This window comes from Archaeoglobaceae archaeon (genome assembly GCA_038734275.1).
Classification (GTDB): Archaea; Halobacteriota; Archaeoglobi; order Archaeoglobales; family Archaeoglobaceae; genus WYZ-LMO2.
Genome location: JAVYOO010000002.1, coordinates 34,911 through 91,084, shown reverse-complemented (window position 1 = coordinate 91,084; position 56,174 = coordinate 34,911). Strand labels below are relative to the sequence as shown.

Sequence of the window (56,174 nt, the reverse complement as noted above, 5' to 3'; positions counted from 1 at the left end):
TCAAAGGATCCCAATGTTGTGCAAGTTTTAAAAAAGGTTTTTGAAGAACCTGAAAAGGCTGAGAAATATCTTGTTCTAATTAAAGATAACTATTTTGCACTTTTGTTCACGACAAAGCTTGCAGAAAAAATTTCGAGATATCTTGAAAAAGAAGACGAAGAAAAAGGTTTAAACATTTTTCTTACAGGAATTGACTATCTCGCCAAAATGAAGGAAAGACGGGCTATTCAGAGTGTTTTTTCGCTTTTGAAAGAAGCGATTGAAAGTAGGCTCTCTCTTGGTAAATTCGAGACGGCTGCAAAGCTTGTAACATCTTTTAAGGAGTTTGGATTTAACAACTATATCAAAAAGCTTCTTTTTCACGCACTAGAAGTCTCGGAGTCAAAGGATTTTGCAAGAGCCATCAGAATAGTGAATATACTCCCAGCTTCCGAAGAAGTGCTTACAGTAAAGGCATACATTTTACTTGATTGGGGAAAATCGATCTCTGCAAGCGATCCGGAAACAGGTTTGAAAAAGATAGAAGAGGCTTTGAAAATCAAGGATATCCCGTCTGCAAGGATAGCAATGGCAGAAATATACGAAAGTATAGGAAACTACTCAAAAGCTTATGAGATCTATTCGGCACTCAAAGGGCAGCCAGAAATAGAAAGGAGACTTGTAAGGCTTTTAATGGAATGGGGAGAGGAAGCAAAAGATATTAATAAGCTTGAAGAAGCTAAAACGCTTGCTTCCGGTGACATTGTACTTCTTGAAGAAATCGAGCGAAGAATAAAGAAAATGAAAGAACAAAACCAAGGCTAAAGACTTTCAGGATCATAGCCTAGCACAGCAACCCACCACCACCTTGCCATATCCACGAGATCCTTACTGAAAGCCCCAGAAAGAGAATATTCTCCATCTCGGATTGAAAGCATACCTGCTCCGAGAAGCTTGTTTCTCATAGAATAAAATGATGAGCGAGCCATTTTGAGTTCTTCAAGAATTTTATCCCATTCTTCAACTCTCAAAGGTTTTCCAGCTTTCTGCCGTTCTTCTACAAGGTTCAAAAATTTAATGGCTTTCATTGCAACTTCTTCCTTTCTGAAAATCCTACGCATGAGCTCAAGCATGGGGTTCTTAGATTGCGACACTCTTGCGGTTGCAGTCGATCTAACGATAACCGAAGTAGCTGTTTTTGGCGCATCCTTGACTTTCACAGAAATATTTTTCCATAAGGGATTATATTTTTATCGATGAGGGAGGCAAGGTTATTTAGAGCTTGCAAGGATTTTGTGATTTGTCAGCTCTGCCATAGATTTTGCAAGATCAAAGAGGGTGAATCAGGTTTTTGCAAAGTAAGGATAAACACTAAAGGGAGACTATTTACTCTAACTTATGGCAAATTGAGTGCCCTCGAAAGCAGACCGATTGAGATAAAGCCATTTTTCCACTTCAAGCCTGGAAGCACGAGCATGACCTTTTCAACTTTTTCCTGCAACCTCGACTGCCCCTGGTGCCAGAACTGGAGGATTTCTAGAACACTACCTTCTGGTTTCGAACTCACTGCAGAATATGTCGTAAAAAAAGCCTTGGAGAGTGGAGACTTGAGCGTCTGCGGGAGCTTAAACGAGCCGACTTTACTTTTCGAATTTCTACTCGATGTTTTCAGATTGTCCAAAGAAAACGGTTTACTCACATCACTTGTCTCAAATGGCTACATGAGCACTCTGGCTTTGAGAGAGTTGAAAAAAGCAGGATTGGATGCTATTAAAGTTGACGTTAAGGGCAATGAAGGTGTTTACAAAAAGTTTCTTTCTGTAAGCGTTAAAAACGTCTGGCGAATCGTTAGAGAGGCCTTGAAGCTCGGAATTCATGTTGAGATTGTCAATTTGCTTGTTACAAATGTTAGCGATTCAGAAGAGAGCATTAGGGAAGTTGTTGGAAACCATTTAAAATTTGCGAACAGCGAAGTCCCGATACACTTCACGAGGTATTTTCCGGCTTATCTCTTTAGGGAAAAGCCAACAGAGTTAGAGAAACTGGAGATGGCTGTAAATATAGCTAGAAAAGAAGGATTAAGCTTTGTTTATATTGGAAACGTCCCCGGACACAGATACGAGAATACTTTTTGCCCGAATTGCGGAAAGATTCTCATAAGGAGGTTTTCTTATAAGGTTTTGGAGAAGAGGATTAGGCAGGGAAAGTGCCCTGATTGTGGTAGAGAAATTTATGGAATATGGTAAATTTTCAAGAGATCATTTTGACTTTATAAATTCTCTTAGCAACACCGTCCCGTAGCAACCTGCTGGAAGGTAAAATTCAAAGACGTCGCCGCTGAATTTTAGCTCCGTAATAGATAAGGGCAAGCCCGCGCTTCTGTAAGAACCGCTCGAAGAGAATTCCTTATGATCTGTCTTAAAGCTAGAGATATCAAGATTGTCCTCAGCAAGAAACTCGAGAGCAATTCTACTCCAGCCCCCAAGTTCAGTATCATAACCCACGAGGGGCAAAGCGAGAGTAGCAAATCCCTCTCTGATTAAAAACTCAACCCTGCTCTTATTTGCTCCAATCTTCGTATAGTCCACAAATGAAGGTTTTTTTGTCTTATAAGTTATATAGCAGGCCCAATCATTTTCCATTACGGTTTTAAGTTCTCCAAAATCTTCGATTCTCTGTGAAAGCAGTCTGTTAAAGATATAAGACTGGTAAGCATGAACAAACATCATTTTAAGTGTTTTTGGAAGCGAAAGCAAGGCCTTCTCTTCGGTTTTACCCTCTCTTAGCTTTTGAAGCAAAGTTCGCTCATAAATTAAATGTCTCGGAAGTTCTTTCAGTCCATAGAGTGGATCCCTGCTAACCCAGAGTTCTGATCTAATTTTTCTAAGCTCTTCTCCTTCTCTCTCCGAGGGTTTTCCCACAAAAGTCCAGAAAGCTTCGGAGTAATTTTTCTGAAGGATTAGCTTTCCAACCTCATGCGTTATTCCACGCGTCCCGAATCTTTGCTCTCCAAAGAAATTCGGAATACCTTTTTCAGCCAGTTCATTTTTTGTTTCTTCAAAAATTTCACCATTTTTGGTCCCAACCACTCTTATTTTAAAAAGATTACCAAGAAGGTCTCCAAGCTTTATTTCTCTTCTCGAATATCCCAAAAACTCGATTTTTGTATCTTTTATGGTAATTTTGGCAATTTCTTCTTTTTTTAAACCACTAATGGAGAAAAATTGCACAGTTAAAGCTCTTTTGTCCTTTGTGCCGGCAAAAGATATCCTTTTCTGGCTAATTCCAAGGCTCTTTGAAAGCGATCTAACAAACTTCAAGGTTTCCCAGTTTCTCTTTTCAACCTTTATGATTGCAAAATTCCCATCTTCAGCGAAATCCAATTCGAGAATCTCCTCTACGTAAAAGTCTTCTGCCTCTTTTTTTATTTCTCCACCCATAGGGGGAGTTTTTGTTATGTAGCCTTTAATCCCGATATCCACAGCCTAATTTTCGGAAGCTTTTTTTAAACCTTTGTCCAATTTTCAGCGTGGAAAAATATATTCAAGATCCCGTGCACGGATTGATAAAACTTGAAAAATGGCAGGTTTCCATCATCGACACGCCTCAGTTTCAAAGACTAAGGCGAATAAAACAGCTCGGATTTGCAAATCTTGTTTATCCTGGGGCAAATCATACCAGATTCGAACACTGCCTTGGGGCAATGCATTTGGCACGTATTTTGGCAAAAAAACTTGAAATGAGTGATGAAATTGTAGTTTCTGCCCTGTTGCACGATATTTCTCACCCACCATTTTCACACAGCTGCGAGGGGATTTTAAAGGCCTACGGCTGTGGACATGAAGCCATAGAATTTTCGATAAGGGGTGAGCTTCGAGATCTCATAAAAGAGCTTGGTTTTAACATAAAAAGAATTGCCGATATTGTAAGCGGTAAAACTGACTCAATCGTCAGCGGAGATATCGATGTGGATCGAATGGACTATCTTGTGAGAGACTCGCACTATACTGGCGTCGCATACGGAATTTTTGACATTTCGAGGCTAATAGAGAAGATTAAGTTTCAAAATGGGATTATCGTTGAGGAGGGAGGAATAAAGGCTGCTGAATCTTTGCTGATTTCACGCTTCATGATGTATCCTGCAGTTTATTACCACCACGTCTGTAGAATTGCAACCAAGATGTTTGAAAGAGCTATGGAAAGAGTAATAGAAGCGGGACTCGATCCAAAAAGACTATTTGAGATTGATGACTGTGAAGCAATGGAGTTGATAAGACTCCATGATCCAGAATTTTACGAGTTTCTTCGTAACAGAAAACTATTCAAAAGGGCTGTATATGTCGGAAGAGATAGCGTCGATCTGAAGGAGATCTTAAAGTTAAAGGAAAAAAGAATTGAAGAAAGAATAGCAGAAAATGCTGGAGTTGATAGAAAATACGTCATTGTGGACATTCCGCCTATCGAGGATGTAAGAGAGTTCCGCGTGAGAGTAGAAATAGATGGAAAAATCGAAAAACTTGAAGACGTTTCAAAAGTTGTAAAAGCTTTGAAAGATTCGTGGATTGATAACTGGCGATTTGGAGTGTATACCAAAAAAGAATACGTTGAAAGGGTTAGAAAGTCTGCAGTAGAGATATTGGGAATTGATGCGACTGTTCAGTCTTCTCTTTTTTAATCCTCCATCCTTTTCCTAATTGCAGGATTTTTTGATATTATATCTCGCAGTGCAGACTCAAAACTTTCATTAAGCGGAATTTTCTCACAAAGATAAATTCCCGTTCTTCCGATTTCCCTTCTTCTACTCAAAACCCTAATTCTCTCAAGAACTATGTCGATGGAAACCCCGAGAGTCTTGGCCACGATACTCGGATGAAGTTCGCTTATATGAATTTCTCTATGGCCATTTTCATTAGGGATTATTAAAAAAAGCCTTTTATCCACTCCTGGAACTCTAATTCCTCTTACTAGTTCTTCGTAATTTATACAACCACCAAATCTGTAAAAATCGAGCTCTCTCTCCCTCATCTTTACAAGTGGAAAACTTACAGTGGTCTGCTCATCGATAACAAACTCACCCTTTATAGCGTAGTTTGGAGTGGCCTGAACTATCCTTTTTTCAACAAAATCAATTCCTTGCAAAGCCAACTCGAGTTTAAAAGATGGGATCCTCTCTGGTATGAAGATATCGATGTCGCTTTTCGAGTTCACGTCACCCCTTGCTATGCTTCCGTAAACTATTCCATGAAGATTAAACCCCTCCAGAATTTCCAACAACTCTTTTGCCTTTTTTCTTTTCTCTTTTAATATCTGAAAGTTCTCTTCACTGTAAATTACTTCTTTTCCAATCATTCGACCGTTTTGTCGATCCAATCAAGAAACTCTCTCAGTCCCTTATCGACAGGGAAAGAGCAAATACATGGCGTTGTGTAGCTATGTAGTTTCTTTATCTCTTCTCTTATCTCAGAGAACTTCTCATTTTTTGTCTTTAAAATCATTCCATATTCCTCAGCGGTCTCAATTTTCCCTTCCCACCAGAAGTAAGACTTCACGGGGAAAATGTTAACACACGCAACTAGCTTCTTTTCTAGCAAGTGCTTCGCGATTCTCTCAGCCTCTTCTTTTGAGCTTGCGGTTACATAAATAAAACTGAACATCGCCATCATTTCACCTCTCTTTTTTCTTCAAGACCACTATGTCCCCAAGAGTCGGAGTTGTCATGTATTTCTTTTCCAACTTCACCACAGGAATACTCTCCCTCAATTTTATCCCAAATAACTTTTCCAGCTTTGCAATTACTTCTGGGTCTGGTGTGATTTCGGCGTTCTCGATTTTCTTTATCAAAGATTCTTTTTCTTGGATCTTCTTTGCAAGTTGCTCTTGGCTCCAGCCTCTTTTCTCTCTTTCCTGTCTTATAATCTGGCTGTAGTTATCGACAAGTTCATCCTTAAATTCGATATCTGTGCTAACTTTCTTTTTCTTTATAATAACCCTTTTGGCTCCAGCTTGCGTAGCGGTTGAGACTTTCTCACTACCATACTTTTTGCAGGATGCACAAACAGTCAATTCTGTTCCTTCAACAATTATTTTGAACCCGGACCCTTTTAAATCCCTTCCACAAATCTCACAATTCATACGATCACCGATCAATAAGTTCATATAGTTGAAGAGATATATATTTATTTGGAGGCTTCCGGTAAGAGGTTGGTAGAATGTCAGAAGATCTGAACTATCTGATAGATAAGCTCAAGAAACTTGAAGAGGAATACTACAAGCTTAGAGAATTATGTCGAAGGCTCGAAGATGAAAAAAGATTTATTGAAAGCGAAAGATTAAGATATGAAAGAGAAGTTAGAAGACTCAGAAGCGAGTTGGAACGCTTAAGATCACCTCCTTTACTTGTTGGAGTGGTCTCAGACGTTCTTGAAGACGGAAGAGTTGTTGTTAGAAGTTCAACCGGGCCAAAATTCGTCGTTTATGCTTCACAATACATCTCTCCTGATGAGCTTAAGCCCGGGACGAGGGTTGCACTAAACCAACAAACCCTCGCGGTTGTGAATATTCTTCCTTCCTCAAAGGATCCCATGGTTTATGGATTTGAAGTTGAAGAGAGGCCAGAAGTAACGTATTCAGATATCGGGGGGCTGAATCAGCAAATTGAGGAGATCAGAGAAGCAGTTGAACTGCCGATGCTAAAGCCCGAGCTCTTCAAAGAAGTTGGAATCGAACCACCTAAAGGTGTTCTACTTTATGGCCCTCCAGGAACTGGAAAGACTTTGCTTGCTAAGGCGGTAGCGAATCAAACAAAAGCTACTTTCATAAGAGTCGTGGGTAGCGAATTCGTGCAGAAGTTCATCGGCGAAGGGGCAAGGCTTGTGAGAGAAGTATTCCAGCTGGCAAAAGAAAAAGCACCTTCGATAATCTTCATAGATGAGCTTGATGCAATCGCAGCGAAGAGAACAAGCAGTGACACAAGTGGTGACAGAGAAGTTCAAAGAACTATGATGCAATTGCTCGCTGAGCTTGATGGTTTTGATCCAAGGGGGGACGTTAAGGTAATTGGGGCAACGAATCGAATTGATATTCTTGATCCCGCAATACTCCGTCCGGGCAGATTTGACAGGATAATAGAAGTCCCATTGCCAAATTTTGAGGGCAGAATTCAGATTTTCAAGATACACTCGAAAAACATGAAACTTGCAGAAGACGTAGACTTTAAGGAGTTGTCAAGAATAACTGAGGGGGCAAGCGGAGCGGACATAAAAGCAATTTGCACAGAAGCAGGAATGTTTGCAATACGAGAAGAGAGGATACGAGTGACAATGCTTGACTTTACGAGAGCGATAGAGAAAGTCCTGAGAAAAACAGCGCCAATACCGGATCTCAAGGGGGTCATGTTCGTTTAGCCGGAAGCCTCCACCAATTTCAAAAAGTTCAAAAGTCTGAAGGGGGTAATGTCGCCGTGGAACTCGGATGTTTGTCAGTGTCGCACAAACGTGCAAGAGTTGAGGACATCGAAAAAGTCTCTAAGGAAGATTATTTTCTGCCAATTCTTTCATCCTATCCTTTTCATGAATTTGCATACATTTTGACCTGTAACAGGTTTGAGGTCTACGCTGTCGGCTTCGCAATTTATGAAAACCTTTCAAAGCTATCTAAGGAGCTTGGAGTGGACAAAATATCCGAGATATACGTTGGGGAAGATTGTATTCGCCACCTGATGCGTGTGTGCGCTGGCGTGGAGTCGATGATCGTTGGCGAGAACGAGATTCTTGGGCAGGTTAAGAATTCTTTCCTGAAATGTGCAAAAAAGAATTTTGTTGGCGAGAACCTTGAAAGAGTTTTTACTAAGGCTACACAAGTAGGAAGCAAGATCAGAAGAGAGACCGCAATCTCGAAAGGTGCTCTTTCAATCGGTTCCGCAGCGGTTGTGCTTGCTGAAAGGGTTCTTGGTTCTCTAAGCGGTAAAAAGGTTTTAATTGTAGGCGCAGGAGAGATGGGACAGCTGGTTGCAAAGGCTATTCATAAAGATGTTGAAAAAATTCTAATTGCAAATAGGACTTTTTCAAAAGCTGAAGCTCTTGCAAAAAAAATTGGAGGGATTGCGGTTAGATTTGACAAACTGGAGGAGTGCCTAAAATTATGCGATGTTGTTATTTCAGCAACTTCCGCACCGCACATCGTGATCTCGAGGCAGGCAGTTGAAAATGCGATTCGTGATAGAGAAAAGAAACTCGTAATAATAGACATAGCCCTGCCGAGAGATGTTGATGAATCCGTTAGAGAATTAAAAAATGTTGAGCTTTTTACAATTGACGATCTAAGAGCTATAAGTGAGGAGAATATGAAGAAGAGAGAATTGGAAGTTAAAAGAGCTGAAGAGATAATAGAAGAGGAGATCGAGCAGTTCAGGGTTTACCTCAAAGACCTTGAAGCCAAGAAGGCGATTGATGCGATGTATAGCCTTGCAGGGAAGTTCGTTGACGAGGAAGTTGAGGAGCTATACCAAAAACTTTCGAAGCTCGGGCTAAATGAAGATGTTAAGCCAATGCTTAGAGCATTTGCAATTTCACTCATCAAAAAGTTTTTGAGCGAGCCGACGCTTAAGTTAAAGCTCGCAGCAAGGAATGGAGATCTTGAGCTTATAAATGCGATTCTCAAGGTTTTTGGTGATGGTAATGTTTCCGAATGTTCGGATGAGAAGACTGCGGAAGGAAAATCTAAGGGAATTGTTCTGGGAAGCAAGGCTGAGAGTTGAAAATCTCATAGTTCCGATTTTTGTAGACGAGACTGCAAAAGAGAAGAAGGAAATCAGCTCGATGCCCGACTACTATCGCCTTCCTTTGGAGCTTGTTGCTAAAGAAGTTGAAGAGTGCATGGATCTTGGGCTCAGAGCTTTTATTCTTTTCGGAATTCCGAAAAAAAAGGACGAAATCGGAAGCGAAGCCTATAATGAAAATGGTATTGTTCAGAGAGCGGTTAGGCTCATAAAGGAGAGTTTTCCAAAGGCTGTAGTGATCACCGACGTCTGTCTTTGCGAATACACCGCCCATGGGCATTGCGGATTGGTCAGGAATGGGGAAATTTTGAACGATGAAACTCTCGAAATCCTTGGAAAAGTAGCTGTGAGCCACGCAAAAGCGGGAGCGGATATTGTAGCACCTTCGGGAATGATGGATGGGATGGTAAGTGCAATTCGATCTGCTTTAGACAGCGAGGGATTTAGCAATACTCTGATTATGAGCTACTCCGCAAAATTTGCCTCGAATTTTTACTCGCCCTTCAGAGAAGCTGCAGAGAGTGGATACAAGTTTGGGGACAGAAAAAGCTATCAGATGGATTTTCACAATAGCGATGAAGCCATGCGTGAAATCGAGCTCGACATTCTCGAGGGGGCGGACATCGTAATGGTTAAACCCGCCTTAGCTTATTTAGACATAATTCGAAGAGCAAAGGAGACTTTTAACGTCCCGCTTGCTGCATACAACGTCAGCGGAGAGTATTCTATGGTTAAGGCGGGAATAAAAATGGGATGGCTAAGCAAGGACATTATCCATGAGATATTGACTGCCATAAAAAGGGCGGGAGCAGATCTAATAATAACCTATCATGCAAAGGAGATCGCAAAAGAGATTATTTAAAAATTTTAGAATAGCTTATATTTTTCTCCTGCATCAACTTCTCCGTTGAATGCTACTTTTGGCATTATCGCTTTTCCTATCGCCGAGACAAGCAGAATCTTGGTTAAATCTCCCGGGATGAAGGGTATGGCTCCCATCATGAGCAATTCGAAAAGTCCTGCGTTCGGAAAGATCAGACTTAGCCACAATAGTCCGAAGCCATATATGATCACAAAGTTTGCAAATAGAAGGATCGGAAGTAGTGTGAAGAAGAATCTTGCCATGATATATCTGTCCACAAAGTAGCCAATGAAGAACGCAGAAATGATGAAGCCAAATAAATAGCCAGCTGTTGCTCCAGAAAGCACCACAAGCCCGCCTTTAAATCCTGCAAACCAAGGAATTCCTGCGAAGCCCAGAGAAACGTATAAAGTCTGACTGATTCCGCCCCAGTGCTTTCCAAGCATTATTGCACTTAAAAAGACTGCAAAGGTTTGCATTGTTATCGGAACTGGAGTCCACGGCAAGTAAAGGCGAATTTGAGCACATAAGCCTGTGAGCACTGCGAAAGCTAAAGCTAAAAGCAACTTATGCTCGAATTCTGCCTCATATCTCCATCTGAAGAATCTATACCTTACAAACTCCATGCAAAAAATTGGTGGATTGAAAATAAATATTACCCTCAGGTAAACTCCTGACCCTCGATGCTCGGCTCATGCCCCGGCAGAATTCTGCTCCGTCTTACAAGGCTGAGTGCTTTAAAACAGCTTTCAAACCACTCGCTAAGATCCACATGAAGCCCTGGCGGATGAAACGGGAGATTGGAGCCAACAGAGACTTTTTGCCCAGTCTCATCTTCGAACTCAATCGGCGTTTTTGGTGGATGGACGTTTAGATATGAGTAGAAGTGATCACCCGAGATCAGATATCTGCCACTCTGGGCTTCAACAAGAACTCCCTGCAATCCCTTTGTGTGCCCTGGCAGTAAAACAAGTCTGATGCCCTCCATGAGCTCAAAATCACCATTCACGAGACAGAGATCCATTTCTTCAAGTGGAGAGAACAGCTCCTTTTCGTATATCTCCCGATAGTGCATTGGCGGGTTCATTGCAGACTCCCATTCTCTTTTCTGGACAAATATCCTTGCATTTTGGAAAAGCTTTGCATTTGCAACGTGATCAAAATGCAAATGGGTGATTATCAGAGTTTCGACATCTTCAGGGCTGAGTCCCACAGTTGAAAGAGCGTTTCGTAATCCCTTTTCACCACCGTCTTTGCAAGGGAATCCGTGCACCAAGCCGTTCTTAGGTTCAGAAACTCCAGCGTCGACAACAATCTTTTGGTCTTCACTCTCTATCAGCCAAACGTAAACTGGTCCAGAAGCGAGCAGACGCATATCGCCGAGCATTGCAACCGCGCCAAGAGGGACACTAATTTCCGCCTGTTTCAAAGGCTTTATGCGAAACATATTTTGTGTAAATGATGATCAATATAAATTTTCTCAGACTAAAATTGCAGATGTTCGCAAAGATTATATAATAATCAAACCTCAATTTATTCGGTGATGGGTATGGTTGGAACGCTACTCCAGATGCTGAAGGTTGGAGCTGAAACTGTTCTAAAGGAATACGAAGAACCAGTCAAGCATCTGATGAAAGCAAACATAGAAGTCCTGAAAGCTATACACTCTTTCACAGGCATTCTGGTAAATAACTTGGAAAAAATGGTCGAAGAAGAAAAGGAGCCAAAGAGAGAGAAACTAAAGGTTGAATAAAATTATTTTTTATTTTATAAAATTTTAGGAAATAACAAGATATATATTATTGAGGGACACATTCAAATTAATAAAAATAGCAAAAACTCGTGGGAGGTGTAGAAATGGGTTTAAGATTTGGAATCGCTGTCGGATCTCTGTTGATGGTTGTAGTGGGTTGGATACCGATTATAGGTCCAGTTCTTGCTGGTATAACTGCTGGAATTGTTACAAGAAGTGGAATGAGAAAGGGAGTTGTGGCTGGTTTTCTGAGCGGACTGATTGGAATTTTAATACTTATCGGTATGGCTTTCTGGCTTAAATCCTTTATTAGCTCATTTATAGAAATTACACCCTTGGAGTCCATAAGTAAATTCCCACAAAGCTTGATATGTATAACTATTTTTGTAATACTACTCGAAACGCCTATATTTGGGTTAACTGGCGGATTGATAGGAGGCACTCTGAGTAACATTGATTCATCTATCCAAAAACCCTCCAAAGAGTTATCAGAAAAAGATTCCGCAATCATACAAAAACTTTTAGCAGAAAAAGATGAAATTTCAAAACTCCTAAATAATTTGAAAGAGAGCCTAGAAGCCGGTAAAATTAGCCAAAAAACATATGAAGAACTTAAGCGAAATTTTGAGAAGAAATTAAATATAATAGATAAAAAATTGGAAAAAGTTAAGAAAGAGTAATTTGAAAGAGAAAAGTAATAAATTTCTTTTTTGGAAATCTAAAATTGGGAGGTAATACTTGTCAGAAATAAACCATTTGGAATGGCAGAGAAAAGTCATTAAGAACTTAAGATTGAGCAAAGAATTTAATTGCTTTAGATTGCGGATATCAAGCATAGCTGTAAAGTCTAATAGCATTTTAAACACCATGCAGTTTCCAAAATCTGGAAATGCATTTTTTAATGACACTAAGTGTTTTTAAAGACGCGCCAATTCAGGTATGATCACTAAGATACCCATTTTCTAAATTAGCAAATGGGGCAAAAAAGCTTATAACTTCAAAAAGCTTTTGTGAGATGAAATGAAAATAAAAGCAGTGATCTTCGATCTCGATGACACGCTTGTGGATTTTATTCCTGCAAAGCTTAAGGCATGCGAGGAAGTGGTCAAATTAGCTCAGCGAGGTTCTGCAGAAGAACTTTTGAACTACTTTCTTAGAGGAAAACATGGCTTCGAACACTACGAAAACATTGCAGACTTTCTTCGAGATCATGGTGTCTTTAGCCAGGAGCTATTCTTGCAATGCTGTGAAGTTTACGAGAAGACCAAGCTTGAAAGAATTCGAGTTTACCCGGGAATTGAGGAAGTTCTAAAAAGACTTAAAGAGCTCGGTTTTAAGCTTGCTGTTGTTACCGATGCAGAGAACGGCAAGGCAATTTCAAGGCTGAAAAAGTTCAATCTGGAAAATTATTTCGATGCCATTGTTTCTGCGGACATGAGCGGAAAGCGGAAGCCTGAGCCAGATTCAATTCTCTTAGCCCTTGAAAAACTTGGCGTCAAAGTTGAAGAAGCTGTTCTCGTTGGCGATAGCATTCGGAGAGATATTACTGCTGGTAAAAGAATCGGAATGATCACAATTTTCGCTTCTTATGGTGCAACTTTTATCTCCTATGCTGGTGATGCGGATTTTGTAGCTGATAAGCCAGAAGATATCTTAAAAATTCTTCAAATTCTACAAGAAAGTCAGCACGGAGAACGCAGTACTCGATACCCTTGAGTCTGTTGTTTAGAGCTCAGCCAAACTGAATATTTATATATACTAAATGCTAAATACACAGGTAAAAACATGGTGTTAGATGATAGACCTATTTTGAAATGCTAAGCGAGAAATGGGCTAATTGTTGGTCACATCCAAGTCTACCAAGGGAACCGATTTATCCCTTTGGTAAAAGACCCCTTTTTGAATATCTGCGCATTTATGCTGAAAGAAATCCACAGAAGGATTACATAATTTATTACGGACGCAGGATAAGCTATAGAGAAATGGAAGAACTTACAAACAAATTTGCGAACTTCTTGATTTCGCATGGTTTTAGAAAAGGCGATAATTTAGCGATGCTATTGCCTAATTGCCCACAATACCACATAGCGTTTTTTGGAACCCATAAAGCAGGTGGGTGTGCTGTATCATTGAGTCCGATACTCAAAGAAGCGGAAATGGAATTCTTCTTCAGGGAGGTGAAACCGAAGGTTATAGTTACGCTGGATTTATTGGCTCCGACTGTTGAAGAAGTTGTAAGCCATCTGTCGATTGATAGCGTTATCGTTCCTGCAAGTTTTCGAGAGTTTTTGCCAGAAAAACCAGAAATTGACGTCCATCCTTTAATGCAAACTCCAACTGGAATCGAGAATACGATGACAGAACTAATAAGAGATCAGCCAAAAGACAAACCAAACGTAAATGTAAGCCTTGAAGACCACGCAGTAATTTTCTTCACAAGTGGCACTACTGGGCTTCCAAAGCCTGCGGTGCATAAGCATAAAAATGCACTCTACAAGGCGGCATGCCTATACACATACAGCTCAGCTCACCTTCTTGTTGAAAACTATGCGGAAAAGACTGTGAATTTCGAAGAACTGGCGAGAAGGATTGCGGAAGATGAGGTATCTCTTGCGGTAATGCCAATATTCTGGGTAGCGGGTCATGATATGGGGGTTTTAGCTCCAACAATTTCAGGCTCAACGGTCGTATTGCTTTCGAGATGGGATCCAGTTGCGGTTCTTCAGGCAATAGATCGCTACAGAGTTACTTCCACTTACATGGTTTTTGATATGTATTGGAGCATTCTAAACTATCCAGAAGTGACTAAATATCGCCTGAGATCATTGAGAACATGCACAGGCTCGAGTTTCATCAAAGGACTTACGAAAGAACTCAGAGACAAATGGAAAGAATTGACTGGAACTACCCTGCGTGAAGCTTCCTACGGCTTAACTGAGTCGCATACATTCGACACAATAACCGCTGGATTTCAAACAGATGATCTGGATATAAAAAGAATGGAAAAATACGGCGGTATTTTCTGTGGAATTCCTTTGCCTCAAACGTTTATCAAGATAATCGACGAAGATGGCAAAATTATGCCTCTTGGTCAGCCCGGAGAGATTGCGATAAAATCTCCTTCTGTGATTGAAGGTTACTTGGGGAATCCTGAGGCAAATGCAAAGTCCTTCAGAGATGGGTGGTTACTGACTGGCGACATAGGAATGTTCGATGAAGACGGTTTTCTATACTTTATTACAAGAAAAAAATACATGCTTAAGGTCTCTGGTGTGCTTGTTTCGCCTTCATTCGTTGAATATCTGATCCTAAAGCATCCCGCTGTTGAATCCGTAGGCGTTATCGGAGCAAAGGATCCACAAAAGGGAGAAGTCCCAATAGCCTTTGTTAAGCTGAAAGAAGAATTCAAAGGAAAAATCACCGAAAAAGAGCTTTTAGATTGGTGCAAGAATAACATGTCCCCCCATAGCGTTCCAAGAGAGATAATAATAAAAGAGAGTCTACCGCTAACGCCTACGGGAAAAGTTGTGAAAGAAGAGTTGATAAAGGAATACGAGATCAAAATTAGAAGTTAGATAACACTTTATTTCAATTGATAGAAAAATTTAAGTATTAGCTTGCGATCTGGTATTATGAAAACCCAACTTGTCTTCGTCGGACACCACAAAGAAAGACTTCTGGAATCAATAAACGCATTGAATTTAACAGTAAACAAGATCATCCTTTTTGTCGGCGAAGAGGACATTTCTGGCGAGGAGAGAGTAAGGAGAGTTGCAGAAGAGCTGAGAAATGAACTTAAAATAAATTTTGAAGTTGAAATACAAGAGATAAACAAGAGAGACGTTATAAGGGCGGTGATGCAACTTCTCAGGATCATAAGGGCTGAAAAGGCTTCGGGAAGAGAAGTAGTTATTAACGCCTCGGGCTCGCTTCGCACCCTTGCCATAGCGGGCTACATAGCTGGTTGTGTTGCAAATTGCAAAATATTTACTTCAATTCCAAAATACGATGAGAACTTCGAGGAGATAGGAGTTGAGCAGATCATCGAGATTCCAACACTTCCGATCGATTTTCCCAGCGAAGAGCAATTCAGAGTTTTATCAACGATTGAGAGTGGCGTCAATTCACTCGATGAGCTGATCCTGAAGCTAAATCCGAGCATAGACAGGAATTCAAGGATTTTCTTCAGCGAAAGATCGAGGCTAAGCCATTTGATTTCAAAACTCGAAACTCAAGGATTACTCAAAAGAGAGAAAGTCGGGAGAAATGTTAGAATCGTCCTAACAGATCTTGGAAAAATTCTCGTTGAGGTGAGATCGTGATAGAATATCTGATCTTTGCATTCACACTTCTACTGCTTTTTCTGCTTTACAGCTACAAGGACAAAACGGAAGAGCTGAATAAAAGGCTGACAAATCTCGAAAAAAGCGTGCAACAGATGGTTGAAAACTCAGTAGTAAGAACGATACAGAATTCAGCGAGCATTTTCGAGAGTCTTTTTGCTTCAGCCCTTGCAAAGAACACCGAAGCAATCAAAGGAGCCTTTGCGACTTCACTTAAAGAGCTTGGAATTCAAGAAGATATGGGAAAGCTGAGAGAAGCTTCAAACGACCTGAAAAACATAACATCCGATTTGAAGTCGATGTTCGAGATCAAAAGCTCGAGAGCGAAGTTTGGTGAGCTACAGCTTGAAAATCTGCTCAGAGATCTGTTTCCAGTGCAAAGACTAAAGTTTCAGGAGAATATAGGCCCCGGCATTCCGGATGCGTGCGTTCTTGTCGAAGAAAACAGATTTCTCTGCATCGACTCAAAGTTTCCGCTTGAGAACTTCAGGAAATTTTGCGAAGCTGAAAAGGCTGAAGATAAGGATAAGCTTTGGAAGATGTTTCTTAATGATTTGGAAAGACACGTGGAGAGCATAAGATCGAAATACGTCGGAAAGGAAAATACGATGGACTTTGCATTCATGTTCATTCCGTCAAATGCGATTTATTACAGAATAATCTCGGAATCTCCCGAAATTGCAGTTGAAGCTTCAAAAGCGGGAGTTATTCTCACGTCTCCTTCCATTCTGCCCGCTTATCTGAATTTAATTTCTGCTAAAATAAGGGCTGAGGATATCTCGAAAAGTGCGGAGAGAATTCAGCGGAGCATAGATGAACTCGGAAGGCACTTAGAAGACTTCGAAGGAAATCTAGAAACTCTGCTCAGGCACGTGACCAACGCAAGCAACAATGTTCCAAAGGTTCAGAAATCATTTAACAATTTAAGAGCCTTTTACTCTAATTTGAGCAGTCTACGGGACTTGGAGGAGAGAAAATGAAAATAACGATCTTCGACGGTGCTGACACGATTGGAGGAAACAAGATCTACGTTGAAGAAAATGGCAGAGGTGTTTTTCTCGACTTTGGAATGAACTTTGCAAGGCACAGCAAATACTTTGAGGAGTTTCTAAGGGAAAGAAACGTGAGGGGGATCCATGATCCCCTTCATTTAGGGCTGATTCCAAGGCTTAACGTTTATAGGAGCGATCTGATCCCTTCAGACGTCGATCTTTCATCCTATCCGAAGTTAAATGTTGAAGCAGTGCTTATAAGCCATGCACATCTTGATCACTTTGGCAACGTCGCTTATCTTCAAGAAAGCATTCCAATCGTTGCTTCTCCAGCATCACTTGCAGTTCTAAAAGCTATGAGAGATTCTGGAAAGCAAACAGGGGGTAGCGAAATCCCTTACTACTCACTTAGAGAGCGTTGCGAAGACAAAAGGGTTCTAATGGCTATCCAGAGCAAAAAACAGCCTTACTTGGGCAGAAACCTTGTTTGCACAGGAGAAATAAATAAAGACCTCGAAGAATTTCTATGCTACCGCCCAGGTCAGGAATCTGGGAAAGGAATTGAAGCGGGAAATATTTGCTGTCTTGAAGAAAAAGATCTCTCCTTCGAGATCAAAGCTTTCGAGGTCGATCATTCTGTCTACGGTTCTCTGGGCTACATTCTCTATGGCAACATTGCGATCGCATACACAGGCGACATAAGGCTCCATGGTAGAAAAGAGAGTGAAACAAAGAGGTTTGTGAGCGAGGCGAAGAATGCAAGTGTTCTCATCGTAGAGGGCACGAGAGCGGGAAGGGGAGATTACAACGTTACGGAAAAGGAGGTTTTCGAGAACTGTCTTAAAGCGGTTGAGCATGCTAAGGGTTTGGTTATAGCCGACTTCTCCCCGAGGAACATCGAAAGACTTGAGATGTTCAAAGAAATAGCGGATAAAACAGGAAGACAACTCGTGGTCACAGCCAAAGACGCTTACATGCTGCAAGCCCTGGAATTAACGGATCGCATTTGCAGAATGGAAGGAGTTGGGATCTATAAAGAGCTAAAAGAAAAGAGAGACAAATGGGAAACTGAAGTTGTGATGAAGAGTTGGGAGAACGCTTATGTCGATCCTGTGGAGATAAACAGAGATCCCGAAAGCTACATTCTCTGCTTCTCCTTCTACGATATGAAGCATCTCCTCGACATAAAGCCCAGTGGGGGCATTTACATTTACTCTTCCAGCGAAGCCCACAGTGAAGAACAAGAATTTGATTTTCTAAGGCTTCAAAACTGGCTCAAAACCTTCAATTTCGAGATTTTTGGCTTTGAAATCATCAACGAGGGTGGTAAACTGAAGCCAGAGTTCGTTAAGGGCTATCACGCTTCTGGACATGCGTCGAAAGAGGATCTGAGATGGATCATTGAGAGGATCGATCCTGAAGTGCTGATTCCTGTGCACACTGAGAATGCAGAATGGTTTGTTGAGAATTTTGAAAACGTGAAGGTTATGGGTAATGGAGAAAGCTTCAAATGTGGATGAGCTAATTTTTGTTGTCTGGGGGTTTAGGTTATGTGTGAGCTTTTCGCTTTAAGCTGTAACAGTAAAGATAGGGGGACTTTTAGCCTTCCGTTGTTTGCAAGGTATCATACCCGTTACTGGCATGGATGGGGAATCGGATACTACGAAGATGGCAAAGCGGTGGTCAAAAAATCTACAAAAGATCCGAACTCAAGCGAGATTTTCAGAAAAGCAGTAGAAAATGCGAGAAGCAATGTGATATTGGCGCACTTGAGACTTGCAACAAGAGGTGAAGTCTGTGAGAAAAACTGCCACCCGTTTCGTTTTGGATTTCTCAACAGAGACTGGCTATTCGCCCACAACGGCGATCTACCGATAAACTACCCGAGCAAAGTTGAAAGTAATACTGACTCCGCTATGGCTTTCTCTTTCATGATCGACAAAATTGTTGAATATCTGAGAAGAAGTAGATTCAGGGGAATTTATCCAGCGGTTAAGTTGGCAACCAAGACATTACTTGAAAGCTACAATGGAACCCTAAACTATTTACTAACCGATGGTAATGCTCTGTTTGCCTTCTGCAACCACCGAAACATGTTCATGCTAAGAAGGGAAAAAGACTACGGTGGAGCGATTTTGATTTCAACTCAGAAACTCACCGACGAAAGATGGGTTCCGATTCCTAAGAACAGAATTATTTGCTTGATCAACGGAGAGTTATTTGTTGTGAGCAAAGAGATTTGCTTAAGGGAATAAGGGATTGTGAAGCTAAATTTTTGAAGATGAAATGTTAATGAAAAGCTCTTCGGCTTTGAGTGGAGACATCACATTTTAATTTTTAGTTCAATTGATAGAAAAATTTAAGTATAAGTTATACAACATTCTATTGTGGGGTGGAGAGTATGGGGTGTGAGGTGGTAAAATATGGTTAATTATGCGAAGTATATGATGGAATGGTTGAGGGTAATGGAAAGATTTGCAGAAGCAGAGGAGTTGAAAACAGATGAGGAGAAAGTATATGTTTCGATGTCGGATACATTGGCAAGTGTTGGTTTGTTTTTAGGTGCGAAGGTATACAGGGATGAAAACGGATTTTTTATGTTGTTGAATGATTTGAAAAAATTGAAAAAATATGATGAGATTAAGGAATTAGTAGAGAGAGCGGTTAAATTGAATAGAGATTATCCTGAGCTATACAAAGAGGATTTAAAGAAAGTGGATAAATTTAAGAGTAAGATGCGAGGAAAAGTATGGTTGTGAGGAGTGTGAGAAAATGATTAAGAAATTTGAGCATCTATTACCGAAAGAATTGGATTGCAGTGTTGTTATGGTTGATACATGGGAACCTTTGGATGATGCAGGCGTGAAATTGTTTGAAGTGAAAATGGAGGATGTCGAGTCGGTGTTGAATAAATTGAAACCGAAAGTTCCATCAGGTTGTTTTATTTTGGTGTATGACAGAAAAGGCAATGTTGTGGCGGAGTATATGGAAAAGGTGTTGGAATTTTTAGAGGGACCGAAGAAAAAGAAGAGAAAGAAGACCCGAAAATAGTTTCGTATTCGCCAAGGCACAAGCTTTAAAACTTTTTTTCTTTCAGCTTCTATAAGTTTCAGCAAGCTTTATTAGAGCCCATGAACGCCAGTATTCCTCAGTTATACTTCTTGCGATTTCTAAGGCTTCATCAAGAATATTTTCAGCTTTACCAAGCGCTATTGAAACCTCAAATAAAGCCAATGAACAATTTGATTTATCATATAAGCCTTTTTGCTAACTTTAAGGCTTCCTCAAACATTCCAACTTCTGTAAACGCTTTTGCAATAACACTCAAAACCTTTGAGTGTTTCTCGAGCAAAGATTGCGGTGCTTTTGTTTCTGAACTGAAAGAAACGCTAAGCTGTATAACCAGAACACCTGAACAAAAATTTAAGTTTTAAAATTGAGCTTATAGTGTTATGGGAGAAAAAAGAGCATACATAACACTCCTTGGCAGATCTGGTTGGGCGGTTGTAAACACTTACTACGCAGTTCTGAGTTTGAAATCCTATTATCCTGACTTAATCCAGATCTTCGCGGAGGAATCTTATTCCAAGGGGACTGATAACGTAGCGGAAGAGCTAAAAGTCCAATTTCTTAGAGAGAAAATCACAGTCGAATCAAATCCGACGCTTTCTTTCCTCCAAATTTTAGAAGAATGCTATCATAAGTTACAAGCACTGCTCCAAGCTTCATGGATAATGCTAAATAGACAGAATCGTAAATCGTTAGCCCTTTCTCAAAGGCAATCTCAACAGCGTCTTCAAAAAGCTCTTTAAAGCCATGAACTGAGAAATCAAGTATCATCAAAGCTTTTATGCCTTCAATGACATCTTCTTCGCTCAGCTTGGCATATCTTAAGACGTTTGCAACTTCCAAAAACAAAAGCTCTGGAACGTGCACTTCGAATTCTTTGGAAATTATCTTCTCCAGCAATAGTTTCATCTCCTCGCTTTCTTTCTCTCTCAAAAACCACTTTACAGCGGCGCTTGCGTCAAGGACAATCATCTTTTATCCCTAAACTCCCTAATAACTTGCTCTGAAGGCTTTTCAAGCTTGGCTTTTGAAGCGATTTCTTCAATCTTTGTCTTTGCCCACTCCATTTCTCTCTTTTTAACTTCTTCTTCAAGAGCTCCTCTTATGACTTCGCTCACATTGATACCCAATTTTTTCGCTCTCTCCACGAGCTCCTTCCTGACTTTCGCAGACACTGTGATGTAGTTCATGGTTTGACTACTAATTTTGGAGTATATATTTATTACTACCTCTTGCTGTCTAAAAAATTGCCCATTAATCGACAGGGAAGAATATTTTGGGTGTGGCTATATTATTGACCCAGTATTCCGATATAACCTATAACTGGAAGTTTTAAATGATGACATCGTGAGACCTTTGGGCAATTTTATTTTTATTGGATTGAAATATAAGTTTGTATAACATCACCAAGGCGGTTTTCCGTTCTGATGAACATACTGGTTGTAGTATTTGGCCAATTTATACGCATCGTACACCTGCCAGATGAAGATTAGGAAATAAACCAAAAAAAGAATAAAGAATGCAGAAATCACTGATGCAAGATCTTTTGTGGCTATTAAAATTGCTAAAGGGAAAACAAAGATAGTTATTACCCCGGGTATACCTATCCCAAGAAGGATGAGCCCCTTCCATATTTTTCCAACATAGATGTGTCCTATACCCCAAAATCCGAAGACTCCAGGTATTAGAGCTAAAATAGCTGTCAAACCCGTATTTTTTATCTCGTAAACATACACCCCTCGAGTTGGAGCAGTTGAAGTTTGATCCGCACCACAATAGGGGCAGAAATAGGCATCCTGTGGAATTTCTTTACCACATTGTTTACAGAAAGGCATTTTAAATCACCATTTTCTCATCCTCACAACATTGATTTTTACTTTTTTGTTATAGATTACAACAAGATATATAAATTTTTCTTTGAGTATGAATGGGGATAGGAAAAAATTTTATTTGTTTATTCTATTAAAATAGATACAAATTGGGGAGATTTAAGGGATTTATCCAGCGGTTAAGTTCTATTTCGAATCAGAGTTTAGCTTTTTAAAATAAAAAGTGAAGTTCTTGCTTGGCATGCATTTCGAAGTTTCAAAAATTTTATCTATGATAAATGTAGGTGGGAGGTATGGGATTTGAAGTTGAGACTAAAGAAGGAAATTCTGAGCCCAAAACAGAGGTAACAGAGAACAAAAGACCAAAGATATGGTTAATTAAACCCGGGGAGGGGGCAGAACTCTGGGAAGATTGCGTAAGAGAGGGGCGTATTCGAGTAGGCTGGGCAAGAGTCGTGAAAGCTCTCGGAGAAGAAGCTATATTAAAATATGACAGAGATAAATTTAACGAAGAGTTCAGGAGAGCTGGTCAAGGCAAAGATAGTTTCCGAGATCCAAGCAGATTATGGAAATTTCTAAGGGAAATATCCAAAGGGGACATCTTGCTGGCTATGAAGGGTTCGAATAAAATTATAGGAATTGGAATTGTCAGATCTGACCCTCAATTCGATTTTGGAACGGATCCTGATTATCCCACCTTTAGAGCTGTGGAGTGGATTCGGACAGACTTAAGTTTAGAGTCTCCAAAGAGACTGATTGCTACGATAGGTGAATTGGAGTGGGAAGAAGTTGAAAAAAGCCCAGGGCTTAAAAAAATAATTAACCAAGTTCTGAACCCCGAAATTAAATCAGAAGAGAAAACTTTAATCGATTCTACAATAAAAGAACAGCTCGAAAATATTTTGAATAACAAAAAGCAGGTCATTCTGTATGGTCCGCCGGGCACAGGCAAAACATGGCTCGCACACAGATACATCGCAGGTAAAGAAAAAAAGCTCGAAATACCAATTAAAAAGTCGGAAATCGGTTACTTCATTTATGCTGTAAAACCATCCAATTTGAACCCCAAAGAACTCAGAGAAAATGAAAGTTACGAAATTCTTGAGGGGAAATACAGAACAGCCTATGAAAAAATAGAAAATGGGGATGTTGTTTTCATTTATATCGGACATCCCTATGGAAGAGTTTTTGCGATAGGGGAATACGAAAAGAAGAAGATAAAGGATATGTAAAGATCAAGAAGGTCTTTGAGGGCGTTGATCGTGATAGAATGAATGAAATAATCCATGGAAGACAAAAAGCGGGTGTAAGGCTTATAGATCTCAGTGTTGAAGAAGCTTATAGGTTAGCCAAAGAGTCTGGATTAAGCGAGGATTATATATCAGAAAACCTCCAGATCAAAAGTGACAGCACAGAAGAATTGGAGATTTCGAGATTTGACATGGTCACATTCCATCCGAGCTATTCCTATGAAGAGTTTGTCGAAGGTATCAGAGTCATTTCGGAAAATGAGCAAGTGAGATACTTCGTTGAGGATGGTATTTTCAAAAAGAGTGCCTTAAAGGCAATCTGCATGGCTATTCTAAATTCGAAATTCGAAGACCTGAAAGCTCTCGCATCTGAAATAATGGAATATCTCGCTAATGGTGATTCGTTGAGCAGGGAAAGATACTCTGAGTTGAAAAAATCGCTTTGGGGGAAAATTGAGAAAATGAACAAGGAAGATGTGATAAAACTTTTTTCAGAAGCTCCAGAATTCTATCTACTCATTGACGAGATAAACAGAGGAGACATCTCCAAGATCTTTGGCGAACTTATAACTTTGCTCGAAGCGGACAAAAGACTTTCTGCAGAGAACGAGAGCATTGTTACTTTGCCATACTCCAAAGAGAAGTTTGGAGTTCCACCAAATCTCTACATCATAGCAACTATGAACACCGCAGACAGGAGCATTGCCTTAATAGACGTTGCACTGCGAAGAAGATTTGGCTTCATTGAGCTCATGCCAGACTATGAGCTTCTTGAAAAGAGACTCTTATCTGGTGAAGATTCCGCAAAAGAAGTTAAAAAGCTCACAATCGAGGTTCTCAAATCTATGAACGAAAAAATCAAACAGCTTTACGACAGAGACCACCAGATAGGGCATAGCTACTTCCTCAGGCTTGAGAAATGCAATTCGAAGGAAGAAGCTATTAGGATTCTAAAGGAGATCTGGTATTATGAGATTATTCCTCTGCTACAAGAGTATTTCTACGACAGCCCAGAAAAGCTGAAAGAAGTCGCTGGAAACTTCGTAATCTTGGAAAAAGACGGCAATTCCTATGAAATAAAGAAGAACTTCTCTGACGAGGATTTCCTTAAAGAATTGGAAAATTTAGCTGGTGAGAGCGTTGGCTAAAGTGACGCTCTTCGAGTATAAGCCCGTTGAATACGAGATCGGCGGAAGAGATGATATTGAAGGGGACAGATTGATGCTGACTGAAAAGACAATAGAACAGCTCGAAAAGATTAACGAAAAGAATAAATTTCTTGAAATAGGTAGGAAGAGGATTAAACCGCTAAATTACGTTGGAGTTGTCAAAGCAGGAAAAATAACGCTCGAAATATTCCCAAAATTCGCTTCAGAAGACAGAAAAGAGATGATCGCAGGAAATCTGTTGAAGATGCTTGAGTTTACTTTACTCGATTTCAGAGAAGTGGATTATGCGGAACTTTCCGAGATAAATGACTTTTTTGAAATTCTCATCGAGATCTTTGCCAGAAATCTGTTGAATTTGCTGAAGACAAAGCAGAACTTCCAATACGTCCGCAGATATGATGAAATGAGATACGTTAGAGGAAAGATCGATTTTAAAAAGCACTGCAACCCTGCAAGGCTTCATTTGGTTCCCTGTGAATTTTACGAGAGACATCTTGACAATTTAATAAACAGAACGCTGAAATACACGTGCTTTTTGATGTCAAAGGTCGTTGAAACTCGAGAAACCTACAGAAAGCTGAGACGGATTACCGATATATTGGAGCCTGTGGCTTTAGCCCCAGTATCGGTTCAACAAATCGAAAGCATTACATTTAACAGGCTAAACATCGAATTCAAACCATTCATCGAATTCTGTAGAGTGTTTCTCGAGCATTCAAGCCTTACACTTCAAGCTTCGAAGGTGGAATCCTTCTCCATATTAATTCCAATGGAACGGCTTTTTGAACAGTTCGTGGCTGGAGTGATCAGAAAGGAGAGGCTCTACGAAGTTTTTGGTGAAAATGCAAAACTCGAGATTCAAAAGTCGAAGGGAGCTTTTCTGCAGAAAAATGGACATATAATTGCACAAATGAAGCCCGACATCGTTATCGAGATCGGGACTGAGAAAATAATCATCGACACGAAATACAAACTCCTCGATCCCGAAGCTCGAAAGCTTGGTATAGACCAGCAGGATCTATACCAGATCTACGCCTATTGCAGGGAGCTTGGAGCAAATAAGGCTCTCCTGATCTATCCTGAAGGTTTGAATCCGATAAGCGAAGAAATTCTGGAAAAGCCTTTTCTCGTGGGCAAAGATGGAAACATAAAGCTCTTCGTCAAGACTCTACCACTGCAAGATGATTTGATCGAAAAATGGGAGGATTTTGTTTCTAAATTGGAAGAAATGCTCAAATGCCTGCTTAATAACAAAAAATTTAATTTATAACGATGAACATAGGCAAAATGATGAGTGAGAAGAAAGCATACATAACACTCCTTGGCAGATCCGGTTGGGCGGTTGTAAACACTTACTACGCAGTTCTGAGTTTGAAATCCTATTATCCTGACTTAATCCAGATCTTCGCGGAGGAATCTTATTCCAAGGGGATTGATAACGTAGCAGAAGGGCTAAAAGTCCTGAGCGAGGAGTTTGGCTTTAATCCAAGAATAGAATACACAATCTTAGGGGACAACGACTTTGTTACAGCTGCAGAAAAGATGATAGAGCTAATAAAAAGGCTTAAGGAACAGGAATTCAGAATTGCAATTGATATAACCCCTGGAAGGAAACCTCTTGTTTCTGCTGCACTCATTCCTGCTATGAAGCTTAGACTTGATCATGTTTTCTACCTTGCGGTCAAAGAACTGTTGCCAATGCCATACATGATGATCCCACTGGCTCAGCAACAGCTCAGAGACTTTATGGAAGAAGCTATGAAGGTGAAAAAATGAATGAAGCGGTTATTTCAGCCAAAGAGCTTCAAATACTGCTCAACCAAGTTGACGAGATCAGCGTCATGTATCCACTCTACAAGCATTTCGACCTATTCACCGCTAAGCAGGAGGTAAATGGCTACAGGCTCAAGATTTTGCAAGGAATTGCGGATTTCGAAGAACAGCAGTCTCACTTCTCTTCAGCTGAGATGCCATCGTATGAGGACTTCATGCAATGTTTAATTTCTGCGGGCATAATCAACTACAAAAATTACGATGCATTCAAAGAGAAATTAAAGGCTTATATGAACCTTACAAAGACCATTCTTTTCTCTCCAGACACCAATGTCCTTTACCATCGTTTTTTGAGTAATTCTGGAACTGATCCGAGAAAGGTTTTGCTTGTGGACACTGTGCGAGAAGAAATAGAATCTATGCTCAACTTCAAGTATTCGCCACAGCAAATAGCTGAACTTAAAAAGGAGGCAAAATATCAGAACTTTTTACTGGACGAGTTTGTTAACAGGAGAATGAAAAAGTCGAGAATTGCTTGCATTGCTGTTGAAGAGTATAGAGAGCTAAGAAAGTTCGCTGTTGAGATAGAAGGAATAGAACACTCTACGAGTGATAAGGAGCGAAATGACATAATAATTGTAAAAACTCTCCGAAGATTCGAGAAAGAAAGGAACTTAATGCCCTCGCTGTTAACTGCGGACAGACAGATGGCAGATCTTTGCAATGCTGAGGGTCTGGAACACTTTTTATTCAACTTCCCTCATGCCATCGAAGCTAACTTCTGCAGTCATCATTCAATGCAAAGACTGATCTACAACCTCGCAATGATTTTCGGTGTTATCAGACTCAACAGCGTTGTCATATTTGGCGAATTCAAGGGAAAGAACAGTATAGACGAGTTCAAGCTGAGATTTCTGGATGATGAGCTCTGGAAAAGCTTTGATAAGAATTTAAGAATATGCAGGAGGTTGATGTCGCTTGGGATCGAGTAAAATTTACAGATTCTCTGCGAGTAAGCTGGAAAGAATGAGGAAAAGAATTGGCGATATGCAATCTGAGATAAAAGCAGTTGAAGGCTGGCAGAAATCAAGTCTAAGTCCAATGAAGATTCTTGGGCTTTTTGATAAGCTGAGAATTTTAGAGGGCTACGAACTCGTGGGATACATTTTCAGAAGAGGGGGCAATGGGAATGGTGTTGTCTGGGCGGTTCCAGAGGGCATTTCTGCAGAATTAAGTGAATGTGAAAAACTCGATGACGTTCTAAAAACTCCTAAACCCAGATTAGCGGTTAATCCTGAGTTTGTAATCGAAGTCGACGGGTCTCCTGAGTCTTATCTCCAGAAGTCAATTCTAATTAGAGAGCTTTATGAATTTGGAGCTTTATGGCATGGAGCAAGCTGGAGTTTGCATAGGATCATAGGCAGGAAGCCGAAGGGCTTCGAATGGTTCGAAGAAGTCAGAGATCTATCTCCAAAGGTTATAATGGGAACTAAGATCATCGTGGAGTTTTATACTGTGAGCGAATTCATTGAAAAAGCAGTCTACAGGCACGAAGACGTTTACGATGTTTTCAGAACCAAAGAGAAGATCGTTGCGAGTGGCGGGGGAGGGTATATCTTGTAGCGTCAAAGCTAAATTAATTCTTAAATAGTCGAAGCTTTATCTTTTTCAGACTTTCTAAGTCAGGATATTGAACTCGAGAAAGTGAGACTCGATTGTCAAATTTTTGAGAAAAATCTCGTCTTGGTTTTGAACTCCACACATGGGAAGAAAGCCAAGCGGTAGAGTTAATTGTTCCGTGTGGATAAAGATCTTCTCTCAGAGTTGCGAGAGATTGCCAAAGTTCAAAGCGTCTCCATTTCGGATTTAATCGAGCGGAAAATACTCGAATTGATAAAAGAGTTTGATTCCGAGAAAGGCAAATCTCATATGCGAAAAAATTTCTCATATGAGATATCCAACGAGAATAAAATTCCACATCCTTCAAAACGGGAATCGAGTCGATTTGATAATCCAAAATTTAACAATAGCCTTTCAAATTCATTTCATTCTCATAAAATCTGGGTCCGGAGGGATTTGAACCCTCGACCGCCCGGTTATGAGCCGGGCGCTCTGACCAGTCTAAGCTACGGACCCTTTTTAAGCTGTTGGAAAAATTGTATTTAAGGGTTTCGTTATCCGATTCCTTTTATCTCCACGACCCTCTGCGCTTCGTCCAGTCTTAAAATCTCGCCTAAAAAACTATTTATCACATATATGTTGCTTTTCTGATGATCCGTGATCTTGGTGGTGCTGTATTTAGTCCTTCCTTTCGCCAGTGCGCCAAAGATCATTAACTGATCCGCGAGATGAGAATCAAAAACCCCCTTAGCCGAAAATTCATCATAGAAGTTCTTTACAGCTTCAAAGCCGACTTCTTCAGCCCTTTTGCCCCTCTCTCCAAGAGCACTTCCGCCCTTATAACCGCACCAGATAGTTATTCCACTTCCAGTCGAAACTCCTTTGAGAACTTCGACTCTGATTTCTGCACTCAATCCCTTTTCTCGCAAAAATTTGATTGCAGACTCTTTTTGCCTTATTGCGACATGCTCAGGCAGATTCTGACAGTGGCTTACTCCTTCAATTCTACATATTTTTTCATTGAATTCCTTTCCTTCAAGCTTCGAAGCTTCGATCTCTACAAGCACCCTGCCACCCCCCTTCGGATAATATCCCCTTGCCAATACTTTCAGGTTCACTACGGCATTCATTTCTTTCAAAGTCCTTAGAGTTACGTTAGCGAGATAGTCAATTGTTGGCGACCAAGCAACGTCAGTTCCACCGATTATTTCAAGCTTCGAAGGTCTATCAGCAACCAACAGCGGTGGAAGGATTGTCTGGAGAATCAGAGTTATGCTTCCTGCGGTTCCTATATCAATCTTGTAATCTCCTCCCTTTATCCTCTTAGGCTTGAAAACGATCTTCGTTGATCCAAGCCGTAGACCTTCGACTTCAGCTTCACTTATAAGCTTTGCAACCTCTATACCCTTAAGATGTTGTGGAGCAAGCCCAGGATTTGGTCGATTCGCTCTGATATTGAATACCTCAACAGCTTTACCAGTTATACAGGAAAGTGCAACCGCAGTTCTGAGAATCTGACCACCACCTTCCCCAAAGCTACCATCGATCCTGAGCATCAAAATCTGTTTTTCAATGGATTTAAAAATCCTAAACAGACTAAACGCATGCGTGAATACAAGATAAAAAAAGGCTATGAAGCCAGCAATAGCAGACTTGAGGAACTTCTGAAAAAATATTTTGGCGGTTTCAGCTTTGAGGATGGCTACTATGTTGTGAGGAACTTCGGAAGCATTGAAGAACTAAAAGCAAAGCTCGAGAGAAAATCGTTGCTCATAGAGACAAAGACGAAAGTTATCGACAACGAGACCGCAGTTAAAACGCTAAAAACCTATAATAGCTTTCTTGAGGAATTCACAGGTTACACCGCAAAAGAGAGACAAAAAATGCTCAGAAAAGAAGTTGAATCATGAAGCGCCTATTTTTAATATTGGTTCCTCTTATCTTAGCGGGATGCCTGTCCTTCGAGCTTAGCAGAGAAGAATACTGCAGCAAAGCTTGGCGCTGGGATCTGGAATGTGCCCTAAATCTAACTTTAACTGATGAAGAAGTAAAAAAGATAGGGGAGCTGGCCGAAAGTTTAAGGGGAAATGATTGCGTTGAAAGCTCATGGAACGTTCTTGAGTGGGTTGAAGAGAACATAGAATACGATAACTTCAAAGCACAGCTATCAAGCCCAATTATAATAACAAAAGGTAAAGAGATAATGGTGCAGAACCCAGATAGAATTTATCAGACGCCAATTGAAACGGTCAAAATTAGAAGGGGGATATGCGGTGATTATGCTATTCTAATAGCCGCATTCATGATTAATTTAAATTGTAAACCCTACGTGCTAAGATTTGAGTTTACTGAGGAGGAAACTGGACACCTTGCAGTCGGTCTTTTGTTAGACCAATACTACGTCCTTGACCAAAAGTTACCTCCTATGGATCTCGGGAGTTATTACAAAAAATGGCTTCACCAAGGTAAAAGGATAAACAGAACCTATATATACGATTACGGACTTCTTATCGGAGAAATTTCTGCAAATGAAATGAGAAATTTAGACTACAACTTCTCCAGCTCGGATCTAAGATTTCTGAAAGATCGCCTCAGAATTTCCTTAAGAGAGTATTTCAGGGAAGATTCCGGAATTCCTCAAGGCTACTGGGAATATCTGAGTCTAAAAATTACATTTCAAAATTACGCAGACTTCTACACGCCTGTTTTTGCGGAAAAATTTGCAGAAAAAATCTCTAAAGAGGTGCTTAGGGCTATCAAAGAATATAAAAAAGACTGGAAGGCTTTCAAACTCGAAATTAGCCAGATTTCCGGCGATCTCGTTGTGGAAGTTCAGCTTGCTAAATAAAGTCCAGCCTATGAAGAATTTTTGAAGAAAACTTATGTGTCCCGAAGGATACAAGTCATTCGTGATCCTCAACTTCCTCACGGTTAACACAGCCTGGAACAGGAGAAAAGTTGTGGAATTCATGGAGAGATACGAAGTCGATACTGTTTTTCTCGACCTTCCATCCTCATTTGAACCTTATCTTGCCCAAAGGCTTCTTCCTCCTGCAGACGTTAGCTCTATACAAGACTTAAGAGCTTGCGAACCTATAATTCATTTTTGTTGGGACAAAAATATAAAAATATATTGCTATTTAGACGACAAAATCTCTGAAGGGCGTGCCAACATCAATGTTGAACTTGCAAAACTTGTGCTGAAATTTAAAATCAGTGGGAAAATAGACATACTTGAATGGAAAAAATTGCTTTTTGACGACATAAATTTAAGACTTGTCTCAAGCGAATATAGCGCTATGAAGATACGTGAAAACGCGAGAGGATTGGCCGCCTGTCTAAACTTGACTCCTGAAGCTGAGAAGTATCTAAAGGAGGAGGGATTTCAGGTTGAAAGAATAAAGTTATACGATTTTAATAGACCCGTCGATAGGCTTTACCAGTTGGCTTTCCGTGAGCTCAACGGCGAAAAAGTTACCAACGAAGAGTATTTTGAACTGATAAGAAAACACATTTCATTTATCGACACGGTTGTGGAGGTTGGATATGAAGATGCATGCAAATTCCTCTGGTTTTAAGGGTGTGCTTGTCGATGAGGAGGGAGTTAGATATGGAATCATATGTGATGGAAAGTTTGAAGAGAGTAGAACCGAATACTCTGAATACGTGTTCACACCCACATTCTTCAATGCCCATACCCATTTAGGGGACGCAATCGGCAAAGATCCTCCATATTTGGACTTAAAAAGTCTCGTCGCTTCGGGAGGCTACAAATTCAAAGTGCTTAGCTCAACCCCTATGGAGGACTTGAGAAAAGCGTCGATTCATGAGATAGAAATTGCAAAACTTTCTGGAACTTCTCATTTTCTTGACTTCCGTGAAGGAGGAATAGAAGGTTTAAAGGTTACTTCAGGGATACGGGGAGTTATAACATTTGGAAGACCAAACAGCTTGGAGGAAGCGGAAAAAATTGAATGTAAAGGCTTTGGGATGAGTAGCACAAAAGATCATGATATCGAGTTTTTGTTCGAGATCAGAAAAATCGCAAGAAGAAGGGGGCTGTTTTTTGCCATACATGCAGGTGAAATGGATTGCGAGGATGTTGAAAAAGCTCTCGAACTCGAGCCAGACGTAGTCGTGCATATGAATTCCTGCCCCGAACTTTTAAAGTCCTTCATTGAAAGAGGTATTCCAATAGTCTCTTGTATCAGATCAAACGCCTTTTTTGGACTTTTGAACTCTAAAGCCTACAAAATTCTTTCCGAATACCATAATTGGCTTATAGGCACAGATAACGCGATGCTTTTCAACCCATCAATTCTGGAAGAGATGCACTTTGCATCTGTTGTAGTCAGAAAGGATTTAGAGGTGTTTAAAGCAGCAATAAGAGGCACAAAACTATTTAATGTTCAAAACGGATACGTTGTGTTCCACAGAAATCGAAATTTAAAAAATTCTAAAAATCTGCTTTCCAGCATCGTCAGGAGAGCTGGAATCCAAGATATAGAATGTGTGATTTTGCCTGAAGCTTATCCATAACCAACTGGTTTTGCTGAAACCTTTATCTTCTCTGTCCTTATTCTCTCTTCGAATCTTTCATAGAAGCTCAGCATCGCCTCATTTACGCTTGGCTTTATCTTCTTAAGAGCCTCAAGGAAGTGTCTCATCTCTACCCTTTCTGCGTTTGGATCTTCTCTGAGTGCAAGCATTACCGCTTCCCTGCAAATAGCCTCAATATCTGCACCAACATAGCCTTCAGTTATTTCTGCGAGTTCCTCAAGATCGACATCCTCAGCCAGAGGCATATTCTTCGTGTGGATTCTGAAGATCGACAATCTGCTTTTACGATCCGGTGGTTTCACGTAAACCAGCCTATCAAATCTTCCAGGGCGCAATAAAGCAGGATCCAGTATGTCTGGGCGATTTGTAGCGCCAATCACAACTACCCCATGAAGCTCTTCCAGTCCGTCCATCTCGATCAATAACTGGTTCAAAACTCTCTCAACCGCTCTCGAACCCTCATCCAGGCCACGCATTTGGGCTATTGCATCGATCTCATCGAAAAAGATTATACATGGGGCTACCTGACGGGCCTTTCTAAATATTTTCCTAACTGCCTTTTCACTCTCTCCAAGCCACTTGCTCAAAAGTTCTCCACCCTTCACGCTGATGAAATTCGCTTCGCTTTCGTTCGCTACAGCCTTGGCTATTAATGTCTTCCCAGTCCCCGGAGGACCAAAGAGAAGTATTCCCTTTGGTGGTTTGATACCAAATTTCTTGAATTTTTCTGGGAACTTCAGAGGCCACTCAACCGCCTCCATGATCTCTCTTTTCACATCTTCCAATCCACCAACGTCCTCCCAGGTCACCTTTGGAATCTCAACGAGAACTTCTCTCATAGCTGATGGCTCAATTTCCTTCAGCGCTGACAAAAAGTCTTCCCATTTCACTCTTATCGACTCCAATACTTCCACTGGTATCTCCTCGCTTTCAAGGTCTATCTTTGGGAGGTATCTGCGGAGCGCCTTCATTGCCGCTTCCTTACAAAAAGCCTCGATATCTGCTCCTACAAAGCCATGTGTCTGGTCTGCAAGTTTTTTCAACATTTCCCTTATTATCTCGGAATCAACCTCACTAAGGATTTCAGGGCTTAGAAGAGATTTTAATGCCTTTTCTATATCCTCTTCTTTCTCCAGCTTCTTTATTTCTTCGATCGCAAATTCGAGATCCTTCTGCATCTTAGGATCTTCGGTATTCCTCAAAACTCTACTAAGAGCCTCAAGAACAAACTCACGCAGATACTTCGGCTCTAAGGGCATATTTCTGGTGTGTATCTGTAAAATCTCAAATCTCCCTTCTCTATCGGGAACACCGATCTCTATTTCTCTATCGAATCTCCCCGGTCTGCGCAAAGCTGGATCAACGGCATCGATCCTGTTTGTTGCACCAATGACTATAACCTGCCCTCTCTCTTCGAGTCCATCCATCAGAGTGAGCAATTGTGCTACGACTCTCCTTTCAACTTCTCCGGTAACATCTTCTCTCTTTGGCGCTATTGAATCTATTTCATCTATGAATATTATACTTGGAGCGTTCTGCTTTGCTTCCTCAAATATTTCTCTGAGCCTCTGCTCCGACTCTCCGTAAAATTTGCTCATGATCTCTGGACCATTTATTGTGAAAAAGCTTGCACCTATCTCATTTGCAACAGCCTTGGCAATTAGTGTTTTTCCAGTTCCAGGAGGACCATGCAAGAGCACACCCTTTGGAGGTTCGATCCCAAGTCGCTTAAAAAGCTCGGGATATTTCAATGGGAGCTCTATTATTTCTCTAACTTTCTGAAGCTCATCCTTTAGTCCTCCTATATCCTCATACGTTACACCTGCTTTTCCGATCTTTTCAAATCCCTTTGCTGGATGTTCTCTGAAAACAACTTTTGTTGTCTCCTCTATTATGACCACTCCTTTAGGCTCTGTTTTTACAGCAACAAAAACCACTGCCTGGTTTTGCTGTCCGTATTTTCCAAATCCCGTGATCGCAGGAGAACCTACAAGAGGGACAAAATCTCCTTCGAGCACAGGTCTTTTGAGAAATTGATGCTTTAAATACTCTCCAGGATCAATTCCGTAAACTCTCATTTCAATTTTCTTTACTGGAGCAAGAATTACAAGTCTTGCTGGCTCATAATCTGCCTTTCTAACTTTTACAACGTCACCAACCCCAACACCTGCATTCTCTCTTGTAAAATGATCAATTCGAATTATATTTTTGCCCCAATCCCTCTTTGGGGATCTCCAAACCTTTGCGACAGTCTTCCTTTTACCCTCTATTTCTACAATGTCCCCCGGTGAGATTTGAAGCTTCATCATCGCATCCGGATCAAGTCTTGCAATACCTCTCCCAGAGTCGCTGGGATATGCCTGATTGACCTTGAGCATGAGTTCCATATTACCACCTAAAAGAATTTCTATTTAAAGGATAAAAAGGCTTGTGGTGATTGGATGAAAGTTGCCATCTTCGACGCTTTCAACGGAGCAAGCGGGGATATGATAATCTCATCACTGTTGGGTATTTCGCTCTCCGAGACAGATCTAAAAGAAGTTGTTGAAACTCTTAAACTTGACCTGCGCTTTAAAGTCAAAGAAGTCAAAAAAAGAGGAATTTCCGCAAAAAGAATTTTTGTTGAAGAACTAAAGACTGAAAGAAGCTTTTCTGAAGTTATAAAGCTAATAGAGAACTCAAAACTTGAGCACACCATTAAAGAAGATTCAAAGAAGATCTTTGAGAGAATTGCCATTGCAGAAGGAAGAGTTCACGGTAGAGATTACAGAAAAGCAGTTTTTCACGAAGTAGGCAGTGATGATGCAATTTTCGACGTCGTGTGCTCAGCAAAGGGTATAAGAAGGCTCATGAGTGAAGGTTACAGGTTTTTTGCAAGTCCAATAAGGCTTGGTGGCGGTTTTGTTGAAACTTCACACGGCAAATACCCCGTGCCAGCTCCGGCAGTTTTAGAGATTCTCAAAGACTCAAAACTCGAAGTCATTTTTTGCGGAGAAAAAGAGCTCTTGACGCCAACAGCCAGTGCAATCTTGGCTCATTATTGTGAAGGAACGTTTAATTATCCATTGAGAATTGAAAAAATCTCCTACGGCGCGGGAAGCTATGAAACTGAAGCTCCAAACGTTTTAAGACTTATTTTGGGTTTCTCTGAAGTTAGTGATAGCATTGCAGTCATAGAGACCCTCGTTGATGATCTGAGCGGAGAGGAGATCGGCTATGCTCTTGAAAAGCTCAGGGCAGAGAATCTCGATGTGATCGCAATTCCTGTGATAGCCAAGAAGTCCAGACCTGCTGTGAAGATCGAGGTTTTAGCAAGGCTTGAAAATGCAGAAGAAGTTGCGATGAGTGTTATGAGAGAGACAGGAAGCTTGGGTGCAAGAATTATACCAGTATATCACAGGATGATTGCCGAGAGAACTTTAGAAGAAAAAGACGTTGAAATTGAAGGTAAAAAATTCAAAGTCAGATTTAAGATTTCGAAGGCATTGGGAACCGCAAAGCCAGAATTTGAAGATGTGGCAAAAATAGCCAAAGAGTTAAATCTGCCAATTTACAGTGTTTACAAGCTTCTGGAGGGAACTCATGCTGATTCCAAGTGGAAGTAAATGCATAGATTCGTTGTTAGGCGGTGGAATTGAAACTGGAACGATCACTCAGCTCTACGGACCAAGCGGAACAGGAAAGACGACTCTTTGCCTCATGTTTGCGAAAAACTGTGCAAAGAGCTATAAGGTAGCTTATATTGACACAGAAGGACTTTCCGGCGAAAGAGTGAAGCAGGTATTTCAAGATGTTTCTCTTTTCTCGAATGTTTTTGTTCAAGAAGTATTCACTTTCAGACAGCAGGCTTCTGCTTTGAAAGAAGTAGAAAAGCTTACAAAGACTGAAAAAATCAAGCTCGTAATCGTAGATTGCTTTACATCATTATACAGAAGCGAGCTTGAAGACGAGAGCAGGCAGATCAAGGTAAAAAGAGAACTTACTGCACAGTTAACCTATTTGCTTGGACTGGCAAGAAAATTGGATCTTGCGGTTCTAATAACAAACCAGATGTTTACAGACGTCAAGACAGGGATTGATAAACCCTTAGGCGGAACAAGTATTGACCATCTTTCAAAGACGATACTTTCGCTCGAAAGAGTTGGAAATTTACGGAGGGCAACGCTTGTTAAACACAGATATAAGAAAGAAGGAGAGAGTTGCGAGTTCCAGCTCACAGACAAGGGAGTAGAACCTTAACGGAGTAAAGGCAAACTCCCAGTGATCTTGTCGATCTTCTTAGCCTCATCTGGTCCTAAAACGACAGCAGTAATTGTTCCTGGAGGTATTTCAGTAAGGCCCGCGTCTTCTACAATTGCAGTCGGAATTCTTTCCATCTCTGCTTTATCTCTTACTGCCAAAAGTTCCTCAAGGTTTCTAACCCTAAGAACAATTTTTTTCTGCCCTTCACGAAGCCAACGCTCTCTTTTTTCTTTATCACTCTTCAGAAAACCCAATATACTTGCATGTGCAACCTGAACTGCAAGCTTTCCTCTTGAAAGCTCCAGATCGTCTCTAACAACTATAACTTGCTTAAACTCCATCTCCAAAACCGAATTTTCTGAGCTCTTCCTCACTAACAGCTTTCGACTTTTCTACCCACTTATTGCCAAGCTCCAAAGCCTTTTGCTCATCGAAGTCCGTGACTGTGATCTTCTCCCCATCAAAGCTCACACACTTCATCGGGATCGCAATGAATTTGTCGTAGACTTTTACGATCAGGTGGTTGTCAAAAACATCAATGCTTTCACCAAATTCCTTGCCGTCTTTGAAAACAAACCTGCAAATCAGATCCATGCTCTTTGTAAAGCTTTGATTTTTAAAAGTTTTTGTTCAGCAATAGCGATAAGATCTTAGTATTTTTGCTGAATGCTCTGGATGACTAAATATATAAGCCACCAAGGTTTGATCATTTCATGGTTAACAATCGCAAAATGTTCTGCGATTGTCTTAATAAAGGATCTTCTATTGTCTGTAAGCTTCCAATTACTCTGCCTACATCTAAAGTCCGAGTCAAAAGAGTCTTTAAAACTGAAGAAAAAGAAGAGATCTCACCAATTGCAGCTAAACAGACTAAAATTGAACAAAATTATTATATAGAATGGCAAATATCTTATTTAGATGGAGAAAATCTTGTGGAATTCGGCTATCTTCTTAAAGCTTTTTTGGATAGTGGTAAGATTTCAGAAAAAGAAATCTGCACAATTTTAGAGCAAACGATTGAAATTCCAACTTTTGAAGATTCATTCAGAATCGAAAGAGTAAAAGCAGACTCATTCCCGGGCGATTTTAAGATTTTATATGAAAAAACTCCCATTCTAAGACTGGAACTCGAAGATAAGACCTTCATAGATATCGCACTAAAGCACAAACAGCGAGCGGTTGGCTATCAAGCAATGGTATATATCTACATACCGGTAGATAGCGAGTGTATTCGCTGAAGAACCCCTTTTAGGCAGAATAGCCAAAACAAAAGAGATCGTGGAGTGGGAACCCAAAAAAGAACATGTTTTAGCTCTCCTAAAGGCTTTTTTAATAGCTTCCGAGACACATAGACAAGATCTGAAGAGAATAATTTCAGATAAACTTGGGATTTGCAAAGAGTTGCTTAAAAAAGTTACTTAGCCGAAATATACTCGTCAACACTTTTTACAAGGTCTTCAAATTCTTTTTTCGCCAAATCGATTTTGTTATCCCTTAGATTTTTAACCATTTGTATGTATCTGTTCCTTACTTTAATCAGAAAATCCCGAGCTGGAATTGGGACTTTAAGCTTTTTAAGCTCTGATTGAGGAATTGTAACGGTGCCTACACCTCTTTTCATTCTTTCTATCTGTTCTTTTCCAAACTTGCTTTGCATGAAGATCGCCAAGTAGTATGGCATCAGTTCTTTATCCTTCAGTCTTACGATGTAGATCCAGTCATCTGCAACGCCCAGATCATTTTCATCGACCACAACACATGTTCTACCGCTACAACCAACCCCCACACGGACAAAAAGAAGATCTCCTACTCTTACGTGGGCAAATTTTTTATCCATAACGCTTTCTGGTTCTATGAATCTTTCATCTCTGCTAAAATCGAGCCCATATGGGGTTACAACCTTTGCGGAAATGAATCTAAGCCCTTTATCGACAAACTTTCTTTTCATTCCGTATTCTGTCCCACCAGTTCTGATCTTATCTATTAGTTCCTCAAGAGTTCTTACTGGCAAATTCGTCTTAATTTCAGGTTCTTCTCTGTAAAAGCTTGGAGATAAATTTTCAACATTCGGCTCTACCATTTTGCCATACTCATAGGCTTTTTCAGGATTTTTGACGAGCTCTTCAAGTTGTTTGAGATCCTTTAATTCCAATATCAAAACTTTCCCTCTATTGGGCTCTTTTTTGATAAAAAGAATCGAAGTCTTCGAAGTTGTGCCGAGCGTTGATCTAAAAATACCGCGTGGAAGTGAAACTATTGCTATGAGGTTGTAACGCAAAATGAATTTCCTAACATACTCTTCGTTCTTGTTTGCGAGAATGCTCTCGGGAACTATTATTGCAACCATTCCCCCTTCTCTAACAAGTTGGATAAACCTCTCAATGAAAAGGATCTCAATTGCCTGAGAACTTTTGTTTTTCCCAAGCTCATAAAATAAAAGTCGGTTATCTTTGACCCTGCCATACTTTGCACTGAAAGGAGGATTACCTACAGCAAGATCGAAATAGTTTTCTGGAATGGTGGGTTGAAAGAGGCTTTGTCTGATTAATGCATCCATCGTTTCTATTCTTGCAGTCATTTTGACCTTTTCAGGAATTAAATTCAGAACCTTGGGATCTATATCGACGCCCCATAGTTCCTTAAATCCATTTTCTAATAAGCCCAAAAGAAAGACTCCGTCCCCACATGATGGGTCGATGGCGGTCTCTTTTTCCTCCAAAAATAACTTAGAAAATTTTATCATAAAATCGGCTACTGGATAAGGTGTCAGAAACTGTCCGAGGACTTTTTCTTTTTTACTGAAGTGATTTAGACGTTGTTTCATACTGCGGATTGTTCAAGGTCCTTAAACAACTTATATCTGCACTGTTATTTATGCCTATTCATTCCTTTTGCACTCAACTTTAATGGTATCGAAAGTATTAAATGTCTTTCAAAAAGCATTTTGCGTATGGCAAGGACAAAGAAAGTGAAGTCCGCAGCGAAGTTCAGGGCGAGTGCTGGCTTAAGCGTTCGCAGAAAATGGCTTGAAATCGACATTCCCCAAAGGCAGAAGTATGTTTGCAAGAAATGCGGTAAGAGGGCTGTGAAGAGAATAGGCTCAGGTATCTGGGAGTGTAAGAGCTGTGGCTACAAGTTTGCGGGCGGATGCTATTTGCCGTCAACAACAGCAACAAAGATCCTTGAAAAGGAGAAGACTGAAGCGGTGGAGCAATGAGCTACATCTGCGCAATTTGTGGTGCAGAAGTAGACATAGATCCTGATAAGAAGAGAGTGCAGTGCACGATCTGCGGAAATAGGATCCTAAAGAAACCGAGACCACCCGCTAAGAAGAAGAGAGTAAAGGCAATATAACCTTTGCACTATTTTGTTTGTGTTTAAATGCAGAGTAATAAATTCAGGATACGCTGAAGGATCAGCTTTAGTTTCTTCAAAACCCATCTCATTACTTGGCGACATAAACGAGAACGGAGTATTTACAGTCGGAGAGCTAAAAGGAGAATGCGTTGCTAACAGGATTTTGGTATTTCCGTTTGGCAAAGGCTCTACAGTTGGTAGCTACACGCTTTTAAGGCTGAAGAAAAGAAATTTGGCACCACTGGCAATAATCAACAAGGAAACCGAGGCAATAATTGCAGTGGGAGCGGTAATAGCGGGCATTCCTCTCGTTGACAAAGTAGAAGAGGAGTTCTTTTTGAAAGTAAAAACTGGTGATTGGGTAATCGTGAACGCAAACGAAGGATACGTTGAGATAAAATGATCGAAGACTACTTCTATGTCTACGCCTCCGAAAAGCTTAAGGACGGAGTCAGATACTATGTGATCCCCAAAAGAAGCCATGCTGATATCGAAGCTTTTTTAATGCAACTCTCCAGTGAATACGACGTCTCTTTGCGAAAAAGCTATGGAGAACTTTTGCTTGAGATTAGAAAATCGAAGCAGAATTATGTTCCTAATATTATTTTGTTCATTGCAACATTAGCAACCACAACGCTGTTCGGTTCAATGTTCTACGAAGGCTTCAACATTCTCGGTGGGCTTGCATTCTCTGGAGCCATTTTCTTTGTCCTCGGAAGCCATGAGCTTGCTCATTATCTTACCGCAAGAAAATGGGGAATGAGGACTTCGCTTCCTTATTTTATTCCCTTTCCAACCATTATAGGCACTCTTGGAGCGGTGATAAAATACAAGGGTGCAATTCCGAACAGAAGGGCTTTATTCGATGTTGGCATTAGCGGTCCGCTTGCGGGTTGCCTTGCCTCCGTAATTGTGATTTTCATAGGTCTTCAGTTTCCCTACGAAGCAAGAAATGGCGAAAGAATTTTAATAGGAACTCCACTTTTGTTCGACCTTCTGGTTCAGCTGGCTGGGTTCAGTGGAGAATTTATACATCCAATAGCCTTTGCTGGCTGGGTTGGGCTTTTTGTTACCTTTTTCAATTTGCTTCCAGTCGGTCAGCTCGATGGAGGGCATGTAGTTAGAGCAATGATCGGAGAAAAGAGTGAAATAGTTTCAAGAGTAACACCATTCGTTTTAATTCTGCTAAGCATATTCTTTGGCGAGATCTGGCTTTTTTGGGGTCTAATTCTCATGCTTTTTGCCATGCAAAAACATCCGAAGCCACTCGAAGACCACAGGATTGACAAAAAGAGGTTTGCTTTGGGAATCTTTGGCTACCTGATCTTCCTGCTTTGTTTCATCCCGCAGCCATTCAAATTATGATTTCAAAGCCTTTATTCTCTCCACAAATCTGTCAATATCTTTAGCAATTGCCTCTCCCTCGCCTGCAGAATGCCAAACATATTCAACTCTCTCAGGATCGATGCCCAAAGTCTTTAAAGCATTTTTAAGCAGATCAACCCTTTCTTTTGCCTTGTAGTTGCCATATTTGAAATGGCACTCTCCAAGCCTGCATCCCGCTACGAGCACTCCATCAATTCCGAGTTTCAAAGCCTTTAGGATCCAGATCGGGTCAACTCTACCACTGCAAAGAACTCTTATTGTTCTAACATTTGGCTCATACTGCATTTTCAGAGTTCCAGCAAGATCTAATGCGCCATAGGCACAATACCAGCATGCAAATGCCAAAATTAGCGGATCAGCGTTTCTTTCCTCAGCAAGAGCTTCGATCATCGCTTCAATTCCCTCATTGCTGAAGAATCCCATGTCTATGGCTGAAACTGGACATGCTGAGACACAAATTCCGCACATAACGCAGGAGTATGGATCTATGGATGCCTTTTTGTCAACGCTAACCGCTTTAAACTTGCATACACTTTCGCAGATCCTACAGCCAATGCACTTCTCTGGATTAACGAAGGCAAAGAACGGGTCGATCTCGATCTTTTCGCCGAGAACAAGCTTTCCCGCTTTTGCAGAGGCAAGACCAGCGGAAGCTATTGTGTCCTGAATGTCTCTTGGACCGCTTGCACAACCCGCGACAAAAATTCCGCGGACGTTGGTCTCAACTGGGCGAAGCTTTGGATGTGCTATTTCAAAAAATCCGTCTTCGCCAGTTCCAATGCCGAGCATTGTTGCAAGATCGTTCTTAGCCTCCATTGCGGTAGCCAAAACAACGAGATCGAATTCTTCTTCTTCGATTTCCCCAACGAGGGTGTTTTCATAGCTCAGGATTAAATTTTTGCTTTCAGTCTCCATAATCTCTCCGACCTTTCCACGAACAAATCTAACGCCAGAAGCCTGAACTTTTCTAAAAAACTCCTCAAACATTCGCCCAAAAGCTCTTATATCGATGTAGAAAATTGCTACCTCAATTTCAGGATATCTCTCCTTGATTGCATAGGCATTCTTTAAGCTTGCCATACAGCAGACTCTACTGCAGTATTTGTTCGCATTCTCGTCTCTGCTTCCAACGCAAAGAATAAAGGCAACCTTCTTTGGCAAAGTTGAGTCTGAAGGGCGCAAAAGCTTTCCTCTCGTTGGACCGCTCGCAGAAAGAAGTCTCTCGAGTTCCATTAGTGTTATCACATTCTTAAACTTTCCATAGCCATATTCTGGCTTTTTTCTCGGATCAAAGAGCTCGTAGCCCGTGGCAACGATGATTGCTCCGACTTCAATTTCGAGCCTATTGGGTTCCTGATTGAAATCGATAGCCTTTGGCTTACAGGCTTTTTCGCAAAGCCTACAGCCTATGCAGTGATCCCAGTCTACGACTGCGTAGAGTGGTGTTGACTGCGGAAATGGAATATAGATCGCTTTTCTGACGCCAACACCAAAATCGAACTCGCTCGCAACCTCTACTGGGCAAACGGAACTGCAGTCGTCTATACAACCCTTGCATTTCTCCACATCCACGAACCTTGGATGCTGAATGATCTTCAGCTTGAAATTCCCCGCTCCGCCCTCTACTTCTTCAACTTCAGCGTTCGTTATTACTTCTATGTTTTCATTGTTCCAAGCTTCGCTCATCTTTGGTGCTAAAATGCAGATCGAGCAATCGTTGGTGGGAAAAACTTCGTTAAGCAGAGCCATGTGCCCGCCAATGCTTGGAGCCTTTTCTATGAGATAAACCTTTATTCCCATCTCCGCAAGGTTTAAAGCGGACTCGATACCAGCAATTCCTCCACCGATCACCGCAACGCTTTTTTTCGCCTCGACTCTCTTTTTCTCCAATGGCTTATTCTTTCTGAGCTTTGCAACATGCATTCTTATAAGATCTTTAGCCTTCAAAGTTGCACTTCTTGGCTTCTGCTGGTGAACCCATGAACATTGCTCACGTATGTTTGCAATCTCAACCATGTATGGGTTGATCCCAGCTTTTTGAGCGGTTCTGCGAAAGGTTTGCTCATGCAGTTTAGGACTGCACGCAGCAACAACTATGCCGTCGAGCATTTGCTCTTTGATGGCAATCATTATTCTTTCTTGACAGTAATCTGAGCAAGCATAATCAAGATCTTCAGCATGAACAACATCTGGAAGCTGACCCGCATAGTATACAAGTTCTCCAACATTTAAAACACGTGCAATGTTCAGACCACAGTGGCAAATGAAGACGCCTATCCTCATCTCAAAAACCCTTGAGTTTCCCCTTATTTTAAGCTTTCTGAATGCAGACAAATTTTTTAAAATTGAAAAGCACTCAAGATGATGGTCAGAAACATCGGCTTCAAATCCCAGCAAAGGGTTGAGCTCGCTCTTGAAAAAATTTTCAAGAATCTCAGAGTTATCGGAATTGAAGAAGTAGATATTTATAATTGTGCTGGCAGAGTTTTGGCTGAAGACGTTTTTGCAAGCTTTGATCTACCACAATTTGACCGTTCCGCAATGGATGGCTACGCAGTTCTTGCTGAAGATACCTTCGGAGCAAGTGAAGCTAATCCGATTTTGCTAAAGCTGATCGGAGAAGTCAGGGTTGGAGAAGCGCCAACATTAGAAGTAAAAAGCGGTTCTGCGGTGAGAGTATTCACTGGCTCAGCGATACCAAAGGGGGCGAATGCGGTTGTAATGCTCGAATTCACAAAGCTCTCCGGCGACTATGTAGAAGTCTTCAGAAGTGTTCCACCATTCAAAAACGTTTCAAGGGCAGGAGAAGATGTTAAAAAAGGTGAACTTGTGCTCAAGAAGGGAGAGCTCTTACAGCCTCAGGATGCGGGAATTTTAGCTTCCTTGGGATTTAAGAGAGTTAAAGTCTATAAAAAGCCAAGGGTAGCTGTGATCTCAACAGGCAACGAACTTGTTGAGCTTGGAGAAAAGCTTGAGGGGGCAAAGATCTACAACTCGAACAATCCAATGATCTGCAACGCAATTAAGGAACTCGGATTTGAAGCGGTAAGCCTCGGAATTGCCCGAGACGAGGCAAAGCAGATCGAAAATAAGCTCTTTGAAGCTTTAAAATTTGACATGGCGATCTTTACAGGTGGGACTTCAGTCGGAGCTCACGATCTTGTCCCTGAAGTTGTCGCTAAACACGGCGAGATTTTGTTTCACGGTGTAGCCATGAAGCCTGGAATGCCAACCGCATTTGGAATTGTAAGTGGAAAGCCTATTTTCATGCTACCCGGCTCACCTTCAGCCTGCTTGCTTGCATTCGAAACCTTTGTTGTTCCCGCACTTTACAGAATGATGAACGTGCGTTTTTTGGAAAGAAAAGGAGCAACTAAGAAAGGAATTCTCCAGTCCCGTGTTCCCTCAGAGATTGGCGTAAGGAGCTACGTTAGGGTTCGCTGGGATAACGGAAAGGTTTACCCTGTCCGAATTTCAGGTTCAAGCATATTGAGCTCGCTTGTAAAGGCAAACGCTCTCCTCTTGGTGCCAGAAAACTTGGAAGGCTATGAAGCGGGAGAAGAGGTTGAAGTTAGGCTAATAAGGGATCTAACGGAGGTTTTTGAATGAGAAGGGTCTTTAGGGAAGTGGTAAGCCTTGAAAAAGCGAAAGAGGTCTTGTTTCAGTTTTATAAACCAGAACGGAGTGTTGAAGAAGTTGGTATTCTTGAATCCACGGGTAGAGTGCTTGCTGAAGACGTTCGCTCGTGCATAAGCCTACCGCCTTTTGACAGGGCGGTTATGGATGGTTATGCGGTAATAGCTGAAGACACGTTCAATGCTGAGGAGACTAACCCGACAATTCTCAAAGTGGTCGACAGAATTGAAGCGGGAGAGTGGAGTGAAGTTGAAGTGAGCAGAGGTAATGCGGTTGAGGTTGCAACAGGCTCAGCAATGCCAAAGGGGGCGAATGCGGTAGTGATGGTGGAATTTACAAAGGAAAAGGGTGAATTCGTAGAGATCTTTAAATCAGTAGCTCCCGGAGAAAACGTGCTCTTCGCTGGAAGCGATGTGATGGCTGGCGAGGTTGTGCTCAGAAAAGGAAGAAAGATCACCCATAGAGAAGTTGCAATTCTCTCCGCATGTGGAATAAGAAGCGTGAAGGTTTACAGAAAACCAAGGGTAGCTGTGGTCTCTACGGGCAATGAGCTTGTCGAACCCGGGGAAAAGCTTGAAAGGGCAAAGATCTACGATGTCAACTCCTACATGCTTTGCTCAGCAATAGAGGAATGTGGAGGAATTCCAATAAGGCTCGGAATAGTTAGAGATGACGAAAATGAAATCAGAAGTGCAATTTTAAGGGCTTTAGAGCTTTCAGAGCTTGTGTTAACAAGCGGAAGCACTTCAGCGGGCTTTGGAGACATGATGTTCAAGATCCTTTCAGAATTTAAGCCAGGAGTGCTTATTCATGGAATTGCAGTTAAGCCCGGAAAGCCCACGATCATCGCTCTCCACAATGGCAAACCGATCTTTGCACTGCCCGGGTATCCGACATCCGCAATGACGATCTTCGAAGTCTTAGTTGCTCCAATTTTAAGAGAACTTTCTGGACTTAGGAAAGAGAGCAGAAGTTTGAAGGCAAAGCTTGCGGTAAAGATCTTCTCTGAGCCTGGAAGACGGGAGCTTTTGCCTGTCAACGTTGTTTCAACAGTGGAAGGCTACAGAGTTTATCCTGTAGCGGGATCATACAGCGGAATGTTTTCAGCAATTTACGCCACAGACGGCTTCATAGAGATTCCAGAAGAGGTTTTAATGCTCGAAGAGAACGAAGAAGTCGAAGTCAGACTTTACAGCGAAATAAAGCCCGCAGATCCTGTGATCATAGGAAGCCATTGCGTTGGGATCGATCTGATCCTTGAATTCATGCCAGAATTTGAGCCAAAGATTATAAATCTCGGCTCTACAGCGGGAATTTTGGCGGTTAAAAGGCGTGAGGCGGATATAGCGGGAATTCACCTGCTAAGTGAAGACGGGGTATACAATGAAACCGCAATTAGAGAATTTGGAGTTGAGAATGCGGTTCTTGTAAAAGGCTATTTGAGAGAACAGGGGCTAATCGTTGCAAAGGGGAACCCCAAGCAGATCAAAGGCTTTGAGGATCTGCTAAGAGAAGATCTGCGATTCGTGAACAGAAACAAGGGCTCGGGGACGAGAGTTCTTATAGACATGCACCTTCAAGAGATTGCCAAAAAATCTGGAATTGGGTTTGAAGAGCTTAAGAGCGGGATAAGAGGCTATGAAGTTGAAGCTAAAACGCATGATGCGGTAGCGATAGCAGTTGCCAGTGGTAAGGCTGATTTGGGAGTTGGAATTAAAAGCGTAGCAAGCTCATATGGGCTCGACTTCATCCCGCTCAGAGCGGAGGAGTTTGACTTTCTGATCCCCAAGGAAAGGCTAAAAAAAGATTCTGTAAGGCTTTTCTTGAGGGCTTTGGAGAGTGAAGAATTTGCTAAAAAGCTTGAAAAGTTCGAGGGGCTGAGGGTTTACGAAAGGACCGGGGAGATGATCGAGATATGAACGCAAGAATCAGCGAGATCTTTGAGTCCATTCAGGGCGAAGGGATCCTTGTTGGTGTTAGACAGCTATTCATAAGATTCTGTGGCTGTAATCTGAACTGCTATTACTGCGACACACTAAAAGAATCAGAATTTTGCGTGGATCATGTTAATGGAAGGACTTCAAAAAACCCAGTTTCGCTGGAATACGTGCAGAAGATCATAGATTCAGCCAGAGTGCACTCTATAAGCCTAACAGGTGGCGAACCAATGCTTCATGCGGAATTCATAAGATCTTTGCAAAAGATAAAGCCATTTTACCTCGAATCTAACATGAGCTTGCCAGAAAAGGCTAAAAAACTGAAATTCGTTGACTATGTGGCAGGAGATCTGAAGGTTAGAGAGTCCAAGAATGCTGATTATGAAGATCTGCTTGAAAGAACGTTTGAAAGCTTTAAGGTTCTGCGGAACACCCGAAAAAGAAGGACTTTTTGCAAAATTGTTTTGCCTTCCGAGTTCAACACTGAAGAAGTGCTTAACTCAGCGATGCAGATCAAAGACTATGTGGAGTGCTTCGTTCTTCAGCCCGTATTTGGCTCCAGACTCGAAAATATATTTAAACTGCAAAGCAAAATGATCGAATTCGGTGACACGAGAGTGATCCCGCAGGTTCACAAGTTCCTCGGGGTGAGATGATGAAGATGGTCGTTGGAGTTTCGGAGAGCTTTAGTGCAGCTCATTCGATTCCCGGGCATAAGAAGTGCGGTAAAGTTCACGGGCACAACTTCGTTGTTAGCGTCGAAGTAGAAGGTGAACTCAAGAACGGAATGGTTATCGACTTCTTTGAGCTAAAGACGCATTTGAGGGAAGTTCTTGAGAAATTTGATCACCGCATGCTAAACGAATTGATAGAAGTCCCCACCTCTGAGAACATCGCCTTGCACGTCTTCAAAGAGCTTAAAGCGAGGGGTTTGAACGTTGTAAGAGTTAGAGTGTCGGAGAACGTGGACAAGTGGGCGGAAATAAGAGCTTGAAGATTATTTTTAAACCCAACTAATTTTATTATGGAAGTCGAAAAATACCTGCAGATCTTCGAAAATGTTGCGAAGCGAAAAGGCTGGAAATTGAATCCCGACAAGGAAATTTTGTTAGAATTCGCAAGGGGTTTAATCGAAAATAGAAAAAGATACGGCTTAGCCATTTGCCCTTGCAGACTCGCAACCGGTAAAAGGGAAATTGACAGAATGATCGTTTGCCCATGTGTTTATGCGGAAGAAGACATAAGAACATACGGAAGATGTTATTGCGGGCTCTACCAGAGAGATGAGGGGAATTTTGAGTCCATTGCAGTCCCAGACAGGCATGCAAAGTATTATTTGGGCTAAACCGGAAAAGTGTTAAATACTTCTTTTCCAAATTTTTGGCATGAAAGTCTTGATCGTAGGCGGTGGAGCTGCCGGAATGAGTGCTGCGTCGAGAATAAAGGTAATTAAGCCAGAATGGGACGTAAAGGTCTTTGAAGAGACAAGCCTTGTAAGCCATGCTCCATGCGGTATTCCATACGTTGTTGAAGGAATTAGCAAGGCTGAGAAGCTCGTGTATTATCCGCCCGATTTCTTCAGGAGGGAGAGGGGGATAGATGTTCGGACAAATGCGAAGGTTGTTGAGGCTGGTGAGGGTTATTTACGGGTTAGAGAGAACGGAAAGGAAAGCAAATATGAGTGGGACAAGCTTCTGATCGCTACTGGAGCTCTGCCAAAGCTTCCAAAGGTTAGCGGTGTGGAGCTTGAGAACGTGGTAACGATAAGACATCCCGCAAATGCTGAAAGGCTTAAAAGAATGGTAGATCAGGCTAATAAGATTGTGATCGTTGGCGCTGGTTACATTGGCTTGGAGATGGCTGAAGCGGTCGCAAGTCTTGGAAAGAAAACCACAGTTATTGAATTTCTCGACCAGCCATTGCCAAATCTCGACAAAGACATGGCGGAAATTGTAAAGGCTGAGCTCGAAAAGAGAGTTGAATTGAGGCTTAACGAGGGGGTTAAAGCCTTTGAAGGCAAAGATCGGGTTGAGAGAGTTGTTACGGACAAGGGTAGCTATGAGTGCGACCTTGCAATTGTCGCTACAGGCGTTAGGCCAAATGTTGAAATTGCCAAAATGCTGGGCTGTAAGCTTGGAGAAACTGGAGCTATTTGGGTTGATGAAAAGATGAGAACAAGCGTTGAAAACGTTTTCTCTGCTGGAGATTGTGCAGAAACAAGGCATTTGATTACTGGAAAAAGAGTCTGGATTCCTCTTGGACCATCTGCGAACAAGATGGGCTACGTTGCTGGAGTAAATATGGCTGGTGGCGTCTTGGAATTTCCAGGAGTCCTTGGAACCCAGCTAACGAAGTTCTTTGATCTCGAAATAGGTTCCACAGGGCTAACCGAGAAAACTGCGAGGGCGGAGGGATTCAATGCCAAGAGTGTTAAGATCAAGGCTAAAACGAGAGTGCATTATTATCCCGGCGCAAAGGACTTAACGCTGAAGGTTGTTGCGGACAGCGACGGGAGAATTCTTGGGGCTCAGGCAATCGGTGGCGAGGTTGCAATGAGGATCAACGTATTTGCGGTGATGATCCAAGCGGGATTTAAGGCTAAAGACGTCTTTTTCAGCGATTTAGCCTATGCTCCGCCATTGACGCCAATCTGGGATCCAATAATAGTTTCTGCAAGGGCTCTCAGGTTTTAAACTTCATATCGAGTTGATTCAAAATTTTTTCTATTTCAGCCCTTGTTTCTTCGATTTCTCTGTCAGTTCTAACAATATGCCAGCCGTTGAGAATTTTCAAGGCTTTTTCTCTCACTTTTCTCAAATCATCGATGTTCTCGAACATTTCTTTGTTTTCCCTACTTGCAATTCTCTGCGCTAAAACCTCCGGTTCAGCATCGAGGAAGAACATGTATTCTGAAGTGGGCAAAATGGTTGAGAAGAACTTATAAAGAATTTTTGAAAGCGAAAAGGGCAGATAAAAAACGCCACCGAGATAGCGAACAAAGATAACGTTATCCGCTTTTTTATAGTATCTTAGCAAGGAGTTCATCACATCGAGGAAATAGAAGATCGATGCCTTCAGGTGATTGATCTTTCCTCTGCCTAAAAGGCTCTCTTTTGCCTTTCTACCGAAATAGGAATCGCTTGGATGCGTTCTAACGATAACGCTCTCTCCCATTGCTTTATACCTCTCAGCTATGAATTTTGCATGCGTATCCTTGCCCGCTCCATCAAGTCCATCGACAACGATAAACCTCATAGCATCACGTAAAGCAAGGCTATTGCGATTGAAACGCTCAGATTGTCAAGCCCCTTTGGAGTTATGGCTTCTATGATCGTTGCAATGATTGCGAGAGGTAAAATAATAAGGCTAACTTCTCCAATGTAGTAAATCTGAATGACCGCAAACATCGCAACGCTTGCCAAAAACATTGCAAGGCTCCCTTCAAGACTTTTTGTCGCTCCAAAAATGCTGAACTTTCTTTTTCCATATTTTGTGCCGATCAGCGAGGCAAAGCCGTCTCCATAGGACATTGCGACGATGCCCATCGAAATCGCATCGGGTCTTTCAAACAAAAAGAAAGCAAGGATTGTCCATGCAATTGAGTAGTAGAAAAGACCCAAGGCATGTCCAGAGAGCGTTGTTTTGCTTTGAATTCTTATCGGCGAGTATGGGCTCATGAAAAAAGTTAAGATCACGAAGGGAAAAGCTGCAAGAAAAGTCATCACCTCGCGGGACTCGAAGAATGGTAAAAGGAAGGCGATGTTGCCGACCATTATGTGCAGAAATTTTCTGCCAATCAGCTCATTTTTTATTGCCCCCTCAGAGATCAGCACGAGAAAGCCTACGTAAATGTAAACTGAAAGCAGGGGAATTAGATCATTCATCGCTCTTGGTTAAGCATGAGAGTATAAATTTTTCCAAATTAAGCTCGAAATTCTTTTTAGGATAAAATATAAAATAAAAATTAAAAATTAAGAAAGGCTGTTGATATTTATTTCCGCAATTAGTCTTCCATCTCGGTCCGATTTCCTTTCCACGACTTTTTCAACTCCCCCGCGGATTTCAACAACCTCATAACTGTAATCCCAACCTATGCCTATTTTCGCAAGCAGAATCTGGTAAAATCCTCCCTGACATTTCGAAGTGTCAATTGTTACAGTCGAGTAAGTCCATGATTTCGTAAAGCTCGTTTCCTTTGATGGCAACACTTTGCAATCCGCTCCAATATCGTAATAAGTCACGGTATATCTTACGTTGCTTATGGTGTATAAAACGTAGCCATTCGAAGTCTCTTCCCGCCAAGTTGTCCCAAGGCTGAACTCATGCTTGGGCGTGATTTCTATTTGAGTTGGCATCGAAGCACTGCTAACAAAAATTTGCGCATTAAGGGAGTTTCCAAAGTAAGAATGGGCTTTTCCGAGCGACGACTTCTCTATTGGTCCAGCTATTGAACCTTCAATATTTACCTTAAGATTGTTTTTGCCCACTGAATAAGTTTCCGAGAAGGAAATTGGAACGCTCTGAGCTTTTATAGCCTTTGCAGTAACGTTAAAAGCAACTTCACTTGCTTTTTCGCCTGAAACAACGATGTAGACAGCATCTTTCTCTGAAACCTTGACCATTACAGGGCGATTGACTGCGTTAATCGTTCCAATCAATTTTTCTTTGCCTCTTTCATTTCCTTCAAGCAGATATACTCTCGCTGAAACCTGACTGTCGATGCCAGAGGTTGCGGTGATCGCTATATCTCGAGACTTCAGCTCCTTCGGCACATCGCAAGTTATGCCAACGACTTTGGAAGAATAAGGCTTATCAATTTTTACCTTGACGTCCTTAGAACCACCTTCAGCGGAGAAATGCATGGCTGTGGAGATCATACTTGAAGGATACGTGCTGCCAGAAACTTTTATTGGACTATTTTTATTGAATAGCAAGTAATCAATAAACCTCGAATACTCCGTAAGCAGTGAAGACCTGTAGTTCTTAGCCAGATACTCGTCAAGGGCTTTTTCGACGCCAACTATAGCGTAGCGTTCCTTTACAGCATTCCAAAGTGAGCTGAATTGAACTCCACCTCTTACAAGCCAATCTACAAAGAATGCGGTTGCGTATTCGTGATTTCCGTCGACAGTTGATAGAGGCAATTCAGAGTAGTTCTGCTTTATTCCACTTCCCATCTCACCTGTTTTAAAAGCAAGCTTGTCAGCTACGTAATCTGCGGTGGCTTCAATCCACCATCTCTGCATGCTCATTCGAAATATGTTCATTTCCTGATTCTGGAAGAGATGGAAAAGTTCGTGTGCAATTTCGTGCTTTGTTGCGTTATCTATAGCTCTTAGTGCTAATTATTATGTTTCCAGTGAATGGAGTGTAGTGGGACTCTTCCGCATCGATAACGTAAACGGAGATCTTGTTCTTTGGTGGCGTGAAACCCTCTTTGACGTAAATATTGTAGGCATCTTCAAGAAGTTCTCTAACTTTTGCAACATATCCATAAATCTCTCTCGCACCCAAACCCGCAGCTTGCGAGGAATCGTAAAACCTAATCGTAAAATGAGGCGAGGTTGCTACTACGTAGTCTTCAACCCCTATGAGAGCCCAGAGCGAGAAGTGATCTGTTTTAACAACTATTTTCTTCTCTGCAGTGTTTACTTCGAACGGAACTTCTACATATACTTTACCAATTTCATCGTAGTATGCAACAACGTATTTTTCTTCGAGCGTCTTGTTCGATTTACTTCCTTTTTCCAGTTCTGTAACGTTGAACTCTATTAAAACTGGTTTATTGAAAGATTCAGCATTTGATAAGAGCTCATATGAAACCAAGACTTTTCCAATCTGTGGTTTTGGAGTTTGAGAAGGTTTGGCTATCTCAACTTTCTGCGTTGAAGAAAAAGTGTTTTCTGCAATCCTTACCGAGAAAGAGCTGTCAGGCAAAGAAATCGTTGCTCCTTCTGCAGAAATTTCCTTTGAAACCAAGACTTCCTTTTGACTTCCGACACAACCGCTTAAGAAAAGAGAAATCACTACGAGTCCCAACAAAACCAGTTCTCTTATCATTCACCTATTTTTGATTTCAAAGCATTCGATTTCCGAATACATATACCTTGCGCAGTTGTTCTGGGAATAGAAAACGCACAGCAAAGTCGATTGCAGTTTTAAAGCCTAATTAAACCAATTTAACACCTCTGGCTTTTGCGATTTCCAGAATTCTTCTATAGCTTTCGTTTTTAGCAATATGGAGGTGCAAAACAATTCCCAGATTCAACAAAGAAATCATTTCATCTTCAAGTAATTCAAACCAGTCCACTTTTTCCTTTGGAACGATCAGAAGATCCAGATCCGATTCATCTGTGACACCAAAACCATCGACGATGGAACCAAAAACGTAGGCTTCAAGAGCTTTTCCGCGGAGCTTTTTCCTTATAGATTCAACGATGTCGGCAACGTCGTTTAAACTCAGGGTTTTAATCATACCAGCCCCCTCAAAGCTCTATAAACTTCTTCAACGATCTCGAGATCTTTTTCTTCTACACTTAAGATCACCCCATAATCACCGCTCTCTCTCAGGCTCTGCAGCCTTGATATAAGGCCAATAACCTTCTCATGAACTCCGAGCTGCTCTCTCATTTTCCAAATGCGGGCAATTAAACCTGAGTGAGTCTTCGGAATCTCGATCCCATTTTTTAAAAGAATAGCATAACACAGATGAATTATCGCATAGTGTCTGCTTGAAATCGCATCCTGGATCAATCCCTCTTTTTTAAGGATCAGGAACGCCTTGTAGGCATTTTCAGCCCTTTGAACGTGGAGTTCGTATTCCACAAAAAGAGTTTGCAAAAAAGTTTATAGATTTTTTGTTCAGTGATTGATAAAATTCTGACAAAATTTAAAACGAAAAATTTTTATTTTATTAACACTCCTTTAAGCTGGTGATTTCCATGAGAATTGGGGCGCTCTTAGCTCTATTGTTTCTTAGCCTCGCTCCAGTTCTTGCTGTTGGTGTAGAATTCGGAGCATTTCATAATATATTGTCCTCTAAATATCTATCGAAGGTATGCTTCTCGAGAGGAGAATTATTGCTTTTCACTCAAAGAAATAAAACATAATAGCATCATAAACAAACTCTACGAAAAATTTAAATAGGGGGTATTAAACTAAAAAATTTAGGGAGTTAAGGATGTTAGGGGGTGGCTTTATGAGCCCACAATTTAGGTCTCTAATTGGTTTGGTGTTAATTTTGGTTGTTTTATTGGGTTTACATAGTAAATCCGATGCCTACATCTTTCCTCCAGTGAGTTCTCCAAGCTCATCCCCCCCTATGCAGGTATTGGGGGTTGGTGGAACTACTCTATCCTTAGCGAGCGGTCAATCTGCTTATTATTACCAGTACATCAACACCGGTGAGAAGATTAAAGTTGAAGCAAAAAATTTTACGGGAGGAACAGTCTGTATATATATCTCGGAATATATTACTGACACAACATTGGCGTTTAAATGTGGTTCAACTTCTCCCATTTCAGTAGAATACGAAGAGAAAAGTGCATCCCGAGCGTTGAACATAGTTGCAAAGGTTACAAGTTCTCAATCAACCGTAAACATGCATTTAACATGGACAAAATATGTTTATAGTGTGCTTGTATGGGTGGACAAAGAGGATGGAAGAAAAAAAGAGGTACCGATTTTTTTGAGTTATGGGCAAAAAGTTGAAGGGACACTGAAGACTTACAATGAAAATGATAATTGGTATAAGTTAAATAGCTGGCCTGGAAATAAACTGTATTGGGATAAAACCGGGGTCGTCTCTCTTATTGGTTCAACTTCAACAGACTTTGATATTGAGATATATAAAGGGGATGGCAGCAGCCTTATAGCTTACAATTACTCCACCAATTATCCAACATATGTTATGGTGAGGTATCAAAATTATCCATTTCTCATTAGAGTTTATCCTTATGTTCTCTCTACAAAAAATGAATATAGTCTTTCGGTAGGTTTTATGGACATACAAAATTACTCTCCATCTACGATATCCGTAAAACCTGGGAAAAACTTTACGATCAGCTATTTAATTAATAGTAGCGTGATTCACGATATCCCAATAGTTTTGGGTGCGACCATTAAAAAGAGTGATGAGGCAAACGTCTTCTATCATGACCCTGGAAATGATACTACTGTAATAGTTCCAAACGGGGTGTCTACGAAATCGAGAAACTTTTATGTTCCAAAGGATGCTAGACTTGGGACTTATGACCTTGAACTCGGTCTTTATGGCGTAAAATATTCCAATGGTTCCGTAGATTACAATTTTGACTGGAAAAACTACTCAAAAGTTGTAAAAGTGGAAGTTCCGAGCAATCCTGAAATAACCTATGCTTCAGCAAGTCCAAATACTTTAGCTCCAGGAGATTCGACGAATTTGACGATAAAGTGGATTTTCTACAATGCATGTAGCGGCGGTTGTATGGTTTATGCCAACGCATTTGGAAGTTGGGCGAAAACAACGGAGTTGTGTAAAATATATGGTGGTGTAGATGGTAATTACGGGAACGAGCAAACAAAAACTTGTACAATTGGACTTCCACAAGACATAACTCCCGGAACTCATTATATAAGAGTGGGGTTCTGTTACGCATACTCCTATGCTTCAAGTTATGACAGTTTAGCCGGGTGCACTTATAGGGATATACCAATTACTGTTAAGAAAATCAATACAACGATATACATGTCCCCAATGAGTTTTACAATTAATTCAGGGGGAGAGAAAAATTTTATCGCTCAGTTGAAGGATGAAAATTCAAACCCAATTGCTAACAAGCCAATATACTTCAGTTGTAGCATAGAAGGCGGAGAGTGCATTTGTTCTCCACCCTACTTCACTACAGGATCTGATGGTTATGCGATTTCGACATGTTCCGCAATTGCAAGCTATAATACATCGATGTCAGTAACAGCATCTTTTCCAGGGGATTACCGATATTCGCCATCTTCAGTTAGAGCTAACGGTTCTGTTGTTATTCCTCCTCCTCAGACATATCAGATAACAGTAAACCCCAATGGTGGAAGAATTTACGTTGATGGGTCTCCGATAACGACAACCACTACTTATAACTGGAATTCTGGTTCAACACATACACTTGATCCAGATTCTGGCTACGAAGCAGCTTCAGGAGTAAAGAAGATCTTTACGCAATGGTCAGACGGAAGCACCGCAGATCCGAGAACAATAACGGTAACTTCTTCGGCGACTTACACTGCAAACTGGAAAGACCAGTATAAGCTTACTATATCAGTTTCTCCAAGTGGAGCTGGAACTACGAATCCACCAATCGGTAGTTATTGGTATGATCAGGGAACCCAAGTTACAGTGACTGCAACTGCATCTTCTGGTTACATATTCGATCACTGGGAACTCGATGGTAACAATGTCGGAACATCTCCAAGTTATACTGTTACCATGAATGCTCCTCACAATTTAGTTGCGGTGTTCAGAAGTCAAACACCCACTATTTCGATAACAGTAAACCCCAATGGTGGAAGAATTTACGTTGATGGGTCTCCGATAACGACAACCACTACTTATAACTGGAATTCTGGTTCAACACATACACTTGATCCAGATTCTGGCTACGAAGCAGCTT

Annotated in this window: 63 protein-coding genes and 1 tRNA gene (1 of these 64 only partly in view); 40 read left to right on the top strand and 24 right to left on the bottom strand. The window is 41.1% G+C overall.

Going from position 1 to position 56,174, the window contains the following annotated elements; all coding sequences use genetic code 11:
* Window positions 1–804: the 3' portion of a hypothetical protein gene (locus QXI54_03075; protein ID MEM0302137.1), read on the top strand. The gene continues 69 nt to the left of window position 1, outside the view; 804 of the gene's 873 nt are visible here — the last part of the coding sequence; the start codon falls outside the window, past its left edge; the stop codon is at window positions 802–804.
* Here the strand turns inward: QXI54_03075 and QXI54_03070 are convergent.
* Window positions 801–1,199 (bottom strand): hypothetical protein, encoded by a 399-nt coding sequence (locus QXI54_03070; protein MEM0302136.1) that lies wholly within the window; start codon window positions 1,197–1,199, stop codon window positions 801–803. The genes QXI54_03075 and QXI54_03070 overlap by 4 nt on opposite strands.
* A 36-nt stretch (window positions 1,200–1,235) precedes the next feature.
* Here QXI54_03070 and amrS point away from each other — a divergent pair, with 36 nt between their 5' ends.
* Window positions 1,236–2,225, top strand: a complete 990-nt coding sequence (gene amrS, locus QXI54_03065) for an AmmeMemoRadiSam system radical SAM enzyme (protein MEM0302135.1) — start codon at window positions 1,236–1,238, stop codon at window positions 2,223–2,225.
* A 12-nt stretch (window positions 2,226–2,237) separates the two neighbouring features.
* Here amrS and truD read toward each other — a convergent pair whose 3' ends face one another.
* Window positions 2,238–3,461, bottom strand: a complete 1,224-nt coding sequence (truD, locus tag QXI54_03060) for a tRNA pseudouridine(13) synthase TruD (protein MEM0302134.1) — start codon at window positions 3,459–3,461, stop codon at window positions 2,238–2,240.
* 47 nt (window positions 3,462–3,508) lie between these two features.
* Here truD and QXI54_03055 point away from each other — a divergent pair, with 47 nt between their 5' ends.
* Window positions 3,509–4,654 carry an HD domain-containing protein gene (locus QXI54_03055; GenBank protein MEM0302133.1) on the top strand — a complete coding sequence of 382 codons (1,146 nt, stop codon included), beginning with the start codon at window positions 3,509–3,511 and terminating at the stop codon, window positions 4,652–4,654.
* On the opposite strand, the gene QXI54_03050 is transcribed toward QXI54_03055, so the two are convergent.
* From QXI54_03050 to QXI54_03040, 3 genes are read right to left on the bottom strand one after another with little or no spacing between them, the layout of a single operon-like run.
* On the bottom strand, window positions 4,651–5,328 hold the full coding sequence (locus QXI54_03050; GenBank protein ID MEM0302132.1) for a nucleotidyltransferase domain-containing protein: 678 nt from the start codon (window positions 5,326–5,328) through the stop codon (window positions 4,651–4,653). The genes QXI54_03055 and QXI54_03050 overlap by 4 nt on opposite strands.
* A complete protein-coding gene (gene cutA / locus QXI54_03045; protein MEM0302131.1) occupies window positions 5,325–5,639 on the bottom strand; it encodes a divalent-cation tolerance protein CutA in 315 nt (104 codons plus the stop codon). Before cutA ends, QXI54_03050 begins: the two co-directional genes overlap by 4 nt.
* A 4-nt stretch (window positions 5,640–5,643) precedes the next feature.
* A complete protein-coding gene (locus QXI54_03040; GenBank protein MEM0302130.1) occupies window positions 5,644–6,111 on the bottom strand; it encodes a multiprotein bridging factor aMBF1 in 468 nt (155 codons plus the stop codon).
* Window positions 6,112–6,188: 77 nt separating this feature from the next.
* On the opposite strand from QXI54_03040, the gene pan reads away from it, so the two are divergent.
* From pan to hemB, 3 genes are read left to right on the top strand one after another with little or no spacing between them, the layout of a single operon-like run.
* Window positions 6,189–7,382 carry a proteasome-activating nucleotidase gene (pan, locus tag QXI54_03035; GenBank protein MEM0302129.1) on the top strand — a complete coding sequence of 398 codons (1,194 nt, stop codon included), beginning with the start codon at window positions 6,189–6,191 and terminating at the stop codon, window positions 7,380–7,382.
* Between the two features lie 56 nt (window positions 7,383–7,438).
* Window positions 7,439–8,734: a glutamyl-tRNA reductase gene (gene hemA / locus QXI54_03030; protein ID MEM0302128.1), complete on the top strand. Its 1,296-nt coding sequence runs from the start codon at window positions 7,439–7,441 to the stop codon at window positions 8,732–8,734.
* A complete protein-coding gene (gene hemB, locus QXI54_03025; protein ID MEM0302127.1) occupies window positions 8,673–9,617 on the top strand; it encodes a porphobilinogen synthase in 945 nt (314 codons plus the stop codon). Before hemA ends, hemB begins: the two co-directional genes overlap by 62 nt.
* A gap of 5 nt (window positions 9,618–9,622) precedes the next feature.
* Here the strand turns inward: hemB and QXI54_03020 are convergent, their stop codons facing one another.
* Complete coding sequence (locus QXI54_03020; protein MEM0302126.1) at window positions 9,623–10,243, bottom strand: biotin transporter BioY; 621 nt, start codon at window positions 10,241–10,243, stop codon at window positions 9,623–9,625.
* Window positions 10,244–10,278: 35 nt separating this feature from the next.
* Entirely contained in the window at window positions 10,279–11,064 is a 786-nt protein-coding gene (locus QXI54_03015) for an N-acyl homoserine lactonase family protein (protein MEM0302125.1), read from the bottom strand.
* Window positions 11,065–11,157: 93 nt separating this feature from the next.
* Here QXI54_03015 and QXI54_03010 point away from each other — a divergent pair, with 93 nt between their 5' ends.
* The 10 genes from QXI54_03010 to QXI54_02965 all read left to right on the top strand — a co-directional run bounded on the left by QXI54_03010 (window position 11,158) and on the right by QXI54_02965 (window position 19,756).
* Window positions 11,158–11,370, top strand: coding sequence for a hypothetical protein (locus QXI54_03010; protein MEM0302124.1), 213 nt, complete (start codon window positions 11,158–11,160; stop codon window positions 11,368–11,370).
* A 104-nt stretch (window positions 11,371–11,474) separates the two neighbouring features.
* The gene (locus tag QXI54_03005) at window positions 11,475–12,050 is read left to right on the top strand and encodes a DUF5518 domain-containing protein (GenBank protein ID MEM0302123.1); all 576 of its coding nucleotides are present in this window, start codon (window positions 11,475–11,477) and stop codon (window positions 12,048–12,050) included.
* Window positions 12,051–12,390: 340 nt separating this feature from the next.
* Window positions 12,391–13,086 carry an HAD-IA family hydrolase gene (locus QXI54_03000; protein MEM0302122.1) on the top strand — a complete coding sequence of 232 codons (696 nt, stop codon included), beginning with the start codon at window positions 12,391–12,393 and terminating at the stop codon, window positions 13,084–13,086.
* Window positions 13,087–13,184: 98 nt separating this feature from the next.
* Complete coding sequence (locus tag QXI54_02995) at window positions 13,185–14,945, top strand: AMP-binding protein (protein ID MEM0302121.1); 1,761 nt, start codon at window positions 13,185–13,187, stop codon at window positions 14,943–14,945.
* A 57-nt stretch (window positions 14,946–15,002) separates the two neighbouring features.
* Complete coding sequence (locus tag QXI54_02990) at window positions 15,003–15,692, top strand: DUF6293 family protein (protein ID MEM0302120.1); 690 nt, start codon at window positions 15,003–15,005, stop codon at window positions 15,690–15,692.
* A complete protein-coding gene (locus QXI54_02985; protein ID MEM0302119.1) occupies window positions 15,689–16,693 on the top strand; it encodes a DNA recombination protein RmuC in 1,005 nt (334 codons plus the stop codon). The genes QXI54_02990 and QXI54_02985 overlap by 4 nt, the downstream gene beginning before the upstream one ends.
* Entirely contained in the window at window positions 16,690–18,225 is a 1,536-nt protein-coding gene (locus QXI54_02980) for a ribonuclease J (protein ID MEM0302118.1), read from the top strand. Before QXI54_02985 ends, QXI54_02980 begins: the two co-directional genes overlap by 4 nt.
* Before the next feature lie 30 nt (window positions 18,226–18,255).
* The gene (locus QXI54_02975) at window positions 18,256–18,960 is read left to right on the top strand and encodes a class II glutamine amidotransferase (protein MEM0302117.1); all 705 of its coding nucleotides are present in this window, start codon (window positions 18,256–18,258) and stop codon (window positions 18,958–18,960) included.
* Between the two features lie 168 nt (window positions 18,961–19,128).
* Window positions 19,129–19,464 carry a hypothetical protein gene (locus tag QXI54_02970; GenBank protein MEM0302116.1) on the top strand — a complete coding sequence of 112 codons (336 nt, stop codon included), beginning with the start codon at window positions 19,129–19,131 and terminating at the stop codon, window positions 19,462–19,464.
* Window positions 19,465–19,477: 13 nt separating this feature from the next.
* Window positions 19,478–19,756, top strand: coding sequence for a hypothetical protein (locus QXI54_02965; GenBank protein MEM0302115.1), 279 nt, complete (start codon window positions 19,478–19,480; stop codon window positions 19,754–19,756).
* A 42-nt stretch (window positions 19,757–19,798) separates the two neighbouring features.
* Here the strand turns inward: QXI54_02965 and QXI54_02960 are convergent, their stop codons facing one another.
* The 4 genes from QXI54_02960 to QXI54_02945 all read right to left on the bottom strand — a co-directional run bounded on the left by QXI54_02960 (window position 19,799) and on the right by QXI54_02945 (window position 21,609).
* Entirely contained in the window at window positions 19,799–19,939 is a 141-nt protein-coding gene (locus tag QXI54_02960) for a hypothetical protein (protein ID MEM0302114.1), read from the bottom strand.
* Window positions 19,940–20,347: 408 nt separating this feature from the next.
* Window positions 20,348–20,746: a type II toxin-antitoxin system VapC family toxin gene (locus QXI54_02955; protein MEM0302113.1), complete on the bottom strand. Its 399-nt coding sequence runs from the start codon at window positions 20,744–20,746 to the stop codon at window positions 20,348–20,350.
* Complete coding sequence (locus QXI54_02950; GenBank protein MEM0302112.1) at window positions 20,743–20,964, bottom strand: type II toxin-antitoxin system CcdA family antitoxin; 222 nt, start codon at window positions 20,962–20,964, stop codon at window positions 20,743–20,745. Before QXI54_02950 ends, QXI54_02955 begins: the two co-directional genes overlap by 4 nt.
* A 213-nt stretch (window positions 20,965–21,177) precedes the next feature.
* Complete coding sequence (locus tag QXI54_02945) at window positions 21,178–21,609, bottom strand: zinc ribbon domain-containing protein (protein MEM0302111.1); 432 nt, start codon at window positions 21,607–21,609, stop codon at window positions 21,178–21,180.
* A gap of 287 nt (window positions 21,610–21,896) precedes the next feature.
* On the opposite strand from QXI54_02945, the gene QXI54_02940 reads away from it, so the two are divergent.
* From QXI54_02940 to QXI54_02915, 6 genes are read left to right on the top strand one after another with little or no spacing between them, the layout of a single operon-like run.
* On the top strand, window positions 21,897–22,835 hold the full coding sequence (locus QXI54_02940; protein MEM0302110.1) for a hypothetical protein: 939 nt from the start codon (window positions 21,897–21,899) through the stop codon (window positions 22,833–22,835).
* A gap of 38 nt (window positions 22,836–22,873) precedes the next feature.
* On the top strand, window positions 22,874–24,001 hold the full coding sequence (locus QXI54_02935) for an AAA family ATPase (protein MEM0302109.1): 1,128 nt from the start codon (window positions 22,874–22,876) through the stop codon (window positions 23,999–24,001).
* 1 nt (window position 24,002) lies between these two features.
* The gene (locus QXI54_02930) at window positions 24,003–25,292 is read left to right on the top strand and encodes a hypothetical protein (protein ID MEM0302108.1); all 1,290 of its coding nucleotides are present in this window, start codon (window positions 24,003–24,005) and stop codon (window positions 25,290–25,292) included.
* Between the two features lie 17 nt (window positions 25,293–25,309).
* A complete protein-coding gene (locus tag QXI54_02925; GenBank protein MEM0302107.1) occupies window positions 25,310–25,798 on the top strand; it encodes a hypothetical protein in 489 nt (162 codons plus the stop codon).
* Window positions 25,795–26,787, top strand: a complete 993-nt coding sequence (locus QXI54_02920; GenBank protein MEM0302106.1) for a PIN domain-containing protein — start codon at window positions 25,795–25,797, stop codon at window positions 26,785–26,787. Before QXI54_02925 ends, QXI54_02920 begins: the two co-directional genes overlap by 4 nt.
* Window positions 26,788–26,821: 34 nt before the next feature.
* A complete protein-coding gene (locus tag QXI54_02915; GenBank protein ID MEM0302105.1) occupies window positions 26,822–27,418 on the top strand; it encodes a hypothetical protein in 597 nt (198 codons plus the stop codon).
* A 438-nt stretch (window positions 27,419–27,856) separates the two neighbouring features.
* Here the strand turns inward: QXI54_02915 and QXI54_02910 are convergent.
* Together QXI54_02910 and rtcA are read right to left on the bottom strand one after the other, a co-directional pair.
* Window positions 27,857–27,931, bottom strand: a tRNA-Ile gene (locus QXI54_02910).
* A 38-nt stretch (window positions 27,932–27,969) separates the two neighbouring features.
* A complete protein-coding gene (gene rtcA / locus QXI54_02905; protein ID MEM0302104.1) occupies window positions 27,970–28,971 on the bottom strand; it encodes an RNA 3'-terminal phosphate cyclase in 1,002 nt (333 codons plus the stop codon).
* Between the two features lie 48 nt (window positions 28,972–29,019).
* Between rtcA and QXI54_02900 the strand changes: the two genes are divergently transcribed.
* From QXI54_02900 to QXI54_02885, 4 genes are read left to right on the top strand one after another with little or no spacing between them, the layout of a single operon-like run.
* Entirely contained in the window at window positions 29,020–29,325 is a 306-nt protein-coding gene (locus QXI54_02900) for a DUF5611 family protein (GenBank protein ID MEM0302103.1), read from the top strand.
* Window positions 29,322–30,263: a transglutaminase-like domain-containing protein gene (locus QXI54_02895; GenBank protein ID MEM0302102.1), complete on the top strand. Its 942-nt coding sequence runs from the start codon at window positions 29,322–29,324 to the stop codon at window positions 30,261–30,263. The genes QXI54_02900 and QXI54_02895 overlap by 4 nt, the downstream gene beginning before the upstream one ends.
* A 34-nt stretch (window positions 30,264–30,297) precedes the next feature.
* Window positions 30,298–30,993, top strand: a complete 696-nt coding sequence (locus QXI54_02890) for a hypothetical protein (protein ID MEM0302101.1) — start codon at window positions 30,298–30,300, stop codon at window positions 30,991–30,993.
* Window positions 30,962–31,954 carry an amidohydrolase gene (locus QXI54_02885; protein ID MEM0302100.1) on the top strand — a complete coding sequence of 331 codons (993 nt, stop codon included), beginning with the start codon at window positions 30,962–30,964 and terminating at the stop codon, window positions 31,952–31,954. Before QXI54_02890 ends, QXI54_02885 begins: the two co-directional genes overlap by 32 nt.
* Here QXI54_02885 and QXI54_02880 read toward each other — a convergent pair.
* Window positions 31,945–34,362: a CDC48 family AAA ATPase gene (locus tag QXI54_02880; protein ID MEM0302099.1), complete on the bottom strand. Its 2,418-nt coding sequence runs from the start codon at window positions 34,360–34,362 to the stop codon at window positions 31,945–31,947. The genes QXI54_02885 and QXI54_02880 overlap by 10 nt on opposite strands.
* A gap of 54 nt (window positions 34,363–34,416) precedes the next feature.
* Between QXI54_02880 and larC the strand changes: the two genes are divergently transcribed.
* Together larC and radB are read left to right on the top strand one after the other, a co-directional pair.
* Window positions 34,417–35,580, top strand: a complete 1,164-nt coding sequence (gene larC / locus QXI54_02875) for a nickel pincer cofactor biosynthesis protein LarC (GenBank protein MEM0302098.1) — start codon at window positions 34,417–34,419, stop codon at window positions 35,578–35,580.
* Window positions 35,558–36,214 (top strand): DNA repair and recombination protein RadB, encoded by a 657-nt coding sequence (gene radB, locus QXI54_02870; GenBank protein MEM0302097.1) that lies wholly within the window; start codon window positions 35,558–35,560, stop codon window positions 36,212–36,214. Before larC ends, radB begins: the two co-directional genes overlap by 23 nt.
* On the opposite strand, the gene pth2 is transcribed toward radB, so the two are convergent.
* Both pth2 and QXI54_02860 read right to left on the bottom strand, forming a co-directional pair.
* Window positions 36,211–36,558, bottom strand: a complete 348-nt coding sequence (pth2, locus tag QXI54_02865) for a peptidyl-tRNA hydrolase Pth2 (GenBank protein MEM0302096.1) — start codon at window positions 36,556–36,558, stop codon at window positions 36,211–36,213. The genes radB and pth2 overlap by 4 nt on opposite strands.
* A complete protein-coding gene (locus QXI54_02860) occupies window positions 36,548–36,811 on the bottom strand; it encodes a DUF5749 family beta-barrel protein (GenBank protein ID MEM0302095.1) in 264 nt (87 codons plus the stop codon). Before QXI54_02860 ends, pth2 begins: the two co-directional genes overlap by 11 nt.
* A gap of 338 nt (window positions 36,812–37,149) precedes the next feature.
* Between QXI54_02860 and QXI54_02855 the strand changes: the two genes are divergently transcribed.
* A complete protein-coding gene (locus QXI54_02855; protein MEM0302094.1) occupies window positions 37,150–37,455 on the top strand; it encodes a hypothetical protein in 306 nt (101 codons plus the stop codon).
* 176 nt (window positions 37,456–37,631) lie between these two features.
* Here the strand turns inward: QXI54_02855 and QXI54_02850 are convergent, their stop codons facing one another.
* Window positions 37,632–39,041, bottom strand: coding sequence for an N-6 DNA methylase (locus tag QXI54_02850; protein MEM0302093.1), 1,410 nt, complete (start codon window positions 39,039–39,041; stop codon window positions 37,632–37,634).
* Window positions 39,042–39,167: 126 nt separating this feature from the next.
* Here QXI54_02850 and rpl37A point away from each other — a divergent pair, with 126 nt between their 5' ends.
* The 4 genes from rpl37A to QXI54_02830 are packed head-to-tail and all read left to right on the top strand — an operon-like array spanning window position 39,168 to window position 40,939.
* Window positions 39,168–39,434 (top strand): 50S ribosomal protein L37Ae, encoded by a 267-nt coding sequence (rpl37A, locus tag QXI54_02845; GenBank protein ID MEM0302092.1) that lies wholly within the window; start codon window positions 39,168–39,170, stop codon window positions 39,432–39,434.
* Window positions 39,431–39,571, top strand: coding sequence for a DNA-directed RNA polymerase subunit P (locus tag QXI54_02840; GenBank protein ID MEM0302091.1), 141 nt, complete (start codon window positions 39,431–39,433; stop codon window positions 39,569–39,571). Before rpl37A ends, QXI54_02840 begins: the two co-directional genes overlap by 4 nt.
* Before the next feature lie 19 nt (window positions 39,572–39,590).
* Window positions 39,591–39,977: a DUF126 domain-containing protein gene (locus QXI54_02835; protein ID MEM0302090.1), complete on the top strand. Its 387-nt coding sequence runs from the start codon at window positions 39,591–39,593 to the stop codon at window positions 39,975–39,977.
* Window positions 39,974–40,939 (top strand): site-2 protease family protein, encoded by a 966-nt coding sequence (locus QXI54_02830; GenBank protein ID MEM0302089.1) that lies wholly within the window; start codon window positions 39,974–39,976, stop codon window positions 40,937–40,939. Before QXI54_02835 ends, QXI54_02830 begins: the two co-directional genes overlap by 4 nt.
* Here the strand turns inward: QXI54_02830 and hdrA2 are convergent.
* On the bottom strand, window positions 40,934–43,243 hold the full coding sequence (hdrA2, locus tag QXI54_02825; protein MEM0302088.1) for a CoB-CoM heterodisulfide reductase HdrA2: 2,310 nt from the start codon (window positions 43,241–43,243) through the stop codon (window positions 40,934–40,936). The genes QXI54_02830 and hdrA2 overlap by 6 nt on opposite strands.
* 81 nt (window positions 43,244–43,324) lie before the next feature.
* Between hdrA2 and QXI54_02820 the strand changes: the two genes are divergently transcribed.
* From QXI54_02820 to QXI54_02795, 6 genes are read left to right on the top strand one after another with little or no spacing between them, the layout of a single operon-like run.
* On the top strand, window positions 43,325–44,569 hold the full coding sequence (locus QXI54_02820) for a molybdopterin molybdotransferase MoeA (GenBank protein MEM0302087.1): 1,245 nt from the start codon (window positions 43,325–43,327) through the stop codon (window positions 44,567–44,569).
* Window positions 44,566–46,515, top strand: a complete 1,950-nt coding sequence (locus QXI54_02815; protein ID MEM0302086.1) for a molybdopterin biosynthesis protein — start codon at window positions 44,566–44,568, stop codon at window positions 46,513–46,515. Before QXI54_02820 ends, QXI54_02815 begins: the two co-directional genes overlap by 4 nt.
* Window positions 46,512–47,189 carry a 7-carboxy-7-deazaguanine synthase QueE gene (locus tag QXI54_02810; GenBank protein ID MEM0302085.1) on the top strand — a complete coding sequence of 226 codons (678 nt, stop codon included), beginning with the start codon at window positions 46,512–46,514 and terminating at the stop codon, window positions 47,187–47,189. Before QXI54_02815 ends, QXI54_02810 begins: the two co-directional genes overlap by 4 nt.
* A complete protein-coding gene (queD, locus tag QXI54_02805) occupies window positions 47,189–47,527 on the top strand; it encodes a 6-carboxytetrahydropterin synthase QueD (GenBank protein MEM0302084.1) in 339 nt (112 codons plus the stop codon). Before QXI54_02810 ends, queD begins: the two co-directional genes overlap by 1 nt.
* A 30-nt stretch (window positions 47,528–47,557) precedes the next feature.
* The gene (locus QXI54_02800; protein MEM0302083.1) at window positions 47,558–47,878 is read left to right on the top strand and encodes a ferredoxin-thioredoxin reductase catalytic domain-containing protein; all 321 of its coding nucleotides are present in this window, start codon (window positions 47,558–47,560) and stop codon (window positions 47,876–47,878) included.
* Between the two features lie 40 nt (window positions 47,879–47,918).
* On the top strand, window positions 47,919–49,226 hold the full coding sequence (locus QXI54_02795; protein ID MEM0302082.1) for an FAD-dependent oxidoreductase: 1,308 nt from the start codon (window positions 47,919–47,921) through the stop codon (window positions 49,224–49,226).
* Here QXI54_02795 and QXI54_02790 read toward each other — a convergent pair.
* The 6 genes from QXI54_02790 to QXI54_02765 form a co-directional block, all read right to left on the bottom strand.
* A complete protein-coding gene (locus QXI54_02790; protein MEM0302081.1) occupies window positions 49,216–49,788 on the bottom strand; it encodes a hypothetical protein in 573 nt (190 codons plus the stop codon). The genes QXI54_02795 and QXI54_02790 overlap by 11 nt on opposite strands.
* Window positions 49,785–50,417, bottom strand: coding sequence for an SEC59/DGK1/VTE5 family protein (locus QXI54_02785; GenBank protein ID MEM0302080.1), 633 nt, complete (start codon window positions 50,415–50,417; stop codon window positions 49,785–49,787). Before QXI54_02785 ends, QXI54_02790 begins: the two co-directional genes overlap by 4 nt.
* 87 nt (window positions 50,418–50,504) lie before the next feature.
* On the bottom strand, window positions 50,505–51,800 hold the full coding sequence (locus QXI54_02780) for a hypothetical protein (protein MEM0302079.1): 1,296 nt from the start codon (window positions 51,798–51,800) through the stop codon (window positions 50,505–50,507).
* A 55-nt stretch (window positions 51,801–51,855) separates the two neighbouring features.
* A complete protein-coding gene (locus QXI54_02775) occupies window positions 51,856–52,593 on the bottom strand; it encodes a hypothetical protein (protein ID MEM0302078.1) in 738 nt (245 codons plus the stop codon).
* 109 nt (window positions 52,594–52,702) lie between these two features.
* The gene (locus QXI54_02770; GenBank protein MEM0302077.1) at window positions 52,703–53,008 is read right to left on the bottom strand and encodes a nucleotidyltransferase domain-containing protein; all 306 of its coding nucleotides are present in this window, start codon (window positions 53,006–53,008) and stop codon (window positions 52,703–52,705) included.
* On the bottom strand, window positions 53,005–53,358 hold the full coding sequence (locus QXI54_02765) for a HEPN domain-containing protein (protein ID MEM0302076.1): 354 nt from the start codon (window positions 53,356–53,358) through the stop codon (window positions 53,005–53,007). The genes QXI54_02770 and QXI54_02765 overlap by 4 nt, the downstream gene beginning before the upstream one ends.
* 373 nt (window positions 53,359–53,731) lie before the next feature.
* Between QXI54_02765 and QXI54_02760 the strand changes: the two genes are divergently transcribed.
* A partial coding sequence (locus QXI54_02760; GenBank protein MEM0302075.1) for a hypothetical protein occupies window positions 53,732–56,174 on the top strand: 2,443 nt, incomplete at its 3' end.

Excerpts from the sequence above, each read along its gene's own strand:
- QXI54_02995 (MEM0302121.1), top strand. The coding sequence starts at position 13,185 with ATGCTAAGCGAGAAATGGGCTAATTGTTGGTCACATCCAAGTCTACCA.
- QXI54_02880 (MEM0302099.1), bottom strand. The coding sequence starts at position 34,362 with ATGGAACTCATGCTCAAGGTCAATCAGGCATATCCCAGCGACTCTGGG.
- larC (MEM0302098.1), top strand. The coding sequence starts at position 34,417 with ATGAAAGTTGCCATCTTCGACGCTTTCAACGGAGCAAGCGGGGATATG.
- QXI54_02815 (MEM0302086.1), top strand. The coding sequence starts at position 44,566 with ATGAGAAGGGTCTTTAGGGAAGTGGTAAGCCTTGAAAAAGCGAAAGAG.
- QXI54_03020 (MEM0302126.1), bottom strand. The coding sequence starts at position 10,243 with ATGGAGTTTGTAAGGTATAGATTCTTCAGATGGAGATATGAGGCAGAA.
- queD (MEM0302084.1), top strand. The coding sequence starts at position 47,189 with ATGAAGATGGTCGTTGGAGTTTCGGAGAGCTTTAGTGCAGCTCATTCG.
- QXI54_02945 (MEM0302111.1), bottom strand. The coding sequence starts at position 21,609 with ATGCCTTTCTGTAAACAATGTGGTAAAGAAATTCCACAGGATGCCTAT.
- QXI54_03015 (MEM0302125.1), bottom strand. The coding sequence starts at position 11,064 with ATGTTTCGCATAAAGCCTTTGAAACAGGCGGAAATTAGTGTCCCTCTT.
- hdrA2 (MEM0302088.1), bottom strand. The coding sequence starts at position 43,243 with ATGAGGATAGGCGTCTTCATTTGCCACTGTGGTCTGAACATTGCACGT.
- QXI54_02950 (MEM0302112.1), bottom strand. The coding sequence starts at position 20,964 with ATGAACTACATCACAGTGTCTGCGAAAGTCAGGAAGGAGCTCGTGGAG.
- QXI54_03050 (MEM0302132.1), bottom strand. The coding sequence starts at position 5,328 with ATGATTGGAAAAGAAGTAATTTACAGTGAAGAGAACTTTCAGATATTA.
- QXI54_02940 (MEM0302110.1), top strand. The coding sequence starts at position 21,897 with ATGGGATTTGAAGTTGAGACTAAAGAAGGAAATTCTGAGCCCAAAACA.
- QXI54_02820 (MEM0302087.1), top strand. The coding sequence starts at position 43,325 with ATGGTCAGAAACATCGGCTTCAAATCCCAGCAAAGGGTTGAGCTCGCT.
- QXI54_02990 (MEM0302120.1), top strand. The coding sequence starts at position 15,003 with ATGAAAACCCAACTTGTCTTCGTCGGACACCACAAAGAAAGACTTCTG.
- QXI54_02925 (MEM0302107.1), top strand. The coding sequence starts at position 25,310 with ATGATGAGTGAGAAGAAAGCATACATAACACTCCTTGGCAGATCCGGT.
- QXI54_02775 (MEM0302078.1), bottom strand. The coding sequence starts at position 52,593 with ATGATAAGAGAACTGGTTTTGTTGGGACTCGTAGTGATTTCTCTTTTC.
- QXI54_02785 (MEM0302080.1), bottom strand. The coding sequence starts at position 50,417 with ATGAATGATCTAATTCCCCTGCTTTCAGTTTACATTTACGTAGGCTTT.
- QXI54_02780 (MEM0302079.1), bottom strand. The coding sequence starts at position 51,800 with ATGAACATATTTCGAATGAGCATGCAGAGATGGTGGATTGAAGCCACC.
- QXI54_02955 (MEM0302113.1), bottom strand. The coding sequence starts at position 20,746 with ATGATTGTCCTTGACGCAAGCGCCGCTGTAAAGTGGTTTTTGAGAGAG.
- QXI54_02895 (MEM0302102.1), top strand. The coding sequence starts at position 29,322 with ATGAAGCGCCTATTTTTAATATTGGTTCCTCTTATCTTAGCGGGATGC.
- rpl37A (MEM0302092.1), top strand. The coding sequence starts at position 39,168 with ATGGCAAGGACAAAGAAAGTGAAGTCCGCAGCGAAGTTCAGGGCGAGT.
- QXI54_02915 (MEM0302105.1), top strand. The coding sequence starts at position 26,822 with ATGAGGAAAAGAATTGGCGATATGCAATCTGAGATAAAAGCAGTTGAA.
- rtcA (MEM0302104.1), bottom strand. The coding sequence starts at position 28,971 with ATGCTCAGGATCGATGGTAGCTTTGGGGAAGGTGGTGGTCAGATTCTC.
- pth2 (MEM0302096.1), bottom strand. The coding sequence starts at position 36,558 with ATGGAGTTTAAGCAAGTTATAGTTGTTAGAGACGATCTGGAGCTTTCA.
- amrS (MEM0302135.1), top strand. The coding sequence starts at position 1,236 with ATGAGGGAGGCAAGGTTATTTAGAGCTTGCAAGGATTTTGTGATTTGT.
- QXI54_02935 (MEM0302109.1), top strand. The coding sequence starts at position 22,874 with ATGAATGAAATAATCCATGGAAGACAAAAAGCGGGTGTAAGGCTTATA.
- QXI54_03040 (MEM0302130.1), bottom strand. The coding sequence starts at position 6,111 with ATGAATTGTGAGATTTGTGGAAGGGATTTAAAAGGGTCCGGGTTCAAA.
- QXI54_02975 (MEM0302117.1), top strand. The coding sequence starts at position 18,256 with ATGTGTGAGCTTTTCGCTTTAAGCTGTAACAGTAAAGATAGGGGGACT.
- QXI54_03005 (MEM0302123.1), top strand. The coding sequence starts at position 11,475 with ATGGGTTTAAGATTTGGAATCGCTGTCGGATCTCTGTTGATGGTTGTA.
- QXI54_02970 (MEM0302116.1), top strand. The coding sequence starts at position 19,129 with ATGGTTAATTATGCGAAGTATATGATGGAATGGTTGAGGGTAATGGAA.
- QXI54_02840 (MEM0302091.1), top strand. The coding sequence starts at position 39,431 with ATGAGCTACATCTGCGCAATTTGTGGTGCAGAAGTAGACATAGATCCT.
- QXI54_02890 (MEM0302101.1), top strand. The coding sequence starts at position 30,298 with ATGTGTCCCGAAGGATACAAGTCATTCGTGATCCTCAACTTCCTCACG.
- QXI54_02830 (MEM0302089.1), top strand. The coding sequence starts at position 39,974 with ATGATCGAAGACTACTTCTATGTCTACGCCTCCGAAAAGCTTAAGGAC.
- QXI54_02965 (MEM0302115.1), top strand. The coding sequence starts at position 19,478 with ATGATTAAGAAATTTGAGCATCTATTACCGAAAGAATTGGATTGCAGT.
- QXI54_02885 (MEM0302100.1), top strand. The coding sequence starts at position 30,962 with ATGAAGATGCATGCAAATTCCTCTGGTTTTAAGGGTGTGCTTGTCGAT.
- cutA (MEM0302131.1), bottom strand. The coding sequence starts at position 5,639 with ATGGCGATGTTCAGTTTTATTTATGTAACCGCAAGCTCAAAAGAAGAG.
- QXI54_02790 (MEM0302081.1), bottom strand. The coding sequence starts at position 49,788 with ATGAGGTTTATCGTTGTCGATGGACTTGATGGAGCGGGCAAGGATACG.
- QXI54_02810 (MEM0302085.1), top strand. The coding sequence starts at position 46,512 with ATGAACGCAAGAATCAGCGAGATCTTTGAGTCCATTCAGGGCGAAGGG.
- QXI54_02770 (MEM0302077.1), bottom strand. The coding sequence starts at position 53,008 with ATGATTAAAACCCTGAGTTTAAACGACGTTGCCGACATCGTTGAATCT.
- QXI54_02800 (MEM0302083.1), top strand. The coding sequence starts at position 47,558 with ATGGAAGTCGAAAAATACCTGCAGATCTTCGAAAATGTTGCGAAGCGA.
- radB (MEM0302097.1), top strand. The coding sequence starts at position 35,558 with ATGCTGATTCCAAGTGGAAGTAAATGCATAGATTCGTTGTTAGGCGGT.
- QXI54_03000 (MEM0302122.1), top strand. The coding sequence starts at position 12,391 with ATGAAAATAAAAGCAGTGATCTTCGATCTCGATGACACGCTTGTGGAT.
- QXI54_02850 (MEM0302093.1), bottom strand. The coding sequence starts at position 39,041 with ATGAAACAACGTCTAAATCACTTCAGTAAAAAAGAAAAAGTCCTCGGA.
- QXI54_02860 (MEM0302095.1), bottom strand. The coding sequence starts at position 36,811 with ATGGATCTGATTTGCAGGTTTGTTTTCAAAGACGGCAAGGAATTTGGT.
- QXI54_02920 (MEM0302106.1), top strand. The coding sequence starts at position 25,795 with ATGAATGAAGCGGTTATTTCAGCCAAAGAGCTTCAAATACTGCTCAAC.
- QXI54_02900 (MEM0302103.1), top strand. The coding sequence starts at position 29,020 with ATGCGTGAATACAAGATAAAAAAAGGCTATGAAGCCAGCAATAGCAGA.
- hemB (MEM0302127.1), top strand. The coding sequence starts at position 8,673 with ATGAGAAGACTGCGGAAGGAAAATCTAAGGGAATTGTTCTGGGAAGCA.
- pan (MEM0302129.1), top strand. The coding sequence starts at position 6,189 with ATGTCAGAAGATCTGAACTATCTGATAGATAAGCTCAAGAAACTTGAA.
- QXI54_02980 (MEM0302118.1), top strand. The coding sequence starts at position 16,690 with ATGAAAATAACGATCTTCGACGGTGCTGACACGATTGGAGGAAACAAG.
- QXI54_02795 (MEM0302082.1), top strand. The coding sequence starts at position 47,919 with ATGAAAGTCTTGATCGTAGGCGGTGGAGCTGCCGGAATGAGTGCTGCG.